We start from the raw sequence: 57671 nt of genomic DNA on the forward strand, positions 1-57671 counted from the left end.
TCCACAGCGTGCCCGGCCAGAACCCGCCGACCCAGTCGCCGTTCTGCGAGTAGACCCACTTCTCGAACTTCGTGCCGACGGGGAAGGCGGTCACGGTCGGTGCGACGGCGTGGAGCTTCTCGACGGCGTAGTCGGCGGCCGCGCGGAGCTTCCGCAGGGTCGGTGCCGGGGTTGTGCCGGCGGCCACGGCCGCGGCCGGTGTCGGGGAAGCGCCGGTGGCCACGGCACCGGCCGCCGTGGCGAGCACCGTACGTCGGGAAACACTCATGCTTCTCCTCCAGAAGGCTCAGCGGTAACAACTGGTCAGGCCCGGGCGCCAGGCGCAGGCGAGTCCGGCGAAGCCCCCGTTGGCCACGACATCCACGGCGAGCCTGTCGCCGCCGCGCAGTACCTGCCGCCTCTGGACGAGACCGCCGGTACCGTCCTCGATCGTCTCGACCAGCCACCGTCCCGGGCCGAGGGTCAGCGGCACCTCGGCCCGGCGGGCGGCACCGGCGTACACCCCGCCCAGGAACCAGCGGTCGCCGCCGCGGCGGGCGAGCACGGCTTCCTGGCCGGGGCGCCCGGCGAGCAGCCGGGTGTCGTCCCAGGCCGCGGGGACCTGGTCGAAGTAGTCCCGGGCGAGCGGCCGGGCGTCGTACGACTCGGGGGTACCGGCGAACATCTGCAGGCCCGACTCGTAGGCGACGGCGAGCCCCGCCTCGGCCGCGTCGGAGTTGGGGCGCAGGCCGACGCGCTGGAAGGCGCCGGGGGTGAAGTCCATGGAGCCGATGACGTTGCGGGTGAAGGGCAGGGTGGTGAGGTGGGCGGCGGTGTTGGTGCGCTTCTCCTCGCCGGCGACGCCCTCCAGGGTCATGACGTGCGGCCAGGTGCGCTGGACGCCCTTGGGGATCGTGGAGCCGTGGAAGTTGACCACGAGGTGGTGGGCGGCGGTCTCCGGGAGGATCGCGTCGTACCACCGGAGTGTGGACTGCGCCTCCGAGTCCATGAAGTCGATCTTGACGCCCTTGACGCCCCAGCGTTCCAGGGTGGGCAGCCACCGGGCGCGTTCCTCGGCCGTGTCGAGGTCGCGCTGGTGGATCCAGACGATGATGCCGACGCCCTTGGCGCGCGCGTGGTCGACGAGTTCGGGCATCCAGCTGTTGGTCTGCCAGTCCGGGTCGGTGGTGTCCCAGGCGTCGGCCTTGAAGTACCAGCCCGCGTCGACGGCCTCGTAGGGCCAGCCGCGTTCGGCGGCGTAGTCGACGTAGGCCTTCTGTGCGGTGAGGCTCTGGCCGGCCGGGCGGCCGCCGGCGAGCCAGGTCCACAGTGCGGTGCCGGGTTTGATCCAGGAGGTGTCGCCGGCCTTGGAGGCGGGGGCGAGGTCGTCGGTGAAGGTGGAGCGGGTGACGGTGGCGAGGTCGCCGGTGACCATGGCCCGCCAGGGGGTGGCGAGGGGGCCGTCGGTGCGGACCCGGTCGTCGGCGAGCTTGATCCGGTAGGTGCCGGTGCCCTGGTCGTGGGCGAGCCGGGCGCCTGAGTAGGTGCCGGTGAGGTCGGACTCGGCGAGCAGGGTGTAGCCGCCGTCGGTCGCGAACAGTGCCTGGTCCGCGTACTCGCCGGTGGGGGCGGTGGCGGCCGTGTACTGGACGAACTGGCCCTCGTTGTCGGCCCGGTAGGTGCCCAGCCACGCGCTCGCGTCCGACGGCAGGTGGAAGGCGGAGGTCTCGCCGAGCACGTCGCCGGACGCGGCGGGCAGGACGTACCGGTAGGCGACGCCGTCGGCGGAGGCGCGGACGACGAGGTCGAGCCGGGCGCCCGTCGGGGTGGCGAACGACAGACGGGTCTCGTTCATGCGGACCCGGCGGTCCAGTCGTTTGCCGGACTTCGTGCGGTACCGCTCGTCGATCGTCCGGTTCTTCCGGTGCAGGAAGCGCAAGTCCTTCGAGAGATCGGCCTGTTCGGTGACGATGCCGACGGGCGACGGCTCGATGACCGTACGGCCGGCGCGGGTCACGGACAGGCTGAGCGTGCCGGTGCCGTCGTCCAGGGAGATCCGTGCGCGGGGTGCGTGTGCGGAGGCGGACACCGCCCAGGTGTGCTCCTGCTTCTCGGCCCGGGCGGGGGCGGTCGTGAGGAGTGCGGCCGCGAGGCCGGTGCACAGCGCGGCGACCGCGGTTCTGATCGGAACAGCCATGGAACCCTCCGAGGCGTGTGGGCTTTACGGCAGTCCCCAGGCGGGGCCCGGGTCGCCGGCGGTGACGGGCGCGATGACGAGGTCGGGGCGGGAGCCGGAGTGGACGAGCACCTCTCGGCCCTTGGGCAGGTCGATGGAGAGCACCCCGTCGCCGAGGTCGCGGGTGCGGGCGGGGCGGCCGTCGTCGAGGAGCACGGTGAGCCGGCCGCCGAGCCCGTGCTTCAGCTTGAGCGGCTCCCCCGCCAGGCTCCTGATCCGGATGAACCGGGTCTTCCCCGCCGCGCGGACGGCGCTGACCAGGAAGGCGCCCTGCGTGCGGAAGTCGTGCAGGGTGAGGTCCGCCCATGCGCTGGGGACGGCCGGGAAGACGCGGATCACCCCGCCCCAGCTCTGGCAGAACATGTCGTGCAGGGACTGCGAGGCGGACAGGGGTGTCTCGATGACCGGACCGGCCTCGGTGTAGTGGGTGTTGGCCTGGCAGGGGTAGCGGGTGGAGGTGTCGAAGAACTTCCGCAGATAGGCGATGGCGGTGTCGCCGTCGCCGGTCATCGCGTACATCGAGGCGGCACCGGTGTAGCTGTAGCCGCGGTGGGCGCCGGTCAGCGCGTGCCAGTGCTCGATCGACCTGGTGATCAGGTCGCGGTTCTCGGGCTGGTCCCAGTTGACGAGGTACAGCGGGTACACCATCAGCAGGTGCGAGTAGTGGCGGTGGGACTGGGCGTACGGGGTGTTGGCCCCGATCATGTAGCCGTTGCCGTCGACCGGGTAGGGGGTGAGTCTGGCCAGCACCTCGTGCCAGCGCGGGGCCGACTCGTCGTCGATGCCGAGGAGTTCGGCGGACTCGATGAGGGTCCGGCAGGCCCAGCGGATCAGGGCCAGGTCGTAGGTGGTGTCCTGCGGCGGCACGACGGGGTATTCGGGCGAGAGCGTGCTCGGCAGGTGGAGCTTGCCGTCGCTGCCCGGGGTGAGGAAGTGCAGGTAGTAGGCGACGGCCCGGCGGAGCAGCGGGAAGACCGTGTCGCGCAGGAGGGCCGTGTCCATGGAGTGCCGGTAGGACAGCCACACGTTGTGCAGCGCCCAGGTGAGGTTGCCGACCTCGGAGCCGGAGCCGGGCCTGCCGACCTCCCGGTTGGCGAACATGTCGGAGCTGCGTCCGACGCCGGAGCTGTCGGCGCGGTAGGCGGCGGGCACGTTGGCGACGAGCTGTTCCTGGTTGCGGCGCAGGGTGGTGGCGAGCGCGTCGAGTTCCAGGTGGTTGGAGCCGTGGACGAGCCAGTACTCCAGCTGGATGTTGAGGTTCCACCAGACCGCGGGCCAGGGGGTGGGCTCCAGCCACGGCCCGCAGGTGGCCATGACGGGGCCGTCGGCGCGGCTGGCGGAGGCGACCTTGTAGAGCTGGATCCAGTGGAAGCTCTGCAGCCGCTGGTCGGGGAACGAGACGAAGCTCTTCTTGTAGAAGGCGTGCCACCAGCGGGTGTGCCGTCGTCTGAGAGCGCCGTACGAGGTCGCTCGCCGCAGGTTGCGGAGCGAGTCGGCCTCGGCGGCGGTGGTGGAGGGGGCGCTGTGCCCGACGCTGAGCAGCAGTTCGTCGCCGTCGCGCCGGTGGGCGGTGGCGGTCTGGCCGCCGGTGAGGGGCTGGAGCACCTGCTCGGTGCCGTCGGCGGCGGTCCGGGTGGTCCAGGGCGGGTTGGGGGTGTAGCCGGCGGGCGGGGCCTCCTGGATCTTCCGGGGGCTGATGGCCTCCTCGGGGTGGAAGGTCCACACGGCGCGCTCGCCGCCGGAGGCCCGGACCCGGACGGCGAGCACCTCGTCGTGGACGAGGGCGGCGAGGGTGAGCGTGCCGGCGGTGGTGGTGACGGTGCCGGTGAGTTCGGCGTTCCACAGGCTCAGCCGCCAGTCGACGGCGGTGATGGTGCCGACCGGGTCGAGCGTCAGGTGGCCCACCGGCAGGCGGCAGGTGCCCCAGCCGCTGCCGAACTCGGGGCGGTGGTCCTGGACCCGGCCGTGCTGGACGGTGAAGCGGATGCGGTTGGCCTCGGGCTCCCGGTAGATCATGCTGCCGAGCAGCCCGTCGCCGAGGAACGGGCCCTCGTACCAGCGAGTGGGCAGCCTGGTCCACAGCAGGTCCTGGCCGCGCAGGAACGTCGCCCAGGCGCCGTCAGTGGTCATGGTGTCGCGGAGTCTCCAGGGGCGTCTGCCGCCCCCGTCAGCGGCGGACGGCACCGTCCGTTCGGGCTCCTCCGCGTGGGCCGTTGCGGGCAGGGCGGCTGCGGCCGCGCCCGAGAGGGCGGTGCCGAGTACGGCTCTGCGGGCCACCTTCGAATGGTGCTCCGGCTGTGAGGTCATGTGTCCTCCAGAGCTGACGGATCATCAATACATCGGGTGTATCGCGGAACCTAGCAGCACTCGTGGACCTGTCAATGACCCCAGTGACATGACTCATCCGATGTATCGCCAGGGCGCGGGACGTCAGCCGCGCAGCCACGGCGCGAGCATCCCGCCCCGCTTCAGAGATCCGAGGACCATGGAGACATCCACGGACGCCGCCTCGTCCAGCCACGGGGAGCGCGTCACGAAGTCGTGGAGGGCCGCCTCGTCCGGGAAGGCGGTCAGGGCGAGCAGTTGACGTTCACCGGTGACGAAGCTGACGTACCGGACGTGCGGGGACTCGGCGAGCGCCCCCGCCACGCTGTCGACCGCCGCCGGGACGGCACGCACCCACAGCACGGCCTCCACCGGCAGTCCGAGCAGCACCGGTTCGATCACGGCCCGGACGCGGACGCGCCCCTCCCGGCGCAGGGCGCCCAGCCGGCGTCGGGCGGTGGCCTCGGACACCCCGCAGACCCGGGCCAGTTCGTCGTAGGTGCACCGCCCGTCCTCGGCCAGGGTGTTCACCAACAGGCGGTCGGAGCGGGAGAGTTCGGCGCCATCGAAGGCGGGCAGGAGGTCTGCCGACGCGGCGGCGGCGCTCGCGGGCGTGCCCTCGGCCAGTGCGGCGATCTCGGTCTCCGTGAGCAGGCCCGCGTGCCACTCGCGAATCGTCCGCACATGCCGCAGCACCGGCAGCGTCAGCGTCCGTACGACCCCCGGCAGGCCCGGGAGCTCGTCCATCACGAGGCCCGCGAGCCGGTCGCGGGGGCACTGCACTTCCGCGACACAGTCCCAGGTCCCGGTCAGGACATGGGCGAAGACGCAGTCGGGGCGGCGCGCCAGCGCGGTGGCGACGACGCGGGCCTGGCCGGGCGCGCAGCGCACGCCGATCACGGTGCTGCGGCCGCGCACCATCATGGCGCCGATCCGTACGAGCCCGGAGTCCAGCAGCCGGGTGCCCCGGCGGACGACGGTGCGCTCCGGTTCGCCGAGGGCCGTCGCGACGCGGTGCCAGGAGGCACGGCCGTCGATCTGCAGCGCGCTGATGATGCGCCGGTCCAGCGAATCGGCCACCAAGCCGGGGTGCGATGCGTCCATCGGCCTGAGCGTATGGCCGATTCCGTCGATTTCACAGGGATCGTTGTTCCCTTCCGTCAGCCTGCCCCACGCTGCCGGGAAGCCGGATCGCATACGGAGGTGGCCGACGTGACCGCGACTCCTGGAAGTCCCCCTCGCCACGAGACGACCGCGCCCTTGCTCGCCCCCGTCTCCCGCCGCGGGCGGCTGGCCGTCCTGGGCCCGGGTCTCGTCCTCGCCGCCACCAGCGTGGGCGCCGGCGACATGGTGACCTCGCTGGCGGGCGCCGCCGGCTACGGCATGGCCCTGCTGTGGGCGATCCTCGTCGGTGTCGTCCTCAAGTACGCGCTCACCGAGGCGGTGGGGCGCCTGCATCTGGCGAGCGGTCTGACCGTGATCGCGAGCCTGCGCGCAGCCGCCCGCTGGCTGCCGTCCGCCTTCTTCGCGTTCGTGCTGGTCATCGGGCTGCTGTACGGGGCGGCCCTGAGCTCGGTGGCCTCGCTCGCGCTGACGACGCTGTTCCCCGTGCTGCCGCTGAGGCCGCCGGCCGTGGTGATCGCGCTGGCGTCGGCCGGGCTCGTGTACGTGGGCCGGTACGCGCTGTTCGAGCGGGTGATGAGCGGTTTCATGCTGGCCAAGTTCGTCGGCATGGTCGTCCTGGCCGTGGTCACGCTCGTCACCTTGGACGACCCCTCCGCTCTGGTGTCCTCGCTGCGGCCGCGGCTGCCGGAGGGCGATGTGGTCACCGTGCTGGCCCTGGTCGGCGGGGTGGGCGGCACGGCCGGGGTGGCCTCGTACAGCTACTGGCTGCGGGAGAAGGGCTGGCAGCACCGGAGCTGGCTGCCCGTCATGCGGGCGGACTCGGCGGTGAGCTACGGGGTCACGTTCCTGTTCGTGGTGTGCACCTCGATCGTGGGCACCGGACTGCTGTACGGCAGCGGCCGGACGATCACCGGCAACGACGGGCTGGCCGCGCTGGCCGAACCGCTCGGCGCGGACCTCGGGTCGGTGGCACGGGTGCTGTTCCTGGGCACCTTCTTCCTCGTGACCCTGAGCGCCCTGGTCGGTGGCTTCAACGCCCTGTGCTATCTGCTGGCCGACTCGCTGCGCACCCTGCGCGGGGTGCCGGACGCCGAGGCCGAGCGGCACATGGGCCAGCGCAGCCGTCCGTTCCGCCTGTTCGTGCTGTACTGCGCGGTCACGTCCGTGGCGGTGACCTTCGTGGGCCGGCCGGTCCCGCTGGTGCTCGCCTACGCCGCCGTGGGCTCCCTCGTCCTGCCGCTGCTGTCCGGGGCGCTGCTGGTGCTGCTCAACCGGCGCGGCCTGCGGCCGCCGTTCCGCAACAAGACCGTCTCGAACGTGCTGCTGTCGAGCTCCTTCGTCCTGTTCGGGGTGCTCGCCGCGGTCCAGATCAAGGAAACCCTGGGAGGACTGTGAACCCCGCCGACCTGTGCTTCACCACCGCGACCGAACTCGCCGCCGCCCTGCGCCGGCGTGAGCTGTCCGCGCGTGAGGTCGTCACCGCCCACCTCGAACGCGTCGACCGGGTCGATCCGTCGGTGAACGCGATCGTCACCCTTGTCGCCGACCGGGCGCTCCAGGAGGCGGCCGAGGCGGACGAGCGGCTCGCCTCGGGGGCGGAGGTCGGGCCTCTGCACGGGCTGCCCGTCGCGCACAAGGACCTCCACGACACCGCGGGCATCCGCACGACGTACGGCTCACCCGTCTTCGCCGACCACGTCCCCGCCCGGGACCATCTGGTCGTCGAACGCCTCAAGGGGGCCGGGGCCATCACGCTCGGCAAGACCAACGTGCCCGAACTCGGCATGGGTTCCCACACCGTCAACCCCGTGTTCGGTGCGACCCGCAATCCCTACGACCTCTCGCGCAGCGCGGGCGGCAGCAGCGGCGGCGCCGGGGCGGCCCTGGCCTGCGGCATGGTGCCGATCGCCGACGGCAGCGACACCGGCGGCTCCCTGCGCAACCCGGCGTCCTTCAACAACGTGGTCGGGCTGCGGCCCTCCCCCGGCCGGGTCCCGTCCTGGCCCGACAAGGCGCCCTGGGGGCAGTTGTCGGTGAAGGGCCCCATGGCACGGACGGTGCGGGACGTCGCGCTGACGCTGTCCGTCCTGGCCGGGCCTGATCCGCGCAGCCCGCTCGCCCTCGACACGCCGGGTTCCGCCTTCGCCGGCCCGCTCGACGGCGACATCCGTGGCCTGCGGGTCGCCTGGTCGCCCGACCTCGGCGGGAGCGTGCCCGTCGACCCGGAGGTCCGGGACGTGGTGCGGGGCGCGGTGGAGGTGTTCGGCGCGCTGGGCTGCGAGGTCGAGGAGGTCTGCCCCGACCTGTCCGGCGCCGACGAGGCCTTTCTCATCCAGCGCGCGTGGCAGATGGAGCTCGCCTACGGGACCCTGCTGGACGAGCACCGGGCCCGCATGGCCCCGGACGTCGTGTGGAACATCGAGGAGGGCCGCAAGCTCACGGGGCCGGACCTGGGCCGCGCCCAGGTGCTGCAGGCCGCGCTCTTCCACCGGGTGCGCGAGTTCTTCGAGTCGTACGACGTCCTGCTGCTGCCGGTCAGCCAGGTCGCGCCCTTCGACGTCGGTCTCTCCTACCCCGCCTCCGTCGACGGCACGGGCATGGAGACGTATCTGGACTGGATGCGCTCGGCCTACCTGATCACGATGACCGGCTGCCCGGCCCTGTCGGTCCCGGCCGGCTTCACCCCGGCCGGTCTGCCCGTCGGACTCCAGGTGGTGGGGCCGCACCGGGGAGACGCGGCCGTGCTGAGGGCGGGCCACGCCTTCGAGCAGGCGACGCGGGTGGGGGAACGGCGGCCGGAGGTCGTTGCCGGGGGCACGGCGGAAGGCGGTCGGCCATGAGCCCGCGCGGTGTCGTGGTCGTGGGTGCGGGCATGACGGGGCTGGCCACCGCCTGGTTCCTTCAAGAAACCGGTGTCGAGGTCACCGTGGTCGACCGCCGGGGCGTGGCGGCCGGCGCGTCGTGGGGCAACGCGGGCTGGCTCTCCCCCGCCCTGACCGTCCCGCTGCCCGAACCGGCCGCCCTGAAGCTGGGGTTGCGCACGCTCCTCTCCCCCGCTTCCCCGCTCTACATCCCTCCGCGCCCGGATCCACGGCTGGCCCGCTTCTTGCTGGCGTTCACCCGGAACTGCACCCGCCGGAGCTGGCAGGTGGCCATGGCCGGTCTCGCGGCGCTGAACCGCGGCGCGCTCTCGGCCTACGACGACCTGGCCCGGGGCGGGGTCACCGAGCCGACGCGCACGGGCGAGGCATGTCTGCTCGCCTTCACCTCCGAGGCCGGACGTGCCCCGCTCGTGGCGGAGCTGGACGCGGTGCGCGCGGCGGGCCAGGAGGTCGACTACGACCTGCTCACCGGCGCCGAGGCACGCGAGTCGGAGCCGGCGCTCTCGGCGCGGGTGGAAGCGGCCGTACGCCTGCACGGACAGCGTCAGCTGGACCCCGGGGCGTATGTCACGGCGCTGGCCGACGCGGTCCGTGACCGGGGCGGGAAGATCGTCACGGGCCTGGAGGTCACCCGGATCCGGGACGTGGGCGCCGGGGTCGTCGCCCTCGCCCCGGACGGTGCGTCCGTGCGGGCCGACGCGGCCGTCCTCGCTTCCGGGGCGTGGCTCGGCCGGCTGGCCGCGCCCTTCGGGGTGCGCACCCCCGTGCGGTCCGGCCGCGGCTACAGCTTCAGCCTGCCTCCGGACGGACTGCCCACCCGGCCCACCTACTTCGCAGAGCAGCGCGTGGTCTGCACGCCCCTCGGGGACCGGGTGCGGGTGGCGGGCATGATGGAGTTCACGGCACCCGACCGCCCCGCGGATCCCCGCCGTGTCCAGGCCATCGTCGACGCGGCCCGGACCCTGCTCCCCTCGGCCGACCTCACCCGCCGCACCGAGGTATGGGCCGGACCGCGCCCGTGCACACCCGACGGCCTGCCTCTGGTCGGCCCCACCCGCTCACCCCGGGTCCACGTCTGCGGCGGCCACGGCATGTGGGGCATCGCCCTCGGCCCCCTCAGCGGCAAGCTGCTGGCCGAGTCGATCGTCACGGGCCGCAGGGCGCCCGAGTTGACGGCGCTGCATCCACTGCGGTGACGGTCAGCCGAGCAGGACGCCCGTGTGGCGCTCCAGGGCTTGGATGAGGCGGGCCTGGAACTCCTCGTCCTGCGCGGCGGGGTGAGGTGTCTGCAGCTGCTGGTGGTACCAGTAGCCGCCGGTGCTCGGGGTCACGTCGGGGTGCGTGGCGAGCCGGACCTGGGTCTGGTGCCCGGCGGTCAGGTCGTCGGGGGCGCCGCGACCGCCCATGCGGGTGGGGACCCACCCGGGGTCGACCGCATGGCTGGACGTTCCTTCCCAGCGGGACGCGAAGGCGAGCGCGAGTGCGGTGACCCACAGCTTGGTGTCGTCGTAGGAAGCGGTGCCGGAGGTCAGCTGTCGCAGGTCGGTGGAGCCGGTCCGGTGCATGGAGCTGCTGAGGTGGACGAGCCTGGCCGGCTTCTCCATCAGCGCCGTCAGCAGGTAGGGCGCGACGGTGTTGACGGTGACGTCCTCCGGGCGGTTCATGACGCCGGCGTTGTGGATGACGGCGTCGAAACGGCCGAACCCGGAGGCCTGCCGGGCGACACCGCGGATCTCCTCCGGCTCGGCGAGGTCCCCGGTGACGACGCCCTTCCACCGGGCCGGGTCACCCACCTCGGTGAGACGGGCCGGGTTGCGGACGTGGATGACCACCTCGTGCCCGTCGTCGGCCAGCGCGTTCGCCGTGTCGCGCCCGAGTCCGGCAGCCGCGCCGGTCACCAGGACCAGTGCCATGTCGGTCAACTCCCTGGTGTCTGTGGGCCGGCGCGGAGCATGGCCTGGTAGAGGGCGTCGTGCTCGGGCGAGTCGGGCAGGGCGCCGCGGGCGGGGGCCTCCAGGGACTGGATCAGCAGGCCGACGACGCGGCGCCAGGCATCGGGGGCGGCCTCGCCGGTGGCGTTGACGACACCGGCGTTGGCCATGTGGATCAGCACCAGGTCCGAGGGGTCGAAGTCCTCGCGCAGCCGGCCGGTGGCCTTGGCACGGCCGATGAGCTCGACCATGGAGGCGTAGGCCTCGTCGCGGCGCCGCTCCAGCGCCTTGGCGGTGGGGAAGGTCATGGTCAGGACGTCGGCGAAGCCGTAGTCGGCGGCCTGCATCGCGCAGGCCTTCTCGATGTAGCCGACGAAACCGTTCCAGGGATCCGGGTCCTCCAGGGCGACCGCGACCGCGTCCGCGTAGGCGTCCATGCGATCGGCGAAGACGGCGGCGACCAGCTCCTCCTTCGTCGGGAAGCGCCGGAACATCGTGGCGATGCCCACCCCCGCCTCACGGGCCACGGAGGCCATGGAGGCGTTCAGGCCGTCCCGCGCGAACACCAGGCGCGCGGCGGCGATGATCCGCTCCCGGTTGCGCTCGGCGTCGCTGCGCAGCGGCTGTGCGGCGGGGCCTTCGGATTGCTGGGCGCGGCGGGTCATACCGGCCAGTCTAACTACCGGTATGACCTATCCATTTCTAGGCGGGCAGCACGGCCGGAGCGTCCGGCTCGGGCGCCTGCCCGGTGAGGTTCTCCGGGCGCAGGATCGTTTCCAGCTCCTCGGCGGTGAGCAGACCCTCTTCCGTGGCCAGTTCCTTGATGCCGCGGCCCGTGGCGAGGGCTCGGCGGGCCAGCGTGGTGGCGGCGGCGTAGCCGATGTGCGGGACGAGGGCGGTCACGAGACCGACGGAGCGGTGGACCGTGTCGCGGAGGTGTTCGCGGTTGGCGGTGATGCCGGGGACGCAGCGGACGGCGAGGGTGTCGCAGGCGGCGCGCAGCTGGTTCAGGGAGCGCAGCAGGCTGTAGGCGATGACGGGTTCGAACGCGTTGAGCTGGAGCTGTCCGGCTTCGGCGGCCATGGTGACGGTCAGGTCGTTGCCGATCACCTCGAAGGCGACCTGGTTGACGACCTCGGGGATCACCGGGTTGACCTTGCCGGGCATGATGGAGGAACCGGCCTGCACCGGCGGCAGGTTGATCTCGCCGAGCCCGGCGGTGGGGCCGGAGGACATCAGGCGCAGGTCGTTGCACGTCTTGGAGAGCTTCACCGCGACGCGCTTGAGGACACCGGAGAGCTGGACGAAGGCACCGCAGTCCTGGGTGGCTTCGATGAAGTCGCCCGCGGGCCGGACGGGTTCGCCGCTGATCTCCGCGAGGTACGCGCAGGCGAGTTCGGCGTACCGGGGGTGGCCGTTGATGCCGGTGCCGATCGCGGTGCCGCCGAGGTGGGACTCCAGCAGCAGGGCGGCGGCCTCGGTGAGCCGCCGGCGGTCCTCCTCGATCATGACGGCGTAGGTGGTGAACTCCTGACCCAGCGTCATGGGGACCGCGTCCTGGAGCTGGGTGCGGCCCATCTTCAGTACGTCGCCGAAGTCCGTCGCCTTGTCGGTGAAGGCCGTGGCCAGCGCCCCCAGGGAGTCGCCGAGCCGGCGCAGTGAGGCGACCAGGGCCAGACGTACGGCCGTGGGGTAGACGTCGTTGGTGCTCTGTCCGACGTTGACGTGGTCGAGCGGGTGGATCACGTCGTGGAAGCCGCGCGGGTGGCCGAGGATCTCCAGGGCCCGGTTGGCGATGACCTCGTTGGCGTTCATGTTCGTCGACGTGCCGGCCCCGCCCTGGACGGGGTCGACGACGAACTGCTCGTGCAGCCGTCCGGCGCGGATCTCCTCGCACGCGCCGATGATCGCTCCGGCGATGTCCGGTGGCAGCAGGCCGAGATCACGGTTGGCCTGTGCGGCGGCCTGTTTGACGGCGGCCAGCGCAACGATCAGGTCGGGGAAGCGGGCGATCGTCGAGCCGGTGATCGCGAAGTTCTCCACGGCCCGCACGGTGTGCACGCCGTAGTAGGCGTCGGCGGGGACCTCCTTGTCTCCCACCAGGTCGTGTTCGATGCGTGCGGTCCGCGCCATCTGATGCTCCTCGTCCGTGCGGGCCCCTTGACAGGCCCCCGCTTCCGGCCCCAGTGTTACCCGCCAACACGCAGAATGCAATATATTACATATGGCAGGAGGACTCATGGGTACCGATCACACCCGTCCCACCAGCACAGACACGCCACCGGCCCGGCGAGCAGGATTCTGGCGGCGCTGCCTGAAGATGCCGATCGGCGTCCAGTCGATCATCGCCGTCGGCCTCGGAGCCCTCATCGGATCTCTCGCCCCCTCGGCCGGCGAGCAGATGAAGATCCTCGGGGAGGTGTTCCTGAACCTGGTGCAGGTCGTGGTCCTGCCGCTGGTCTTCCCGCTCATCGTGCTGGGCATCGCCCGCATGGAGTCGGTCAAGAAGGTCGGCCGGATCGCCGGCAAGGCCATCCTCTACTTCGAGATCGTCACCACGGTCATCCTGCTGATCGCGGTGGGCCTGGCGAAGTTCACGGGCATCGGCAAGGGCGCCCCCGTCCAGGGGGCCGAGGCCGGGGACCTGGACGGCATGAGCCAGGGCATCGACTTCCACGAACTGGTCCTGCACGCCTTCCCGAAGAACATCTTCGCCGCGTTCGGCGAGGGCAATCTGCTCGGCGCGATCGTCTTCGCCCTGCTCGTGGGCGTCGCCATGGCCGCGATCGGGGAGAAGTCCGAACCCTTCGCCGCCGTCCTGGAGTCCGTCGCCTCGGTGATGTTCAAGGTCGTCGGCTACGTCATCCGCATCGCACCCCTGGGCGTCCTCGGCTTCATCTCCTACGACGTCGCCCACTACGGCTTCGGCAACCTGCGCAGCCTGCTGGGCTTCATCGCCGTGGTCTACGCGGGCCTGGCCATCGTCATCGGCGTGCTGTTCCCGCTCATCGCCGCGGTCTACCGCATCCGCTACGTCGAACTGATGAAGTCGATCGCCGGGCTGGCCGGGATCGCCTTCGTCACCCGCAGCTCCGAATCGGTGCTGGCCCCGCTGATGGGCAGGCTCGAGGCGTTCGGCCTCAGCCGGTCGACGACCTCGTTCGTCGTTCCGCTCGGCTACTCCTTCAACACCGACGGCTCGGTCCTCTACCAGGCCGCCGCCCTGGTCTTCCTCGCCAACGCCTACGGCGCCGACACCTCGCTGCCCGCCCTGCTCCTCATGGTCGGCGTGCTGGTGATCCTCTCCAAGGGCATGGCCGGTGTCGCCTCCGCCTCCATCGTCGTGCTCATCGCCGCCGGCAACTCCATCGGCCTGCCCGCCGAAGGCGTCGCCCTGCTTCTCGGCGTCGACTTCATCGTCGACATGGCCCGCACCGGCGTGAACGTCATCGGCAACTCACTCGCCGCCGCCGTGGTCGACAGCTCCGAGAAACGGCGCGAGGCCAAGCGCGGCGCCGACGACCTCCCCCGCACCCCGGCCGGGACCGGGGCCACGGCCCTCCAGAAGGAACCCGTCCAGTGACCGCCTCCCCCTCGGAGATCATCGGCATCCTCGGCGGCATGGGCCCGGCCGCCACCGCCGACTTCTACGCCAAGCTGGTGTCGATGACGCCGGGCAGCAGCGACCAGGACCATCTCAGGACGGTCATCTGGTCGGACCCCACCGTCCCCGACCGCACCGCGGCCCTGATCGGCGACGGCCCCGACCCGACTCCCTGGCTCCTCCACGGCGGGCGCGTCCTGCGCGAGGCGGGCGCCACCGTCATCGCCATCCCCTGCAACACCGCCCACGCGTTCGTCCCCCGTATCGCCGGCCATGTGGGCCTGCCCATCGTCCACATGATCGGCGAGGTCGCACGGCACCTGTCCGCCCTGCGGCCCCCTCTGCACACCGCCGGGCTGCTCGCCACGACCGGAACGGTCCGTGCGGGTCTCTATCAGGAGTGGCTGGACCGCTTCGGCATCGGCCTCGTGCTGCCCGGCCCCGACAGCCAGCGGGACGAGGTCATGGCCGCCATCCACGCGGTGAAGGCCGGCCGGCGGGACGCCACGGCCACCGAACCGCTGGCGCGTGCCGCGCGCGGACTCACGGACCGGGGAGCGCAAGTGATCATCGCGGGCTGCACGGAGATCCCTCTCGGGCTGTCCGCCGCAACGGTCGAGGTCCCTCTCATCGATCCGGCCGCCGTCCTGGCTCAGGCCCTGGTCCGCCGGATGCGCGCGGCATGAGGACGAAGGCGGGTGAGCGGGAATGCCGAGCGGCGACCGATGTACTGTACGCAATATGTCACTCGACAGCCCTGTCTCCCGCCGTCTCCTCAGCGACGAGGTCTTCCACCGTCTGCGCGACTCCATCGTGCGCGGAGAACTCGCTCCAGGGGAAAAGGTCAAGGACGGTGAACTCGCCGAGCGTCTCGGTCTCAGCCGCACCCCGGTGCGCGAGGCGCTCGCCCGGCTCGCCGACATCGGCCTGGTCGAGGCCAAGCCCGGCGTCTACACCCGGATCACCACCCTCAACCGCCGCGACGTCGAGAAGACCCTCGCCGTCCTGCGCTCCCTCGACCAGCTCGCCATCGAGACGGCCGTGCCGGTGATGACCGAGCAGGACCGGCAGGGCATGCGCCAGGCCAACCGGGACTTCGAACGGGCCGTCGCCGCCAACGACACCGACGCCGCCCTCGCCGCCGACGACCGCTTCCACGCCGTCCCCATCGCGGCGGCGGACAACCCCGTCCTCAGCCGGATCGTCGAGCAGCTCCATCCGCAGATCCACCGCATCCTCTACCGCAAGTTCTCCACGCTCCTCGGCGGCCGCAACACCATCGAGCACCACGACCAGCTCATCGACGTCTGCGCCGGCGGCGACGCCCGCGCCGCCGCCGAACTCTCCGGACAGCACTGGTCGGAGCTCGGCGGCCACATCAACCAGCTCTTCGAAACCAACCAGTTCACGGAAGCCGCGCCCGCCTGACAGGACGGCCGCCGCCCTCAGCTCCGGCCCCGCCAGGAGCAGGCCGCGGTTGCCCTCGCCTGCACGGGGACACTGAGCACCGCGCCGGAGGCCGGGGTCGGGCTCGCGACCCCGTACCGGGCCGTGGTGACGAAGAGGCGGGTGCCGCCGGGGTGCAGGCAGACCGAGGTGGGGTGCGGGGCGGGCACCGTCAGGGTCTGGAGCAGACGGCCGTCCGGGTGGTACCGGCGGACCGTGCCGGCGCCCCACATCGCGACCCACAGGCAGCCCTCGTCGTCGACGGTCATTCCGTCGGGGCCGCCCTCGGCCTCGCTCAGACGGGCAAAGGTCTCCGGGTCGCCCCCAAGGTCGCCCGAGACCAGGTCGATCCGGCAGCGGAGGATCGTCCCCGCGGCCGTGTCGGCGAGGTACAGGGTCGTGCCGTCGGCGGTGAAGGCCGGACCGTTGGCGATGGTCAGGCCGTCGAGGACGCGTACCACCGTGCCGTCGGGGTCCGTTCGGTAGAGCGAGCCCGCGCCATGGGTGCCGTCGTAGGCCATGCTGCCGGCCCAGAAGCGCCCGGCGGGGTCCGCGACGCCGTCGTTCATCCGGCTGGGGCGCGGAGTGCGGTCCTCGGGGCGGTCCAGCCATTCCAGCACGCCGTCGGGGGTGAGCAGCGCCATGCCGGTGCCCGCGGCGGCGATCCAGGTGCCCGGCCGGTCGGCCACGGGGGCGACGGCGCCCAACGGCACGTCGAGTCGGGCCAGTTGGCGTACGGTCGGCCCGTCGTCATCGCGCAACTCGAACAGCCGGCCGCTGAGGATGTCGACGTACACGTACCGGCCGTCGACCCAGCGGCCGCCCTCGGCGAGTTCGTATCCCCCGTCCACCAGAACCGCCGTGGGCGCTGCCGTGGATGTCATGTTCTGCCTCCTGGGTCAGCGGATGGTCGTGCCGTCGGGCTGGTCGAACAGGCCGAGTTCGTCCTGTGTCGGCAGGCCTTCCCAGTCGCCCCGGGTGGCGACGGCGAAGGCCGCGGTGGTGACGGCCCGGTGCAGACGGGCGGGCACGTCCGCGTCGTCGAGGAGTCCGGACAGGTATCCGGCCACGAAGGCGTCGCCCGCGCCGACCAGATCGACGGCGTCGACCCGGCGAGCGGCGCGGTCGGTCGCCCCCTCGGCGGTGAAGCCGGTCGCGCCGCGTGCGCCGCGTTTGACGACCACCTCGCCGACACCTGCGGACAGGAGACGGTGCACGGCCTCCGACTCGCCCGCGTCGGGCCGTTCCAGCACCAGCGGCAGCTCGTCCTCGGAGGCTATGAGCAGGTCGGTGTGGGTCAGCAGCGGCCTGAGGGCGGTGCGGGCCCGGTCGTGGGACCACAGCCGGGAGCGGTAGTTGACGTCGAGGCAGACGGTGATGCCGGCGTCGTGAGCGGCCGCGGCGGCGGCCTGGACCGCCTCGGCCGCCGACGGGCCGAGGGCCGGGGTGATGCCGGTCAGATGCAGGACGCGGGTTCCGGAGGCCAGTGCGGGCAGGACGTCGGCCGGTGAGACGGCCGAACCCGCCGAACCGGCGCGGTAGTAACTGACACGTGTGAGTGTGCCCAGGCGCGGTTCGGTCAGCAGCAGTCCTGTGGGCCGGCCGGTGTCGTCGACGGCCGCGTGCTCGGTGTCGATGCCCTCGGCGCGCAGCGTGCGCAGCACCAGTGCGCCGAGTTCGTCCGCACCGACCCGGCCGGCCCAGCGCACCCGGTGCCCGAGCCGGGCGAGGCCGATGGCGACGTTGGACTCGGCTCCCGCCACGGACAGTCCGAGACTGCCGCCCAGCCGCAGCGCGCCCTGGGCCCGGAGCGCCGCCATCGTCTCGCCGAAGGTCACCACTTCCGGTGCGGCCGACGCCGTCACGGCCCCTCCCCCGCTACCACCATGCGGAACTCGGCCGCGCGGGCGCGGAGTCGACCTACGTCACCGCCGTCGGCCGCGTCCCCGACGAGCGGTGAGCCGACGCCGACGGCGATGGCGCCCCGGTCCAGGTACGCGCGGGCGGCCGACGCGTCCACACCCCCGACAGGGACGAAGGGCACCTCGGGGAACGGGTCGCGCAGGGCCCGCAGATAGCCCGGTCCGCCGAGGGAGCCGGGGAAGAGTTTGATCGCGTCGGCTCCTCGCGCGAGGGCGACCTCGATCTCGCTCGGGGTCAGGGCGCCCATGAGTACGGGTACCCCGTACGGCTCCAGTCCGTCGACCAGCGCCGGGGTGACGAGGTAGGAGGCACCGGCGTCGACGGCGCGGGCGGCGTCCGCGGCCGAGCGCACGGTGCCGGCGCCGAGCAGGGCGTCGGGGCCCAGGTCGGTGCGCGCCTGCCTGATCACGGTCAGGGCGTCGGCGGTGGTCAGTGAGACCTCGATGGCGGCGACGCCTTCCTCGGTGAGGGTGCGTACGGTGCGCAGGGCCGCGGCGGGATCCTTGCCGCGGACGATCGCCAGCAGGCGGTGGGCTCGGAGCGATTCCACCAGGTTCATGGCAGCGGGCTCTCCTTGTGCGTGGGGTGCGGCAGATTCGACGGTGTCACCACTCGGTGAACGCCCCGTCGGCTCCCCGCCATACGGGGTTGCGCCAGCGGTGTCCGGTCTCGGCGGCGCGGCGTACGGCCTTCTCGTCGATCTCGACACCGAGACCCGGACGGGATCCGCGGACGGCGTAGCCGCTCTCGAAACGGAAGGGTTCGGGGTCCATCACGTACTCCAGCAGGTCGCACTGCTGGTTGTAGTGGATGCCCATGCTCTGTTCCTGGATGAGGAAGTTGGGCACGGAGAAGGCGATCTGCAGGCTGGCGGCGAGGGCGATCGGGCCGAGGGGGCAGTGGGGGGCCATGGCGACATCGTGTGTCTCGGCCATGGCCGCGATGCGGCGGACCTCGGAGATGCCGCCGGCGTGCGACAGGTCGGGCTGGGCGACGGCGATGCCGCTGGCCAGCACCTCGCGGAAGTCCCAGCGGGAGTACAGGCGTTCGCCGGTCGCGAGCGGGATGTTCGTGGACTCGACCAGGCTGCGCAGGTGGCCCGAGTGTTCCGGCAGGACGGGTTCCTCGACGAACAGCGGGTGCAGTGGTTCGAGGAGGGGCAGCAGGCGGCGTGACATGGCGGTGGAGACGCGGCCGTGGAAGTCGACGGCGATGTCCCGCTCGTCGCCGAGCACCTCGCGGACGGCCGCGACGCGTTCGACGACCTCGGCGGTGCGTGCCGGGGTGTCGATCGGGGCGAGTTCGGCCGAGGCGTTCATCTTCACGGCGGTGAAGCCGGCCTTCATCTGTTCCTCGGCGAGCTCCGCCACGTCGCTCGGCCGGTCGCCGCCGATCCAGGCGTACATCCGGACGCGGTCCCGTACCGGGCCGCCGAGGAGGCGGTGCACGGGGGCGCCGTAGGTCTTGCCGGCGATGTCCCACAGTGCCTGGTCGATTCCGGCGACGGCGCTGGAGAGGATGGGGCCGCCGCGGTAGAAGCCGCCCTTGGTGAGGACCTGCCAGTGGTCCTCGATGCGCAGCGGGTCGCGGCCGACGAGGTAGTCGGCCAGTTCGTGGACGGCGGCGCGCACGGTGTCGGCGCGGCCCTCGACCACGGGCTCGCCCCAGCCGGTGATGCCCTCGTCGGTGGCGATGCGCAGGAACAGCCAGCGCGGAGCCACCAGGAATGTCTCAAGTCCGGTTATCTTCAAGGAGTTTCCTTCGGCAGCGTGTCGGTCGCGGCGTCGTCGTGGTCTTCCCCTGCCCGTACGGCCGCCAGGTCGTCGGAGGCCTGGGCCAGGAGTGACGCGACGGCGGCCACGGCGGCGTCCGGGTCGCCCGCTTCGACCGCGTCCAGCAGTTCCCGGTGCACGGGTATGGAGTCGGAGAAGTGCCGGGCGCCGTGCACGATCCGGTCGCGGACCCGCAGCCCGGCCTCGATGACGACCTCCATGCGGCTCAGCAGTTCGTTGTGGGCGGCGTCCAGCAGGGCACGGTGGAAGGCCAGGTCCGCCTCGACCATGGCGTCCGCGTCCGTCCCCGCCGCCGCCATCGCCTCGAGCGCCTGCCGCATCGCGTCCAGGTCGGACGGCGTGCGGCGGGCCGCGGCGAGCCGGGCTCCGGCGGGCTCGACTATCGCGCGCACCTCGGCAAGGTCCTCCAGGAAGCCGTCGGTCGGAGCGCTGCTGCCCTGCCAGCGCAGCAGGTCGCTGTCGAGCAGGTTCCAGTCGGCCCGGGGCCGGATGGTCGTGCCGCGCTTCTGCTTCGACTCGAGCAGGCCCTTGGACGCCAGCACCCGCATCGCCTCGCGGACCACGGTCTTGCTGACCCCGAGTTCCGTCTCGAACTTGACCGGGTCCACCACGGAGCCCGGAGGGTAGTCGCCGCGGATGATGCGCCGGCCCAGCTCCTCCACGGCCTGGCCGTGCAGCCCTTTACCGGGATGGGTCACCACGTTCTCCGTTTCCGCTCCGGTCCTTGTCGCTGATACCGCGCACCGTACGCGCCGCTCACGAGGACTCCTTCATGACGCTCCATCCTCCATCGACCACCAGAGCGGCCCCGGTCACGAAGGAGGCGTCCGCCGACGCCAGGAAGGCGACCGCGGCGGCCACCTCCTCCGGCCGCCCGAACCGCTTGGCCGCCGTGGCTGCCACGCTGCGCGCCCGGTCGGGCTCCGGGATCCCCTCCCAGGCGGCGGTGAGGATGGGTCCGGGCAGCACGGTGTTGACCCGGATGTCCGGCCCGTACTCGACGGCCAGTTGACGGCCCAGCGCGCACAGGGCGCCCTTCGCGGCGGCGTAGGCGGCGTGGCCCGGCAGGCCGATGACCGCGTGCACCGAGGAGGTGAGGACGACCGACCCCGAGGACTGCCTCAGCAGGGCCGCGAAGGTCTTCATCGCCCGCCAGGCCGGTTTGAGCAGCACGGCCATCTGGCCGTCCCACTCGGTCTCGCTCAGTTCGTGGGCGGGCTTGTTCAGCTGGGCGAAGGCGTTGCTGTGCAGCACGTCCAGCCGTCCGTGGCACTCCTCGACATGGCGGCCCAGGTGCTCCCAGTCGGCCGCCGAGGTCACGTCACAGCGCAGGTACTCCGCGCGTCCCCCGCCGGCCTCGATGTCCGCGACGACCGTCTTGCCGGCGGTGTCGTCCACGTCCGTGACCACGACCGTCGCGCCCTCGGCCGCGAGTCTGCGCGCCGTGGCCGCGCCGATCCCGTGCGCCGCGCCGGTGATCACCGCCACGCGCCCCGCCATCCTGCGGCATTCCGCCATCGTGCGCCTCTCCCCTTGTACGCCTGCACCCGTCCACTGCCTGCACCTGTCCCGGTGCTCGCACCATCCTAGCTGTTTCAATTAATAATGGATATATCTTGACGGGGCGGCGATGACGCTCCAAGACTGACCGCCATGCGACAGACAGACTCAGTGCCGATCGACGCCCGGCGGCGCCTGCGCCCGGCCGGCATCGCCTGCGGCGGCGACTACAACCCCGAGCAGTGGCCCGAGGAGGTGTGGGCGGAGGACGTCGCGCTGATGAAGGAGGCGGGCGTCTCCCTGGTGACGGCCGGGATCTTCTCCTGGGCCAAGGTGGAGCCGAGGCCCGGTGCCTACGACTTCGACTGGTTCGACCGGGTGATGGACAACCTCGCCGGCGCGGGCGTGGCCGTGTGCCTGGCCACGATGACGGCGTCCCCGCCGCCCTGGCTGTCCCGGCTGCACCCCGAGATCCTCCCCGAGACCGCCGACGGCCGCCGGATGTGGCCCGGCGGACGCCAGCACTACTGCCCTTCCAGCCGCGTCTACCGCGAGCACGCCGTGCGCCTGGTCGAGCGACTGGCCGCCCGGTACGCCGACCACCCCGCGCTGGAGATGTGGCACATCGGCAACGAGTACGGCTGCCACACCCCGATGTGCTGGTGCGACGAGTCGGCGGCCGACTTCCGGCGCTGGCTGTCCGAGCGGTACGGCGACGTCGACGCCCTCAACGACGCCTGGTCCACGGCCTTCTGGGCACAGCGCTACGAGAGCTTCGACGAGGTGCTGCCGCCCCGGCTCGCGCCGACCTTCCCCAACCCCGCCCAGCAGCTGGACTTCGCCCGGTTCTCCGACGACGCGCTGCTGCAGTGCTACCTGGCGGAGAAGGAGGTCCTGCGGCGGATCACCCCGGACGTGCCGGTCACGACGAACTTCATCGGTGTGCACAAGCCCGTCGACGCCTTCCGATGGGCCGCCGAGGAGGACGCCGTCTCGGTCGACGTCTACCAGGACCCGCACGACGAGAACACGCAGGTCTCGGCGGGTTTCATCTTCGACGTCACGCGGTCCGCCCGGGCCGGTCAGCCGTGGATGCTGCTGGAACAGGCCCCCAGCGCGGTCAACTGGCGCGACCGCAACGGGCCCAAGCCGCCGGGGCGGATGCGGCTGTGGAGCTGGCAGGCGGTCGCCCAGGGCGCCGACGCGGTGCTGTACTTCCAGTGGCGCCAGTCCCGGGGCGGCGCCGAGAAGTACCACTCGGCGATGGTCCCGCACGGCGGCACCGGCACCCGCGTCTTCCGTGAAGTGAGCGAGCTGGGCCACGAGTTGGCATCCGTGCCGCGGATCGCCGGCACCCGGTCCACCGCGGACGTCGCCCTGGTGCTGGACTGGAACAGCTGGTGGGCGCTGGAACTGGACTCGCACCCGTCCACCGCACTGAACCAGATGGAGATCGCGCTCGCCCATTACCGGCCGCTGTTCGAAGCCGGCGTCAACTGCGACGTCGTACCACCCGACCGCGACCTGTCCGGCTATCGCCTGGTCATCGCACCCAACCTGTACCTGCTCAAGGAGCGGGACGCCGAACGCCTCACCGATTTCGTACGCGGCGGCGGCCATCTGCTGGTGTCGTTCTTCTCCGGCATCGTCGACGACTGCGACCGGGTGCACTCGGGGGGATACCCCGCGCCCCTGCGCGAGGTGCTGGGCCTGCGCGTCGAGGAGTTCTGGCCGCTGGCGGAGCAGGACACCGTCGACGTCCGGCACCCGGACGGCACGGTCAGCCGCGCCGACCTGTGGACGGAGGCCGTCGTGCCCGAAGGGGCGCGGGCGGTGGCCGAGTTCGGCTCCGGCCCGCTGGCGGGGCAGCCGGCCGTCACGCGCCACTCCTTCGGCGAGGGACAGGCGTGGTACGTCGCGACGCGCCTCGCACCGGAGGCCATGCGCGCCCTGACCGACGACGTGTGCCGTGCGGCGTCCGTAAGCCCCGTGCTCCCCGGACTTCCCGAGCACGTCCAGGCGACCGCGCGCGAGGGCGACGGCGGACGATTCGTCTTCCTGCTCAACCACGGTCGGGAAGAAGCCGAGATCCAGCTGCCCGAGCCGATGACCGACGCCCTGGCCCCGGGGGCGATCCCCGCCGACCGCCTCACGCTGCCGGCAGCCGGAGTAGCCGTACTGAGCAAGCCATGAACACCTGCCGAGCCGCACTGGGCACACCGTAGAGCCAAAGGGACACACATGGACACCTCAACACCATCAAGGAGAGCCGTTCTCCGGTGGGGCGCCGGGACGGCCGCGGCGCTCACCGCCGCCCCCGCGCTGACCGCCTGCGGCCAGACCCTGGGAGCCGCCCGCACCACCGCACAGGCACCCACGCGCCGCGGCCAGAAGGTCAGGCTCGTCTTCTGGACCTGGGTGCCGATGCAGAAGACCGTCGACCTGTGGAACCGCACGCACCCCGACATCCAGGTCGAGATGCAGACCATCCCCCAGAACGTGACGGGCGGCTACCAGAAGATGCACGCCTCGCTGACGGCCGGGAACCCTCCCGACCTGGCGCAGGTCGAGTACCACGAGCTTCCCAGCTTCATGCTGGTCAACGGCCTGACGAACCTGAGCGAGTACGGTGCCGACGAACTGCGCGACAGCTATGTGCCGTGGCAGTGGCAGCAGGGCGTCTTCGACGGCAAGGTGTACACCGTTCCTCAGGCGTCCGGCCCGATGGGACTCTTCTACCGCCGGGACCTCTTCGCGAAGTGGGGCATCGAAACGCCCGCCACCTGGGCCGGGTTCGAACAGGCCGCCCGCGTGGTCAAGGCCCGCGGCAACGGGGCCAGGCTGTGCGCGTTCGCGCCCAACCAGCCCACCTGGTTCGCCGCGATGTGCTGGCAGCGTGGCGCCCGGTGGGTGCGTACCGAGGGCGACACCTGGGTCGTCGACATGGACGACGCGCACTCCCACGAGGTCGCGGAGTACTGGGAGAGGATGGTCCGCGACGACCTCGTCTTCGTCGAACCCGACATGTCCAACGCCTGGTACAAGCACGTCCAGACCGGACAGATCTCCGCCTGGATCGGTCCGCAGTGGGGCGACGCTCTGCTGCGCGGCAACGCACCGGGCACCGCCGGAAAGTGGCGGGTCGCCCTGCTGCCCCAGTGGAAAGCGGGACAGAACGCCTCCGCCAACTGGGGCGGATCGTCCACCGCGATCCTCCAGGGCACCCGGCACCCGCGCGAGGCGCTGGAGTTCGCGCACTGGATCAACACCGACCGCCGGGCCGTCGACCTGAACATCTCCGTCGGCTACGGCTGGCCCGCGGCAGCCGGCGTCTTCCGCGGATCGGCGCTCGACAAGCCCGACCCGTTCTTCGGCGGGCAGCGGTACAACGACGTGTTCACGGTGTCCGACCGGGCGATCGACACCTCCTGGAAGTGGTCCCCCACCACGGATGCCGACTTCGCCCAGCTCCAGGACGCCTTCGGCGCCGCCATCGACGGAGAGGGCAGCCTCACCGGTGCTCTGGCCGACGCCCGGAAAAGCACCGTGGACAACCTGCGGGCGAAGGGCCTGAAGGCAAGGAGCGCGCGATGAGCACCACGATCAACCGCACGAGGAAGTCCGTACCGGGCAGCCGGCGCTCCGCTCGCCCCGACCGGGCGGCATGGGGGTTCCTGCTTCCCTTCGTCGCCCTCTTCCTGTTCACCTTCGTCCTTCCCCTCGGCTACGCGGTCTACCAGAGTCTGCTCACACCGGTCCGCTCCGGCCCGCTGGGCCTCGGCCCGGCCACCCTCGGCTTCGCCGGACCGGACAACTACGCCCTCGCCCTTCAGCAGTCGGCCTTCCTGGAGAGCTTCGCGCGGGTGCTGCTCTTCGGCGTGGTGCAGATCCCCGTGATGCTGCTGCTGTCCACCGCGCTGGCACTGGCACTCGACACCCTCTCCCACCGCTGGGCGGGCATCCTGCGTGCCGCCTACTTCCTGCCGTACGGCGTCCCCGGCGTCATCGCCTCGATCCTGTGGGGCTTCCTGTACGTGCCCGGCGTGAGCCCGATCACCGACCTGCTCGGCAGGGTCGGGCTCACGCCCGACTTCCTCGGCTACGACACCGCGCTGTGGTCCATCGCCAACATCGTGATCTGGGAGTTCGCCGGCTACAACATGCTGGTGATCGTCGCCCAGCTCAAGGCGATCCCTCAGGAGCTCTACGAGGCCGCCCGCATCGACGGGGCCGGTGCGTGGCAGACGGCGATGCGGATCAAGTTGCCGCTCGCCCGGCCGGCCCTGGTGCTCACCGGCGTGTTCTCCATCATCGGAACGCTCCAGCTGTTCGCCGAACCGCTGGTCATCAAACCGCTGACCCCGGCAGTCACCACCTCGTACACACCGAACCTGAGCGCGTACAACGAGGCGTTCGCCAACAACAACATCTACCTCGCCGCTGCCGAGTCGGTGATCCTCGCACTGGTGGCGAGCGTGCTGTCCTTCGGCTTCCTCAGCCTGGTGAACCGCAGGGAAGGAAGGGATGCACGGTGAGCGTGTCCACACCCCGTACCGAGGAGCCGACAGCCGCCTCCGCCCACGTTCCACAGCCCGCCGGTCGAGGCCGTGACAACGGTCCGCGCCCTGGCCCGAAGCCCTCGCGGATCCTGCTGGTCGCCCTGCTGACCGCCGCGGCGCTCTACTTCCTGCTGCCCGTCTACTGGCTGGTGGTGGCCTCCACCAAGAGCAGCGCCGGCCTCTTCGGCACCTTCGGACTGTGGTTCTCCGACCCGCGGTGGCTGGACAACCTGTCGAAGGTCTTCTCCTACGGCGACGGCATCTTCTGGAGCTGGACCTGGAACAGCGTCCTGTACGCGGGGGTGGGCGGTGCGCTGGCCACCCTGCTCGCGGGCGCCGCCGGCTACGCCCTTGCCGTGTACCGGTTCCGAGGCCGGGAGGCGGTCTTCAAGGTCGTACTCGCCGGTGTGCTGCTCCCCAGTACCGCGCTCGCGCTGCCGCTGTACCTGCTGTTCAGCAAGGTGGGCCTGGCCAACACCTACTGGGCGGTGCTGATTCCCAGCATCGTCAGCCCGTTCGGGGTGTATCTGTGCCGGATCTACGCGGAGGCCGCGGTGCCGGCCGAGATGCTGGAGGCGGCCCGCGTCGACGGCGCCGGCGAGTGGCGGATCTTCGGCACCCTCGTGCTGCGCACCATGACACCCGCGCTCGTGACCGTCTTCCTCTTCCAGTTCGTCGGCATCTGGAACAACTACTTCCTGCCGCTGGTCATGCTCTCGGACGACCGCAAGTACCCGATCACCCTGGGCCTGACGACCTGGCAGGCGGCGGCCAACCGCATTCCCGAGCTCAACCAGCTCACGGTGGGCGGAGCGTTCCTCTCGATCCTTCCGCTGGCCGCGGCGATGCTCGTCCTGCAGCGTTACTGGCGGTCGGGCCTGACCCAGGGCAGCGTCAAGGGCTGACACACACCGTGGCCCGTGTCCGGCGGGGGACGCCGGACACGGGCCACGGTGTGTGTCAGGCGCCTACGACCTGGGATTGACCGCCTTGCGGAACGCGTCGTGGACGAGCTTGGGCCGCTCCTCGGCGAAGGTGAGCAGGCCCATGACGGAGATTCCGTTGTAGGACTGGTTGTACCCGGCCCGCTGCTTGTAGTCCTTGAGGACCCAGTAGGTGAAACCCGCGACGAACTCGCTGCGCTCGGCCACCTGGGTCCAGTGAGCGGTGAAGCGGGCCGCCTGCCACTCCTCCGTGCCCTCGGTGGTGTCGGGGCCGTGGGTGCCGGCCACGGCCCAGGTGCCGTTCTCGGTGATCAGGATCGGCTTGCCGGGGTACTTCGCGTGCACCGCGTCCAGCGTCGGGCCCAGGTCGGCGTCCTCGCCGTAGAAGTAGCCGAAGTACTCGTTGAACCCGATCACGTCGGCGAGGTCGAAGGCGGGGTCGTTGCTCGTGTTGGAGGCCCAGGTCACGGGGCGGGCGGTGAGGTCGACCGCCTTCACCGCCGCCTTCATGTCGGCGAGCCAGGCGCGGTAGACCGGCGCGCCGTCGGGGTCGATCTCCGACTCGTTCTGCAGGCACCAGAGGATCACCGACGGGTGGTTGTGCTGGTTCCACGCCATGGTCAGGGCCAGGGCACGGGCGAGGCCGTAGCGCTCGGTCTGCAGCTTCTCCTGGGCGGTGTTGAGCCACATGGTGTCGATGTCGTCCATCACCAGCACACCGTGCTCGTCCGCCCAGTCGTAGACGTACGGGTGACGGTTGTAGACGCAGTTGCGGATGAAGTTGGCGCCCACTGCCGTGATGTGGCCCAGTTCCCGGTCGTACTCGGCGGGCGTCATCGCCCTGCCGTGCGCGGCCGTCTCCTCGTGCCAGTTGAGGCCCTTGAGGAAGAGGGGCTTGTCGTTCAGCCGCAACCGCGCGTCGTCGATGGTCAGTTCGCGTATGCCGTAGCGGGTGGAGAGCGTGTCCACCCGGGGGCCCGAGGGCCTCCCGGCGGTCAGAGTGGCGCGGGCGGTGAGGGTGTGCGGCGAGGCCGGGCTCCATCGCGGGGCGCGGGGCACGCTGACCGAGACGCGTACGACGCCGGCGGAGCGGGCCGCGATCCGGGCCGCGACCACGGCCAGCCGGGCACCGCTCCCCCGGCCGGGATCCAGGGTGAGCCATCCGTCGAAGTCGGAGTCACCGTGGTTCTCGACGACCGCGCGGGCCTCGACGCGCCCGTTCGCTCCGGCCACGAGCAGCTTGGCGACGCTGACCCGCGGAACCGCCTCGATCCAGGCCGAGCGGGTCAGGCCCGCGTAGGGCCAGTAGTCGACGGGCTTGTACGGGATCTCGCGGTCGTCGGTGACCGGCTGGGGAGTCGTCGCCGTGTAGTCGGTGTAGCTCGCCCGGCGGAAGACCCGCACCGCGAGCGTCTGGCGCGTGCCGGGCCGGAGCGCCCCGCCCACCGGAAGGGCGAAGGGCGAGTTGGCGCCCTCGTGCTTGCCGAGGTGTACGCCGTCGAGCCAGACCTCGGCGCTGTAGCCGGCGGCCAGGAAGGCGATGCGCACGTGCCGGGCACGCCAGGACGCGGGAACGTCGACGACGGTGCGGTACAAGGCATGGCCGTCGGCGAACGCCGTGCCCTTGCCGAACGGGGCGGTCTGGGAGCCGAATCCGGGCGTGTCCAGCAGGTCCCAGGCCGACGGCACGTCGACGAGACCCCACGTCCGGTCGTCGAAGTCCGGGGACTGCCAGCTCTCGCCGAGCCCCTGGTCGCGGGGGGCGAAGCGGAAGCGCCATCGCCGGTCCAGGGACAGGTACTCCCGGGTCGGCTCATGGGTGCGCCAGCCGTCGAACGCGGGGAGCACGACGCCGTACTGGAAGACGACGTTGGTACCGCCGACATCGCGCACGTGGGTACCGGAGGGCTCGGTGGCGGGGTGGGTGTCGAGGACCGGGCCGCCGGCGGCGTGCGCCTTGCTCGGCCAGGCCGGCAGGGCGACGAAGCCTGCCGCGCCGAGTGCGGTGACGACGGTTCGCCGGGACGGGTGGGTGGGTGGGGTCATGGCGGGGCTCCTCGGGGCGCGCGGGCGTTCGTTCGCCCATGAGCCTGGACAGCCCCTCCACCCCTGTCAAGGATTATTCATAATTAATGAATTGTGGGTTAGCGTGGCTCCCATGACCTCACACCGACAGGCCCCCACGGACCGACTCGCCATCACCCTGTGGGACTTCAGCTGGTACACGCAGGCGGGCCCCGGCGAACCCTTCGCCGACCTCGACCGCGCCTTCACCGAGGCCGTGGAGCGGGGCTTCAACACCGTGCGCGTCTGCGCCATGCCCTTCCTGCTGTTCTCCGGACGCGTCGACACCCCGGAGTCGCTGCGGGTCCGAGGCCTGGGCGAGCGGTTCGGACAGCGCACCCGCTGGTACAACGTGCGCGGCGGCTACCCGCTGGACGGCCGGCGGCGGCTCGTCGAGCTGTTCGAGGCGGCCGCCCGGCACGACTGCAAGGTGATCGTGTCGTCGTGGGAGTACCAGCAGTCCCCCAGCTTCGCCGACACCGACGTCTGGCACCGCGCCCTGGCGGAGGTCCCAGGACCGGACCGGGCCGAGGCGGTGGCCGAAGCGCTCGCCGGGCTCCTGGACTTCCTCACCGAGCGCGGTCTCGCCGACCGTGTCGCCTACGTCGAGGTGCACAATGAGGTCGACAACTGCTCCCTGGTACCGAGCGACGGCGGCTCCACCCACTACGCCCGGCTGCGCGGCCCCCTCGAACGCGCCGTGAAGCTGCTGCGGGCACGCCACCCCGGTATCCCCGTCACCTACTCGCTCGGCGAGCCCTGGCCGGACGAACTCGACGACCTGCCGGAGCAGGCGCAGATCGCGCACTTCCATTTCTACGCCTACGGCGTGCTCGGCGCGCTGTACCAGGCGGTGGGGCTCGGCCACGGCACCGAACCGGCACCGCGGACGGCCTCATGGCCCACTCCCGCACTGGCCGCCATGCTGCGGCCCGACGCCCCCGCCTTCGCCGACCACCAGCCGGACGAACCCTGGCGACTGGCGGCGACCGGCATCCCGCGCGAACTCTTCTACGCGCACGACTGGGTGGACCCCGACCGCTGGGACCTGTGGCTCTACGAGAACTATTCGGCCCACCGGGACGCCATGCGCGAGACGCTGGCCCAGTGGGTCGACTCCGTCGCCGGCTTCGCCCGTCACCGCGACATCCCCGCCGTCCTCGGCGAAGGCGTGGTGGGGTACACCCCGCTGCTGACACGCTTCGAGGAGGATGCCGTCGGCAAGGACATCGCGGAGTTCGTCGTGGATCGCTGCCTCGCGGCGGGCTTCCGAGGCGTCGTCCTGACATCCAACGCGGCCCCTCACCACCCCATGTGGCAGACCGACCAGGAGTGGATGCGCCGGGTGAACGGCCGTATCACCGCGAGCTGAACGCGAGCACCTTTCACCCCTTTTGCGCATGTATCTCACGTCTGAAAGCATCGGTATCAGTAAGGCTTGCCGAGAAGCAGCGCGTCTCGGATACCACCGCCCCGATCAAGACAGGCCAGGAGGCGGATCATGGCCACGGCCGAACTCGCTTCGGAACGAGAATCGGACTATCTGTCGCAGCTGACGATGGCCGCAGCACGCTACGCGAACCGCACCGAGCAGCGTGAAAGAAACCAGTCCGTCCTCGAGACGCGTGGCGTGCTGTACGCGGACACCCCCGAGCGGGTCGAGAAGCGGCTGGCACGTCTCGGCGCCGACTGGGCCATGGCGCGGGCGATCGAGCGGACACCGACCGAACCCGCCAGCGGCGCGGGAAGCACCCTGGGCCTGCCCCCGGAGGGCTTCACCAGTGAGGCGCTGGGGCTGGAGCGCCTCATCGGGCGCAACAACCTCACCCCGGTCGCGTTCCTGGAGGAGGGCGTCCAGGTCTCGCGCTCGGTCGGCCGGATCACCATCAGCGGACCGGGGGGCGGGCACGGCACGGGCTTCATGGTCTCCCCCTCCCTGCTGCTCACCAACAACCATGTCCTGGGCGACGCGCAGGAGGCCGGCCGCAGCAAGGTCGCCTTCGCCTTCCAGGACGGCGCCGACGGCAACCCGCTCGTACCGGCGGTCTTCCAGCTGGAGCCGCTCCGGTGCTTCGTCACCGACCGGGCACTGGACTACACCCTCGTCGCGGTGGCCCCACGCGGTGTGCAGGGCGAGGCGTTGTCCTCGTTCGGCCGGCTGATCCTCAGTGAGGCGCAAGGCAAGGCCGTCATAGGGGAGTTCGTCAACATCATCCAGCACCCGAGAGGCGAGCCCAAGCAGATCGCGCTGCGTGAGAACCAGATCGTCGACGTGCTGGAGCGGTTCCTGCACTACGAGTCCGACACCCGTGAGGGGTCCTCGGGTTCTCCGGTCTTCAACGACCAGTGGGAAGTCGTCGCACTGCATCACTCGGCCGTTCCGAAGACCGATGCCGAGGGCCGGCCGCTGAGCGTCGACGGCACGGTGTGGCGGCCGGACATGGGCGAGCAGCAACTGGCCTGGCGGGCCAACGAGGGGGTGCGGATCAGCCGCGTGCTGCGGTCCCTGCACGAGGCACCGCTGACCGGCGAGGCGGCACAGCTGAGGGACGAGGTGTTCACCACGGAACTCGACCCGTCTCCCGAGAAGAACACGCCGACGATGCCGTCCTTCACCGGCAGGCCCACCCTGGCGGGTGCCAACGGTTCACCGGCCGGGGCTCAGTTTCACGCGGCCGACGGTTCCGCTGAGCTCGTCCTCCCGCTGCGGATCACCCTCGAACTCGACACCTCCTCACTGCCTTCGGCCACCCTCGCGGCTCCCCTGCCCGCACTCGCGCCGACACCGCGGGCCGCGCCGCAGCCGCCTCCGGCCGGGCGACCGGACGTCGTCTCAGCGGTCGGGAAGGACGTCGACGCGGCCCTGGTCAACCACCGGTTCGCCCGGGAACGTCCCTACTACGACCGGACCGCGGACGCCGCCGCACGCGCCGCGTACTACGCGAACGTCCGCACCGACGACGGCGACGCGCTGCGCCGCGCGCTGACGGCGCTGCTGGCCGAGACCCATGCACCCAGGCCCAGGTACAAGCCGATGCGGCTGGTCTACCCGTGGGTCGACCTGCACAAGGACGGGCGGCTGCGCAGCATCTACTCCGGCCAGCCCTTCTCCGCCGAGGAGCTCATCCGGGCCGACGCGGCCGTGGAGGAGGCCCGGCTGGCCCGCGAGCAGGAACTGCTGTTGCGCGAGCGGACGGCGGGACCGGCGGAATTCGAGGCCGAGTTCCGCGCGCTGGAGGCGTCCCTGCCGTTCAACTGCGAGCACGTGGTGCCGCAGTCGTGGTTCCACGAGAAGGAGCCCATGCGGGGCGACCTGCATCATCTGTTCACGTGCGAGGCCGGCTGCAACAGCTACCGCAACAACTTCCCGTACTTCGACTTCCCCGACTACGAGGAGACCGTCCGGGACGCGTGCGGGAAGCGCGAGAGCGTGGGATTCGAGCCGGAGAAGTGCAGGGGCGTGGTCGCCCGTGCCACCCTGTACTTCCTGTTGCGCTACCCGGGCCAGATCGGCGACGTCGCGCAGGAGTTCCCCGAAGACCGGCTGCCCGTCCTGCTGCGGTGGCACGAGAGCGAGGCAGTCACCGAGTACGAACTGCACCGCAACGCGGCCATCGCGGAGATACAGGGCAACCGGAATCCGCTGATAGACCATCCCGAGTGGGCCCACGCGATCGACTTCTCCGGAGTCTGGCCCTGAGCCCCGCGTCAAGTCACGCCGAACGGCGCTCTACTCGGCGTCGTCCTGGTGGTCGGCCCAGACATAGCTTTCGGGGAGCAGGTCGGTGATACGGACGGTTCGGACGCGGTCGCCCTCGCCGACGATGACCTTGACGGCGGGAAAGTAGTCGAGAAGGACCTGACGGCACCGGCCGCACGGAGGGACGACCCCTCGGTCGCGGTCTCCCACGGCGACGATCGTGTCCAAGTCGTAGACCCCCTGGGCGGCTGCCGCCCCGATGAGGGCCAGCTCGGCGCAGGGGCCTCCCGTGAAGTGGTAGACGTTCACCGCCGTGACGATCCGCCCGTCCTGAGCGCGGGCCGCGGCCGCCATGGTGTGGTTGTCGCCACGGCAACGGGTGCGGGCGATGTCAGCTGCGGCCTTGATGAGTTCGTGGTCGACGTGGTGCATCTGAGTGGTCATGGTCTCTGCCTTCGTCAGGAAAGGATCCTCACGAGTGTCGGTGATAGGCCTTGTTGGCGATGCGCCAGCCGTGGTCGGCACGGACCAACAGGAAGATGTCGGTGAACAGGTCAACGCCGTGCCGCAGCGTCATGGTGGCCGTCGCGACCGTGCCGTGGACGTCGACGGCGTCGACACGACGGGAGCGGGCCGGTTCGTCCGGGGCCGGCCGGCCCGGGAAGAGAGCGCAGTACTCGTCCAGGCGCCACGAGACGAACACCCCGTCCCGGATTCCCTCGATGTGCGCGGTGGGCAGGAACGCCTGGCGAAAGTGGGAGGGGTCGCCGGTGGCGTGCCCGCGCATGTAGGCGCGCAGCGGTTCGAGCACGGCGTCCGCCACGGCGGGGGCCGTGGCGGCAACGGTGATGTCGGCCTCGGGGTCGGCGGGAGTGCCGGCCAGGCCGGCCGCGCTGCGCAGCGGGGTGTTCGACGCGGCGGCCAGCAGAGCCATGTCCTTGGCCAGCGCACCGATCGTGAATTCGGCCGTGACAGCGGCCGATTCGCCGGTGAGGAAGGGCCTCTTGGCGGTCACGAGTCCGCCGAGCCGGCCGAGTTCGAGGACGTCCAGCACCTGGCCGCGGGGCAGGCCGAGGGCGTCGGCCTGCCGCAGTGAGTCGCGCAGCGCGAGGACGGCACCGGCGAGACTGTGGTTGGCGATCAGCTTGAGCGCGGCGGCGGTGGGGGCGTCGTCGACGCGCCGCACGGTGCCCAGCGTTGCCAGAACCGGCCGGACGCGGTCGACCGCGTCGTGGTCACCAGCGGCGAGGATCCGCAGCGCGCCCGCGGCGGCAGCCGGCACGGATCCGAGCACGGGCGCGTGGACGTAGGAGGGGCCGAGTCGCCCGGCCAGCTTCGACGCTTCGGCGGGGGCGACGGTGCTGGTGTTCAGCACGATCGTGTCCGTGCGCAGCACGTCACGGACCTCGTCGAGGACCTGCCGGCAGGCCGGGCCGTCGAACAACGAAAGAAGCACGAGGTCGGCCTTCGCCACGGCCTCGTTCGGATCGGCGGTCGTCTCGACGGCGCCTGCCGTGCGCCCTGAGCGGGTCCAGCCGACGACGTTCCAGCCCTGGGCCGTCAGGCGGGTCGCCATCGCGTCGCCCATGCGCCCCAGGCCGAGGACGGCGATCGTGTGTGGTGTGGTCATGCGCGCCAGAATTGTGCACCGCGTCGGCTGCGACAAGCGCATACTTCGCAGCCCTGCCCTGCGGAACTCGCATATCCGCCGGGCATACTGGCGCCATGGAGTTGACGGTGTGGCGAACCTTCGTGACCGTGTGCCGACTGGGGTCGCTGTCGGCGGCGGCCGCCGAGCTCCATCACACGCAGTCGGCCGTCTCCCGGCAGATCGCCGGACTGGAGCGGCAGCTCGGCGTGCCCCTGATGGAACGCCATGCGCGCGGCGTCCGTCCGACGCCCGCCGGTGAGGTGTTCCGGCGCCACGCCCTGACCACGCTCAACGAGGCCGACCGTGCCGTTCGCGCCGCGCGAGACGCCCATGACGGGGCGTTCAAGCGGCCGCTGGCCGTAGGTGCGACACCTTCTCTGGCCACGGGGATCGTGCCCGAGGCCATCCGGGCGTTGTTGCGGGAGACCGGATCCGTCCGGTGGAGTCTGCTCCCCGCCCTGAGCCCGGATCTGCACCACCGCGTGGTCGACGGCGATCTCGACATCGCCGTCGTCACCGACGCACCGCCGGGGCTGCCCCAGGACCCGCGGGTCGAACGGCGGTTCCTCGGGCTGGACGACATGGTCGTGGCACTGCCCGTCGACCATCCGCGGGCCGGGCGCGGCCCGGTGCACATCCACGCCCTGGCCGACGAGACGTGGGCCGAGGACAACGACGGCTCGGCGGCGCTCCTGCGCCAGCACGCCGCCCGCGCCGGGGTCAGCGCCCGCATCGACCTCGTCGCGGCCGATCTGCCCGGCAAGCTGGCCCTGGTCGCGACCGGTCACGCCATCGCGCTCATACCCGGCGTGCTGACGCGCGCCCTGCGGACCGACGTCACCACGGTCGACCTCGTCGACCCCCCGGCCCGCGGCCTCTACACGATCACACCACGCCGCGACCCGCACCCCTGCGCGGCGTCCCTGCTCGACCACCTCGCCACGGCGTTCACCTCGATCCGTGGGGCGGCGGCCCGAGCCGCGCCGCTCAGCGGTCCACTGCGGGCAGGCGGTCCAGACCGGTCTCGAGCATGATGCGATCGACGGTCTCGTGCAGGGCGCTGCCGGCGCCGATGACGCTCTCGGTCCCGCCCGGCAGCAGATCGAGCGGCCGGTGCCAGTCGCGCAGCTGTGCCTCGCTGACCTCGTCGGCGATCGGTTTGGTGGCGTGCCGGGCGAGGGTTTCGGCGAACGGTACGTCCAGGTAGTAGCCGTGGGTCGGGCCGCGGTGGTCGGCGCTCAGCCGGGCGAGCATGTCGCCGTAGCGGTCGGCGTAGAGGATGCCTTCGACCACGACGTGGAATCCGGCGTCCAGCGCGTAGCGGGCCGTCAGGTCGATCAGGCCGATGTTCGCGGCGCCGGGCCGGTCGCGCTCGCGCAGGACGATGCGGCGGAGGTTGTCCTGGCCGACCAGGGCCAGGCCGCGGCCGAACCTCTCGCGGAGTGCGGCCGCGACGGACGACTTGCCCGAGGCGCTGTTGCCGCGCAGGACGACCAGCCGGGTTTCTTCGGTGCCCACCATCACGGCGGTCACGTTACCGACGGCGCCCCTTCGGGTTTCGGTGCCGGCACACGCGATGTGGCGCCGTACCGACCAGCACAAGGGCAGGACCCCGGGCGTCACATCGGCGGACCCGCCACCGGATACGGCACGAACGTGCTGCTGTTCTGGTCGATCCGCAGGGCGCGGCCCAGGGGCGGCACCGCGCGTTGGGGGCATTCGAGGCGTTCGCAGACGCGGCAGCCCATGCCGATGGGAGTGGCGGCCGAGGCGTTGGCGAGGTCGAGGCCGTCGGAGTAGACGACCCGCTGGGCGTGGCGGATCTCGCAGCCGAGGCCGATGGCGAAGGTCTTGCCGGGTTCGCCCCAGCCGCCGCGGTGCCGGGTGACCGCCCGGGCCGTCCACAAGTACCGCTGTCCGTCGGGCATTTCGGCGATCTGGACGTGGATGCGGCCGGGGGCGGCGAACGCCTCGTAGACGTTCCACAGCGGGCAGGTGCCCCCGGCCCTGGAGAAGTGGAACCCCGTGGCCGACTGCCGCTTGGACATGTTCCCGGCCCGGTCCACGCGGACGAACGAGAAGGGCACCCCGCGCAGCCGGGGCCGTTGCAGGGTGCTCAGCCGGTGGCAGACCGTCTCGTAGCCGAGGCCGTAGCGGTCGGTGAGGCGTTCGATGTCGTAGCGGAACTCCTCGGCCGCCGTGTGGAAGGCGGTGTAGGGGAGGATCAGGGCGGCGGCGAAGTAGTTGGCGATGCCGATCCGGGCCAGGGCGTGGGTGGGGGAACCGGCCGGGAAGTCCTCGGCGGCATGGCGGTCGAGTTCGTCGCCGTAGGCGAGCAGGGCGAGCTGGATGGCCATCCGGAACGCCCGCTGTCCCGGGCGGAGGCGGGCCGACAGGTGGAGGGTGCGGGCGGCTTCGTCGTAATGGTGCAGCCGGTCGCCGGTGGTGGCGGCCAGGCGGACGCCGTGGCCGTCGGCGAGTCTGGCGGTCAGGGCCCGGACGACCTCGCCGGGCCGGATGCCGATCTCCCCGGCGAGGTGTTCGGCCGCGAGGTCGGTCTCGTGCAGGTAGTTCTGGCGGCGGTAGAAGAAGTCCCGGATCTCCTCGTGGGGTGAGGACGCCACGCCCTGGCCCCCGGAGCGGCCGTCCGCGGCTCCGGCGAGCCGCTCGGACAACCGCTGGTTGCGGCGGCCGAGGTCGAGCAGGACCTGGGCGACCTCGGGCATCCGGGAGGCCAGTTCGGCGAGGTCGTTCGGGGACACCCGGGCCTCGGCGATCTCACCCGACAGCGTCTCGCGCAGATCCGCCAGCAGCCGGCTCGTGTCCCGCTCGGAGAAGAAGCCCGGGTCGACGCCGAAGGCTTCGGTCAGCTTCAGCAGGACCGGGACGGTGAGGGGCCGGGAGTCGTGCTCCATCTGGTTCAGATAGCTGGGCGAGATCGCCAGCACGCGGGCCAGTTCCGCCTGGCTCATCCGGCGCTCCTCGCGCAGCCGCCGCAGCCGCGCGCCCGCGTAGATCTTGCCCACCTTGCTCCGCCCTCCCCTGAGACGTCCGTCAGCGTACGCGACAGAGAGCCGTAGCGACCCTTCGCAAAGTTGGCAAACACACCCGCGAAGATTCGCAGAAGTTGGCACTCGTCCACCCTTGATGGCACTGAGTGCCACTGCCAGAGTCTCAGTGCGGCCCGCCGGACCTCCGGCAACGCAGGCTCTGCACCGGGCACGATCCATGCCCTGACGTCGGAGATCCCGGCAGCAGACAGCGCTTCCGGGCAAGCATTGCTCAGCTCCGCCCCACGGCAGGCAGGCGGGCCGCACTCCAGACAGAGACACACAGTGCCATCCCGCGCAGCGACGAGGCGAGGGTTGGCACCCCGTACATACCGAGGAGACGGTGACAGTCATGGCAGAGGCGAGGACGCAGGCGGCCGAGGAACTCGCGCGGCGCTGGGCCACCGATCCCCGGTGGCAGGGCATCGAGCGCACCTACACCGCCGAGGACGTCGTACGACTGTCCGGCAGTGTCCGGGAGGAGCAGACCCTGGCCCGGCGCGGCGCCGAGCGGCTGTGGCGCCGGCTGCACGAGCGGGACTACGTCCACGCCCTCGGCGCCCTCACCGGCGGCCAGGCCGTGCAGCAGGTCAAGGCCGGGCTCCAGGCCATCTACCTCTCCGGCTGGCAGGTCGCCGCCGACGCCAACCAGGCCGGCCACACCTACCCCGACCAGAGCCTGTACCCGGCCAACTCCGTGCCCCAGGTGGTGCGTCGGATCAACAACGCGCTGCTGCGCGCCGACCAGATCGCCACCGCCGAGGACGCCGGCGACACGACCGACTGGCTCGCCCCGATCGTGGCCGACGCGGAGGCCGGGTTCGGCGGTCCGCTGAACGCCTTCGAGCTGACCAAGGCGATGATCGCCGCCGGCGCGGCCGGCATCCACTACGAGGACCAGCTCGCCTCGGAGAAGAAGTGCGGTCACCTCGGCGGCAAGGTCCTCGTGCCGACCTCCCAGCACATCCGCACCCTGAACGCCGCCCGGCTCGCTGCCGACCTCGCCGATACGCCCACGGTGATCATCGCCCGCACCGACGCGCTCGCCGCGAACCTGCTCACCAGCGATGTCGACGAGCGCGACGCCGAGTTCGTGACGGGTGAGCGCACGGCGGAGGGCTTCTACCGGGTCCGCAACGGCATGGCGCCGGTCATCGCCCGCGGCCTGGCCTACGCCCCCTACGCCGACCTCATCTGGGTCGAGACCGGCACCCCGGACCTCGCCCAGGCCCGCGAGTTCGCCGAGGCGATCCACGCCCGGTACCCGGACCGGATGCTGGCGTACAACTGCTCGCCGTCCTTCAACTGGAAGGCCGCGCTGGACGACGACCAGATCGCCAAGTTCCAGCGCGAACTGGGTGCCATGGGCTACAAGTTCCAGTTCATCACCCTGGCCGGCTTCCACTCCCTCAACCACGGCATGTTCGACCTCGCCCGCGGCTACGCCGAGCACGGCATGACCGCCTATGTCGACCTCCAGGAGCGGGAGTTCGCCGCGCAGGCGCAGGGGTTCACCGCCGTCAGGCACCAGCGCGAGGTCGGCACCGGCTACTTCGACCTGGTCTCCACCGCCGTCAACCCCGCCTCCTCCACGACCGCGTTGTCCGGTTCCACGGAAGAGGAGCAGTTCCACTAGGCCGTCCTCGAGGACGCCGTCCGGTCCCCCCGGCCGAGTGGGGGTCGTGCCACCGTCCCGGTGCGACCCCCGCTCTCCTCCCTCCCTCAGGAGCACCCATGTCCACCAGCGCACTGACCCACCACGTCCGCGTTCTCGCGGCTCCGGGCGACCGGCACCACGAGATCCTCACGCCCGCCGCCCTCGACTTCGTCGGCCACCTGGCCGCGGCCTTCGGCGAGCGCCGGCGGTCGCTGCTGAAGGAGCGCCGCCGGCAGGCCCTGCGCCTGGCGAGCGGCTCCCCGCTCGAGTTCCCCCTGGTCACCTCCGCCGTCCGCACGGACCCGGCCTGGCGGGTCGCGCCGCCCGCGCCCGGCCTGGCCGACCGGCGGGTGGAGATCACCGGCCCACCAGAGCGCCGTATGACGGTCAACGCCCTGAACTCCGGTGCCCAGGTCTGGCTGGCGGACTTCGAGGACGCCACCTCCCCCACGTGGGGCAACATCGTCGGCGGCCAGCTCAATCTGCTCGACGCCATCGAGCGCCGGATCGACTTCACCACCCCCGAGGGCAAGGAGTACCGGCTCAAGGGCCGCGAACAGCTCGCCACCATCGTCGTCCGCCCCCGTGGCTGGCACCTCGACGAGGAGCACCTGGAGTTCGACGGCCGGCCCGTAACCGCCGCCCTCGTGGACTTCGGGCTGTACTTCTTCCACTGCGCCCAGCGGCAGATCGACGCCGGTCACGGCCCGTACTTCTACCTGCCGAAGCTGGAGAACCGCTACGAGGCCCGCCTCTGGAACGACGTCTTCGTCTTGGCCCAGGATCTGCTCGGCATCCCCCGGGGCACCGTCCGCGCCACCGTTCTCATCGAGACGATCACCGCCGCCTTCGAGATGGAGGAGATCCTCCACGAACTGCGCGAGCACAGCGCGGGGTTGAACGCGGGCCGCTGGGACTATCTGTTCAGCCTGATCAAGACGTTCGGCCACCGCACCGACTTCCTGCTGCCGGACCGGGCCCAGGTCACGATGACCGCGCCCTTCATGCGGGCCTACACCGAGCTGCTCGTGCGCACCTGCCACCGGCGCGGTGCCCACGCCATCGGCGGCATAGCCGCCCAGGTCCCCGGCAATGACCCGGCCGCGAACGAGGCCGCCCTCGCCAAGGTCCGCCTCGACAAGGAACGTGAGGCGGAGGACGGCTTCGACGGCTCCTGGGTCGCCCACCCCGGGCTGATCCCCGTCTGCCGGGAGGTCTTCGACGACGTCCTCGGCGAACGCCCCCACCAGCTCGACCGCACGCGCGACGATGTGGAGGTCACTCCGGCGGACCTGCTGTCGGTGCGCCGGATCAGCGGACCGCCGACCGCCGAGGGCGTCCGCACCAACCTCGCCGTCGCCCTGCGCTACTTCGCCGCCTGGCTGCGCGGACAGGGCGCCGTCGCGCTGTACGGCCTGATGGAGGACGCGGCGACCGCCGAGATCGCCCGGGTGCAGATCTGGCAGTGGCTGCGGCACCGCGTCATCGACCGGGAGACGGTGCTGCGCCTGCTCGACGACGAGGTCGCCGCGCTGGGCGCCGAGTACCCGTGGGCACCCGTCGACGACATCCGCGCCCTCTTCGAACGGACCGCGCTGACGGGCGAGTTGCCGCTGTTCTTCACCCCGGACGCGTACACGCGGCACCTGGTGAAGCGGACGGAGGCCGGGGCATGAGCGGCGGGATCCGGCGCGTCGGAGTGGTCGGCGGCGGACAGATGGGCGCCGGCATCGCCGAGGTGTGCGCCCGGGCCGGCCTCGACACCACGGTCTGCGAAGTGGACGCGATGGCGGCCCGCGCCGCCCGGGAACGGGTGACGGCATCGCTCGACCGGGCGGTCCGGCGCGGCAAGCTGGAGGAGCCGGCCGCCCGGGACGCGCTCGCCCGTCTGACGTTCACCGGCAGCCTGGAGGATCTCGCCGACCGGCAGTTGGTCGTCGAGGCCGTCGTGGAGAACCCGGGCGCCAAGACCGAGGTCTTCGCCGCCCTCGACAAGGTCGTCGACGATCCCGAGGCGGTGCTGGCCACCAACACCTCCTCCCTGCCCGTCATGCGGCTCGGCATGGCGACCGGCCGCGCGGACCGGGTCGTGGGCCTGCACTTCTTCAACCCCGTACCCGTGCTGCCGCTGGTCGAGGTCGTGACCTCCCTGCACACCTCGTCCCGGACAGCCACCGTCGTGCGGGACTTCGCGGCCGAGGTGCTCGGCAAGACGGTCATCCACTCCCGGGACAGGGCCGGGTTCGTCGTCAACGCCCTGCTGATCCCGTATCTGCTCTCGGCCGTCCGCATGGCGGAGTCCGGCTTCGCCACGGCCTCCGACATCGACAGCGGCATGGAACTGGGCTGCGCCCACCCGATGGGCCCGCTGAAGCTCGCGGACCTGATCGGCCTCGACACGGTCGCCTCGATCGCCGAATCCCTCTACGACGAGTTCAGGGACCCCCTGCACGCCCCTCCCCCGCTGCTCCAGCGGATGGTGGAGGCGGGGCTGCTCGGCCGGAAGACCGGGCGGGGGTTCCACACCTACGACCAGGACTGAGGGCCTGGTACGACGCGGGCTGAGGGGCCCACGGGGTGTCACAGGGGAGGGCGGGAAGCGCGAGTGCGGCGCCTCCCGCCCCGGCATCGTGGCGTCAAATCATGTCGCTGGTCCCGACGCCAGCAGGCCGTTGACCACCAGCGTCGCCAGTGCCTCCGCCGTGGCCGTGAGCTGTTCCGGCGAGGCGGGTTCGGGCCGGCCGAGGCGGCGTGCCAGAGGGACTTCCACCATTCCCGAGACGGGCGGGACGACCGCGAAGAACAGCACGTCCATCGGGATGGGCGCCATCCGCCCCGCGGTCACCAGCCGCTCGATGCCGGGCGCCATGCGCTGCAGCATCGGCGCGATGTAGTGCTCGTACAGGTAGTCCAGCCGCTCGGTGTCCCGGGTGAACTCGCCGACGAAGAGCCGTCCGATCAACGGCTCGTCCACGGCGGTCCGGTAGAAGCCGGTGATGATCCGCCGCAGGGCCTCGGCGTCGTCGACCGCGTCGTCCACCTGCGGCAGGCGCGCGAGCTGTGCTCCCAGCGCGTGGTCCACCACCGCACGCCAGAAGGCCGCCTTGGAGCCGTACCGGTCGTTGATGAAGTTGTGGCTGACGCCCAGGCGACGGGCCAGCTCACGCGCGGAGGCGTGGTCGTAGCCCAGCTCGGCGAAGGCCTCGAGCCCGCGCCGCAGGATGCTCTCCTCCGCGGGAACCGCGGGAGTGTCCGCGCCGGGGCGCCCCGGCCGTCGAGCGGATTCGGCTCTTGCTCCCACGACTGCCTCCATGCGTGCGTCCTGTGCTGCTCTGCTCGTGCTCCGGGCCATCCTAGGGACCCTCCACCACCTTACTTGACACCTGTCAGATTCAGACTAATCTGACGAGTGTCAGACAGTCCGCGAGGCCACTCGGCCGGATCACGTGACGAGCTCCGTCGACGCAGCCGTCCCACACCGCACCACCACCGGACGTCCGATCCCCTGCCCCGCATCCTCTGGAGTTCCGTCATGCCCAAGACCTCCACCGGCACGGCCGGCGCGGCCACCGTGTCCGCACTTCCGTCCGCCGGCCCGCCATCGCCTCATCGCTGGTGGATTCTCGCCGTCATCGGACTGGCCCAGCTCATGGTGGTGCTGGACGGGACGATCGTGAACATCGCGCTTCCCTCGGCCCAGAAGGACCTGGGCTTCTCCGACGGGGACCGGCAGTGGGTCGTCACCGCCTACGCACTCGCCTTCGGCAGCCTGCTGCTGCTCGGCGGACGCATAGCCGACCTGTTCGGCCGGAAGATGACCTTCCTGGTCGGCCTGGTCGGCTTCGCCGGAGCCTCCGCCCTCGGCGGCGCCGCGGGCAGCTTCGAGGTGCTCATCGTCGCGCGTGCCGCGCAGGGTCTGTTCGGTGCCCTGCTCGCCCCGGCCGCCCTGTCCCTGCTGACCACGACCTTCACCGACGCCAGGGAACGCGCCAAGGCCTTCGGCGTGTACGGCGCCATCGCCGGCGCGGGCGGGGCGATCGGCCTGCTCCTCGGCGGCTTCCTGACCGAGCACCTCGACTGGCGGTGGACCCTCTACGTCAACCTGGTCTTCGCCGCTGCCGCCTTCGTCGGCGGCATGCTCCTGCTCCAGCGCACCACCCGCGACAGGAGCGCCACCATCGACATCCCCGGCGCCGTCCTCGTCTCCGGCGGCCTGTTCTGCCTGGTCTACGGCTTCGCCAACGCCGAGAGCCACGACTGGAGCTCCGTGCGGACCTGGGGCTTCCTGGTCGCCGGCGCCGTCCTGCTCGCCGCGTTCACCTGGTGGCAGACCCGCTCCAGCCACCCCCTGCTGCCCCTGCGTGTCCTGCTCGACCGCAACCGCGGCGCCTCCTTCATCTCCATCCTGATCACCGGCGCCGGCATGTTCGGTGTCTTCCTCTTCCTCACCTACTACCTGCAGCAGAGCCTGGGCTACACCCCCATCAAGACCGGACTGGCCTTCCTGCCGATGGTCGGCGCGCTCATGCTGTCCTCCACGCTCGCCTCCACCGTGCTGATCCCCCGCGTCGGCCCCAAGGCGGTCGTGCCGCTGGGCATGGGCCTCGCCGCGGCCGGCATGGTGTGGCTGACCGGTCTCGGCCTCGGCAGCGGCTACGCCACCGACATCCTGCCCCCGCTGATCGTGGCGGGACTCGGCCTCGGCCTGGTGATGGCCCCGGCCATGAGCCTGGCCACGGCCGGGGTGAAGACCGAGGACGCCGGTGTCGCCTCCGCCGCCGTGAACACCATGCAGCAGGTCGGCGGCTCCCTCGGTACGGCCCTGCTCAACACCCTCTCCACCAGCGCCGTCACCGACTACCTGGCCGGCCTGAACCCCAAGGACCCCGCCGTCCTGGCGCAGGCCGGTCTTGAGGGCTACTCCACCGCCTACTGGTGGTCGGCCGTCTTCTTCGCCGCCGGTCTGGTCATCAGCGTCATCCTCTACCGGCGTGGGGTACCGGCCACGGATCCCGACGCGGCGCCCGTGGTGCACATGTGAGGTCCGGTCGGGGCGTTCCGGCCCCGACCGAACCCGAGCGGCCCGCCGGACGACCGGCGGGCCGCTCGGGTAAAGGTGGGCTACTTCGCCTCGGCGCCTACGCCGGCCCGAAATCAGGAGCCGTAGTAGGGGTTCGCGGCGATGTACCCGGTCTCGCACTCGTCGGGTGTTCCGGGCGCGCTGCGGCACAGGGTCAGCGTGAGGCTTCTGATGCCGCTCGTGTCGGTCGCGGCGATGTTGTGGGAGTCGGCGGTCGTGCCGCAGCCGTCGGTGTTGCGGTTGTCGCTCAGACGGCGGACGGCGCCGGAGCCGGTCCGGAGGGTGAGGGTGGCGTGGACGGAGCGGTCGTCGCAGGTCTGGTCGGCGACGGCGAGGGCGCCGTTGTGGAAGGAGCTCCGGTCGACCCAGGTCACCTGGATGCGGGTCCGGTCTCCCCAACTGGTGGTGATGTCGCCACTGGTGGTGTCCGCCCAGCATGTCGTGTCAATCCTCGACCGCTCCGGGCAGTCGCTTCTCGCGAAGGGCCGCCAAACGCGTGAGCGGTTCGGGAGGAGAGCCTGGCGCGGAGACCGCCGCTACCCGCGTTGGTCAGGGCGCCGCCACTCGCGTCCGCCGTCGCGCGAGATCCAGAGTCCTTCGCCCTCCACCAGGTCGTACGTCGCCGTCGTCGCGTCCGCGATGCCGTAGAGCGTCGTGCCGTCGACGGTGAGCGACGTGAAGGTCGCCGGTGTCCTCAGCTCGTGAAAGGAGCTGTTGGTGCGGTCGGCGGCGAGCCAGTAGCGGCCGCCTTCCTCGCCGACGAGCAGCCGCCCGTCCGTGAGCAGCTCCAGGACCAGCGACTCGGGGCCACGCTTCAGATCCGCCCAGGGAATGCCGGCGGCGAGGACCGTCTGCCAGTGGTCGCCGCCGTCCGTCGTCATCAGCAGGCCGCGTACGCGCTCGCCCCGGGTGAGGGACAACGCCGCGGTGCCGCCCCGTGCGGCGAGGACGCCTCCTGCGTACCGCTTCGGTACGGCCGTGGAGCCCAGGGTGCGCCCGTCGCGCTGCCGTACGACGCGGTCGGGGTCCTCGGTCAGGGGTTGGATCAGGCTCCAGGTCGTGCCCCGCTCGTCGACGGCGAGTCGGATGGCGTCGTCCGGCACCCCGGCCGGGGGCGCCACGGTGCGCGTGGCGGGGCGGTAGACGAGGGTCGGCTCCAGTTCGGCGAGCAGGAGGTCGCCGGGGCGGGTGCGCTGCGGTGTCTCGGTGACGAGGACCTTGTGCCGCTTGCCGCGGACGTCGAGGGCGTACGCTCCCTCGGCCCCCTCCCCCGGCGGCACCCGGACGAAGCCCCCGCGCACTCCCTTGAACACGGCCGGTGCCGCCTCCGCGTTGGTGTGTTCCGCGTGCTCGGCGACCGTACGGCCGTCAGGGCCGACGATGCGCCAGGCGGTGGCGGCCGGCCCCTCGTCGTCCTCGACGTTGCCGGCGTCGTACGTCAGGAGCAGCGAGCCGTCGTCCGCGCGGACCACGCCGGTGGGTGCGCCGGCCGCCTCGATGACGTCGGCGGGGCGGGGGTGAGGGTCTTCGATGACGCGCTGGTACGTCGTCTCGCGGTCCCCGGTGCCCCGGGAGGCCCCGGCGGGTGTCCCGTCGTCGGAGCCGCCCGCGCCGCATGCGGTCAGGGCCAGTGCCGCAATCGCCGCGGCCATGAGCCCGACCGGCCGCCTCACGGGTCTCCTCGGACACGCCATTGGCACATCCTCACATGAAGGGACGGTCACGGACCTCAGCGGTCGGGGGACTTCATGACGCCGCTCGCCGGAGCTCCGGCTCCGCCCGGCCGTCGGGGTGGGCCAGGCCGAGGTGGTCGCGGAGCGTGGTGCCCGTGTAGTCGTGGCGGAACACACCGCGCTCCTGGAGCAGCGGGACGACGGTGTCGGCGAACTCGTCCAGGCCGCCCGGGGTGATGTGCGGGACCAGGATGAAGCCGTCGGCGGCGTCCGCCTGGACGAAGGCGTTGATGGTCTCGGCGACGGTGGCCGGGGAGCCGATGAACGACTGGCGGCCGGTGGTCTCGATGACCAGCTCGCGGATCGACAGGTTCTCCGCCTCGGCGCGCTCGCGCCACTGCCTGGCGACGGCGATCGGGTCGCGGAACATGCGGACGCTGGCCCGGCCGGGGGCGATGGTGTGCTCGCCGGGGTCCGGGTCGATGTCGGGCAGCGGGCCGTCCGGGTCGTAGCCGGAGAGGTCCCGGTTCCAGACGTGTTCGAGGTACTTGATCGCGGTCTGCCCGCTGACCTGCTGGCGTCGTACCTCGTGCGCCAGTTCCCGCGCCTCGGCGTCGGTGTCGCCGAGTACGAAGGTTGCCGCGGGAAGGATCAGCAGCTGGTCGTGGGCTCGGCCGTGGCGGGCCAGTCGTCCCTTGACGTCGGTGTAGAACTCCCGGCCGGCGTCCAGGGTGCTGTGCCGGCTGAAGATGGCGTCGGCGCTCGAGGCGGCGAACTCACGGCCCTCGTCGGAGTCGCCCGCCTGGAAGATCACCGGGCGGCCCTGCGGGCTGCGCGGCACGTTGAACCGGCCCGCTATGTCGAAGTGCTGCCCGCGGTGGACGAAGGCTCCGGCTTGCGCGTCCTTCAGGAAGATGCCGGATTCCCGGTCGGCGACGATCTCGTCGCCGTGCCAGGAGTCGAACAACTCCGTGGCGGTGGCCAGGAACTCCTTGGCCCTGGAGTAGCGCTCCTCCTGCGGGAGGAAGCCGCCGCGCCGGAAGTTCTCGCCGGTGAAGGCGTCCCAGGAGGTGACGACGTTCCAGGCGGCGCGTCCGGCCGACAGGTGGTCCAGGCTGGCGAACTGACGGGCCACCTCGTAGGGCTCGTTGAAGGTGGAGTTGATGGTGCCGGTGAGGCCGATGTGTTCGGTGACGGCGGCGAGGGCGGTCAGGACGGTGAAGGTGTCGGGGCGCCCCACCACGTCCAAGTCGTAGATCTGACCGCCCTGTTCGCGCAGCCGCAGCCCCTCGGCGAGGAACAGGAAGTCGAACTTGGCGCGTTCGGCGGTCCGCGCGAAGTGCGCGAACGAGCTGAACTCGATATGGCTGCCCGCCTGTGGGTCGCTCCATACGGTGGTGTTGTTGACGCCGGGGAAATGGGCCGCGAGATGGATCTGCTTCACGGGCTTGCCCGTCGTCGCCCTGCTCGTGTCCGGTGTTCCGGTGGTCGGTTCGCTCATGGTCGTAGAACTCCTCCGGCTTCAGGCTGCGGCATAGCGGTTGGCGGGGCGGGCGAGCCCGAGCAGCCCGCGCAGGGTGTCCGCCTCGTAGGCGCGCCGGAAGGCGCCTCGGCGTTGGAGTTCGGGTACCAGACCACGGGTGACCTGCTCCAGGTCGTGGCCGATCACTCCGGGGCGCAGCCGGAAGCCGCTCAGGCCGGCCCGGCGGCGCTCCAGCAGCAGGTCCGCCAACTGCCCGGACGTGCCGGTGAAGATCTCGGCGTCGCTGGTGTACGGGTAGCCGGCCAGGCCGTCCAGCCGGGCCTTGCGGTCCGCCGCCGCCGTGGGGTCGTCGTCCAGGAACACGACCAGGTCACCGAAGATGTGCAGCGGCTCCTCCGCCCGGCCCGCCTCGGCCTGGGCGGCACGGATCTCGGCGACGACGGCCCGGGCCTGGTCGGTGTCGTGCGGCGTGACGTACCCGATGTCGGCCGCACGGCCCACCAGTTGATACGGCACGCTCTGGTGCGCGAGCGCGCTGACGACGGGCTGCCCCTGCGGCGGCCGGGGGGTGATGGAGGGTCCCTTGACGCTGAAGTGCCTGCCCTCGAAGTCGATGTAGTGCAGCTTGTCCCGGTCGATGAAGCGCCCGGTGGCGACGTCGCGGATCTCCGCGTCGTCCTCCCAGCTGTCCCACAGGCGGCGTACCACCTCGATGTGGTCGGCTGCCTCGTCGAAGAGGTCGGTGACCAGGTCCCGGCCGGCCGGGCTGTCCCAGTCCTCGGCACGGAGGGGCGGGAAGGCACGGCGGCCGAAGTGCGCGGCCTCGTTCCGCCGTGCCGACACCTGGACGCGCAGGCCCGCGCGGCCGGTGCTGACGTAGTCCAGGGTGGCGATCGCCTTGGAGATGTGGAACGGCTCGGTGTGCGTGGCGACCACGGTCGGCACCAGCCCTATGTGCCGGGTCAGCGGTGCGACCCGGGCGGCGACCAGTACGGCGTCCAGCCGGCCCCGTAGCTGGTCGGTGCGCCCGTCCGGCTCTGTGAGGTGCGACGACTGCGGCCCGAGCGCGTCCTCGAACGTCACGAAGTCGAGCAGGCCGCGTTCGGCCTCCGACACGAGGCCGGCCCAGTAACCGGCGGTGAACACGTCGTGGGGCCGGGCGCCCGGCTCACGCCATGCCGCCGGGTGCCAGCCCGTGCCGTCCAGCGCCACGGCAAGGTGAAGAGGGGGAGGTGCGGACACGAAGAGGGTGCCTTCCAGGTCGGCCGTATGTGATCACCAGCCCTCCCGAGGAGGGCACGGAGCCCGCCACGTTCCGGTATGGCGGGCCCCATGTCGTCGCAGATTAGGCGGAGTTGGGCGGACGAAGGTGGAGGGCGTATTGCGGTTCCATGAAACCGTTCGGGCCCTGCCGAACGGGCCCCTCCGCGATGTGGACGGCCCAGTCGAGGATCTGTACCGCCGCCCCCGCGGCCTCCAGCCCCTGGCAATGGGCGTGGTGCCTGCGGGCGATGCCGTCGAGGTCGAGATGGCGGCCGAAGGCGGGGTGGGCGGCAAGCCGTCGGGCGTAGGTCCACAGGTGCGGATGGTCGGCGATGCGGTGGACCGCGGCGGCGTCCAGGTGCAGCCGGTGCACGGTGTCGAGCTGGACCAGGGCCACCCACAACCGCACGTCGGCGGCGGTCAGTTCATCGCCGAGGACGAAGTCCTGGTCGGCGAGGCGCCACTCCAGCGAGCCCAGGACCCGGAGGAGGGAGCTGAGGGCGGTGTGGCGCGCCGTGGCGTCGGTGTCGGCCTGTCCGGCGTGCTGTGCGGCCTCGTTGATGTTGTGGTCACAGAGACGTTCGACGGCCTCTATCTCCTCCTCCGCGCCGTGCGGGTAGAGGACGGGCCGGTCGGTGCCGTCGTCGCCGAAGTGCCGGGCCAGGTCCCGGAGGATGTGGGAGGAGTGGGTGGTGACGATCCGCCCGGTCCAGGTGTCGCTCAGCACCGGTGCGAGGGCCGGCCCGGGATGCCGGTGCGAGCTGGCCTCGTACAGGGGGCTCAGGGCGGAGTGTCCGCCGTCGGGCAGGTCGGGGAGGGCCGGCAGCAGCACGACCGGGAGGGTGTCCTCCAGGCCGAGCAGGCTGTGGGTGATGGCGATCCGCAGACAGTGGGGGCAGGACGGCGAGAGGTGGAGGCGGTAGCGGCGCGGCGCGGCGTAGTAGCCGCTGTTGGCGTCACAGCCGATCCTGCCCCGGAACGGCGGCGGTGAGGGGAGGGACGGGACGGTGGTCAGGGGTGCGGCGGGCATGTGTCTCCCTGGGTCCGGGTCCGGCTTCTGGTTCTGGGGGATGCGGCGGGCAGGCGGCGCACATGGGGGGACGGGTGCGCGGCGGCGTCGGCGCATACCCGTGCGCGGCGGGGGTGCGGTGCCGGTGGGCGCCGCCGGTTCAGCGGAGGGGGCTCGCCGCGCTGCAGACGCGCAGGAGATCGATGTGCCGGCGGGAGGTGAGGAGCAGGGACCACCGGCCCGCGCGCAACGCGCGGTCGGCGGGCGGCTCCAGTCGCTCCATCATTTCCTACCGATGCACTAGGAATCTCTGCTCTGGAGTGTCAGGCGGCTTTCCCGCCACGTCAAGAGGGCCTGCATCTGCCCCGGCTCCTCCCCCTCCCCCTGCCCGGTGCCTCAGCCGTTCGCCAGCTCTCCGAGGAGCTTCCAGGTGCGGCGTCGGTCGGCCTCGGTACCCAGGTCCGTCGTGGTGAAGACCACCTCCGTCGCTCCGGCCTCCCGGTATCGCGCGACCTCGGCGGCGACGGCCTCCTCGTCCCCGATCACGGCCTGGTCGACGGCCCGGGTGCCACCGGACAGTCCGATGACGCGCTGGTAGGACGGAAACCGCTCGTAGAACGCGAGCGCCTCGGTCGCCTTCTCCCGCACGCCCTCTGCGTCGGCGGTGACCACTCCGGGAACGAACGCCACGATGCGGGGCGCGGGGCGGCCGGCCGCCTCGGCCGCGGCGGTGACGGCGGGGACGATGTGCTCGACGAGGGCACGCGGGCCGGCCAGGTACGGAAGGATGCCGTCCGCGAGTTCACCGGAGACGCGCAGCGCCTGCGGCGCCATGGCCGCGACCAGCAGCGGCACGGGCGGTTCGGCACCCGGCACCGCGCCCGGCAAGGGGGTGGTGGCGGTCAGCAGCTCTCCGTGGAAGTCGGCGCTGCCCGTTTCGACGAGTTGGCGCAGGGCGGTGAGGAATTCCCGGAGCAGGCGGATGGGGCGCTCGTGCGGGATTCCGAAGCCGGTCTCCGTCAGGTACTTGGTGCCGAGCGCGAGCCCGAGGTGGTAGCGGCCGCGGGTCGCCGCCTGGGCGGTCTGGGCCTGGCTTGAGATGAGGAGCGGATGGCGGCCGAAGACGGGGATCGCGGAGGTCCCCACGTGCAGCCCGGGTACCTCGCGGCCGACGATCGCGGCCAGCGTGGGTGAGTCGTAGGCGAAGGTCTGCCCGAACCACGCGGAACGTAATCCGGCTTCGTGGGCTTCCCGCGCCAGCCGCACGGTGCCGTCGATCTCGTGGTGAAGGGGAAGCGCTACTCCGATGGTCATACCCGGGGCAACCGGCCCGCTCTCGACCGGCATTCCTGCTCGCGCATGACAAGCTCATGACCGCTTTGTAACGGGGTTTCCTTCTGACGGCTCGGCTACTTCCGGGCCATGCAGCGATCCGCTTCGTAAACCTCGGGCGCTCCGGCGTCAAGGGCAGCCCGCTGTACCCGGGGACCGGTTTCCCGTGGCCGTACGGGGCGTTTCATCGCAACGCCGTCATCACCAGCCCCCGGATCTCCTGTTCCGACACTTTTCCTCCGCCGCTCACCAAGCGGTCGAAGACCAGCCCGTCCACGCAGGTCAGCAGAGTGACCGTACGGTCCTCGGGGTCCGGGAGGCCTTGCGCGGCCAGGAAGTCCCGTACGACCTGCCGCCCCGCGTTCTCGCGCGCCACGAGGATCTCCCGCAACTCGGGGTGGCGCACGCTCTCGAGGGCGCACGCGTAGCGCGCGAGGGAACGCCGCCGTCCGTCTCCGGTGAGCCGCCGCTCGACGAAGCCGGCGATCCCGGCCACCAGTTCCTCGGCATGCTGCGGCATCGGTGTCTGCTCCCCGATCTCCTGGAGTTCGGTCTGGTCGAGTGCGACCAGGCGCCGGACCAGTGCGGTGAGCAGTGCCTGGCGGGTGCGGTAGTAGGCGGATGTGGTGCCGGGCGGCAGGTTCGCCGCCCGGTCCACGGCACGGTGGGTCAGTCCTCGTATCCCGCTCTCGGCGAGCACGGCGATGGCCGCGTCGGCGAGGAGGGTGCGTCGGTCGGTGGACACCCCTCCTTTCTACACCTGTAGAGAGTCGGAGTACTCTTCTTCTACACCTGTAGAAGAAGAGTGAACGGGGGCGGGCCAGGCATGGGCGGCAGTGCGGTGGTGGTCGGGGCGGGCATCGGCGGGCTGGCCGCCGCGATCGGCCTGCGCCGGATCGGCTGGGACGTGACGGTCGTCGAACGCGATGGCGTCCTGGCCGACGTGGGCGCGGGCATCTCCCTGCACGCCAACGGCATCCGCGCCCTGGACGTCCTCGGCGTCGGCGAAGCGGTACGCGCGGCCGCCCGGCCCCAGTACACCGGTGGTACCCGCACTCCCGACGGCAGGTGGCTGGCGCGTATGGACGGGGCCGTGCTCGAACGGGAGCTGGGCACGCCGATCGTCGGTATCCCACGAGCCGTACTGCACCGCCTGCTGCGTGCGGCGCTGCCTCCCTCGTGTCTGGTCATCGGATCCGAAGTGGCATCCGTCGACCGCTCAGGCCCCGGCCGGGTCCGCGTGCCGGTCACCGACGGCGTCCAGGACGCCGACCTGGTCGTGGCTGCCGACGGTCTGAACAGCCGGCTGCGCGGACAGTTGTTCCCCGGCCGGCCCGGCCCCGCCTACAGCGGATCGACGGTCCTGCGTGCCATCACCGAGCATCCGGTGTCGTTGCGCACCGACTTCGAACTGACCTGGGGGAAGGGAGCCGAGTTCGGCCACATCGCCTTCACCGACGGCCGGGCCGAGTGGCACGCTGTGCTCAACTCGCCCCCGGGCATACGGCATCCGGACGCCCTCGCCGCGCTGCGCCGGCGGTTCGGTGACTGGCACGACCCGATCCCCGCGTTGCTCGACGCCACCCGGCCGGACGCCGTCCTGCACCATGACATCCACGAGCTGGCAACGCCCTTGCCGGCCTTCGTCGAAGGCCGGGTGGTCCTTCTCGGCGACGCCGCCCACGCCATGACCCCGAACCTCGGCCAGGGCGCCTGCCAGGCCCTGGAGGACGCGGCCACCCTGGCCGCCGCGCTCGCCACCGAACCCACGGTCGATTCGGCGCTGGCCCGATACGACGCCGAGCGCCGCCCCCGCAGCCAGTCCGTGGCCCGGGCCGCCCGCCGGGCCGGCCGGATGGGCCAGCAACTGACGCATCCGCTGGCCGTCGCCCTGCGCAACGCGGCCCTCCGTCTGGCCCCCTCCCGCGCGACCGTCCAGGCCATCCTGCGCCACGCCGACTGGACGCCACCGAGCCTGGAACGCACCGGGCCGACCAGAGACGCGGGCACGCGGCCTTGATCCAGTGCGGCGGCCGCTTCTCCACGTGGTCAGCGCTGAAGGGACGTGAGGAAGTCCGAGCCGGCCCTTCGTCGAAGCCACAGCGTCACTGTGCTGGACACTCCGTTCCACGCCGAGGGGAACATCGCCACGGCGGGCGGCTGCCTGACGTCCCAGTCGGGGAGGACACCGCACGCGGCGTCCTCGACCACGTGGCACCGGTCGGCCAGAAAGGGGAAACGGTCGAGCGCGCACTACGTGCCGTCCAGAAGAGCGAGGCCGCACTGCGCTGACTGACACCCCGCGGTCAGCCTTTGCCAGTGGGCAGCCGACGGGCCCTTCCGTCCAGGGGACGCGGCGCGTGCGGGCCCCTGTTCAGGTCCCCGCACGTCGAGAAGCCGAGCAACCTATCGTTGCGGTCATGGTCTTCCAGGCGACGACAGAACCCACCGTCTTCCACGCGGCGTTCCGCGATCAGTTCGAGATCTTCCTCGATGAGCATCGATCCGCGCTGCACGACAGTCTCAACGGGCTGACCGAAGAACAGGCGCGCCGCTCGCTGGTCCCGTCCAAGACCACGCTGCTCGGCCTGGTCAAGCACGCCACGTTCGTCGAGAAGGTCTGGTTCGACGAGGCGATCACCTGCCGGTCTCGCAGCGAGATCGGCATTCCCGACACGCCCGATGAGTCGTTCGACCTCCACGACGACGACACGGTCGCCTCAATCCAGAGTGCCCATCAGCAGGCGTGCGCGGCGTCCCGCCGAGCCACGGAAAAGCTGACGCTGGACGACCTCGTCCGGGGCAACCGCCGGGGCCCACTGCCCCTGCGCTGGGTCTACCTCCACACGCTGCGCGAGCTGGCCCAGCACTGCGGCCACGCCGAGATCCTTCGCGAGCAGATCCTCAGCGACACGATGCGCCACAGCTGATCCGGAGCGCCGACCTGGGCGCCACCCCCGGGTCCCGTAGGGTCAACATCGTTGCACCGCGAGGGACTTGGGAGGCGGAGACATGAGGCGTGACGAGCTGATCCGGCCGGTGCCGGAGCTGTTGCGGCAGCACGCCGAGGCGGCCCCGCAGCGGGTCGCCTACTCCGACTCCTCGCGCAGCGTCACCTACGCCGAGCTGGAGCGCCGCACGCGCTCGCTGGCCTCGTACCTGAAAACCCGTACAGCGCTGCGCGGCGGCGACCGCGTCGCGATCGGCCTCGGCAACCGCGTGGAGACGGTGGAGAGTTGCCTCGCCGTGCTGCGCGCGGGGATGGTCGGCGTTCCGCTGAATCCGCGGTCCTCCGACACGGAGCTGGCCCACTTCCTCCAGGACAGCGGTGCCGAGTTCGTCATCACCGACGCCGCGCGTCTCGCACAACTGCGGCGCCTGGGACCGCCGTACGACCGCCTGGGCGTCCTGGTCACCGGGAGCGGCCCGGCCCCGGACGGCGCCGAGCCGTTCCTGAGCGCGGTCGAGAGCGGCGCGTCCGCGGAGATCGACCTGCTCGGGCTCGACGATCCGGCCTGGATGCTCTACACCTCGGGCACCACGCACCGGCCCAAGGGCGTGCTGTCCACGCAGCGGGCCGCGTTGTGGTCCGTGGCCGCCTGCTACGCCCCGATCTTCGGCCTCTCACCCGACGACCGGCTGCTCTGGCCGCTTCCGCTGTTCCACAGCTTCAGCCACTCGCTGGCGATCCTGGGCGTGACCGCTGTGGGCGCGAGCGCCCGGATCGCCGGTGAGCTGCTGCCGCCGGGCGGGCTGCGGCACGAGCTGCTCACGGCGCACGAGGGGCTCGGCGGGCCCTTCACCATGCTGGCCGGTGTGCCGGCGACGTATCACCAACTGGTCGGCTCGGCGGGCGGATTCCCGCAGGCGCTGCGGATGTGCGTCGTGGCCGGTGCGCCGAGCGGTCCCGCTCTGCGCGCGGCCGTGGAGGAGACCCTCGGGGCGCCGCTGCTCGACGCGTACGGCAGTACCGAGACCTGCGGCATGATCGCGGTGAACCGCCCCGACGAGCCCCGAGTCGACGGTTCCTGCGGGCCGCCCGTCCCGGGCATGGACGTACGCCTCGTCGACCCGCGCGGTGGCGAGGACGTCCCGGACGGTGCCGAGGGCGAGGTCTGGGTGCGGGGGCCGAGCCTGATGGCCGGGTACCACGGGCAGCCCGAGGCGACGGCCGCCGCGCTGCGGGACGGCTGGTACCGCACCGGCGACCTGGGCCGCCGCGTCGAGCACGGCCATCTCCGGCTCACCGGCCGGGTCAGCGAGTTGATCATTCGCGGCGGTGAGAACATCCACCCGACGGAGATCGAGCAGGCCCTGGCGCGGTGTCCGGGCGTGTCCGAAGCCGTCGTCGTGGGGGTGCCGCACGACGTGCTCGGCGAGGTGCCGGTCGCCTTTGTCGTACCGGGACCTGACGGGATCGACACACGGCAGGTGCTCGCCGAGTGCCGGACCCGACTGGCCGACTACAAGGTGCCGACCGAGATCCACGAGATCGCCGCCGTCCCGCGCACCGCGTCCGGCAAGATCGCCCGACACGCGCTGGCCGTCCCGGCTCCGGCCACGGTCGGCACCGCCCATCCCGCCCTGCGCGAGCGGCTGCTGTCCCTCTCACCCGCCGACCAGGAACGCGCGCTCCGCGAAACGGTGCTCGCCGAAACGGCCGAGGTCTGCCGGTACACGCCCGGCGATCGGCCCTACCCGGCCGGCCCCTTCACCGATCTCGGCATGACGTCCGTCGGCGTCGTCGAGCTGGTGGACCGGCTTGGCGAGCTGACCGGCCTGAACCTGCCGTCGACGCTGGTCTTCGACCACCCGACACCGGCCGAGGTCGCCCGGTACCTGCGCGTGGCGCTCTTCGAGGCCGAGTCCGAAGAACGCCCGAAGTCGTACGGCGGTCAGGACCGGTCCCCCGACGACGATCCCGTCGTGATCGTCGCCATGGGCTGCCGCTATCCCGGTGACGTCAACTCCCCCGAGGATCTGTGGGAGTTGGTGACGCAGGGGCGGGACGCCATCTCGGAGTTCCCGCCCGACCGCGGCTGGGACCTGGACGCCCTGTACGACCCCGATCCCGACCGGATCGGCACGTCGTACACGCGGCACGGGGGATTCCTGCACCGGGCGGCGGAGTTCGACGCAGGGCTGTTCGGGATCTCGCCGCGCGAGGCGCTCGCGATGGATCCGCAGCAGCGGCTGCTGCTGGAGACGTCCTGGGAGGTGTGGGAGCGGGCCGGAATCGATCCGGCGTCGGTGCGTGAGAGCGACACCGGCGTGTTCGTGGGCGTGATGTACGGCGACTACTCCGCCCGCTTCAGCCGCTCCCACGAGCTGGAGGCGCATCTGGGGCTGGGCTCGGCGGGCAGCGTGGCCTCCGGGCGGATCTCGTACGTCTACGGTCTGCGCGGTCCCGCGATCACGGTCGACACCGCGTGCTCGTCCTCGCTGGTGGCGCTGCACTGGGCGGCGCGGGCGCTGCGCTCGGGCGAGTGCTCGCTGGCGCTGGCCGGCGGGGTCACGGTGATGGCGACGCCCAAGCCGTTCCTCGCGTTCAGCCGGCAGCGCGGGCTGTCGCCGGACGGGCGCTGCAAGTCGTTCTCGGCGGCGGCCGACGGCACGGCCTGGGGCGAGGGTGTGGGGCTCGTCCTGCTGGAGCGGTTGTCCGACGCGCGGCGCAACGGCCATCCGGTCCTGGCCGTGCTGCGGGGCTCCGCCGTGAACTCCGACGGCGCGTCCAACGGGCTCGCCGCGCCCCACGGGCCGGCACAGCGGCGGCTGATCACACGGGCGCTGGCGGACGCGGGCCTGCGCGCCGGTGACGTGGACGCGGTGGAGGCCCACGGCACCGGCACCAGGCTGGGCGATCCCATCGAGGCGGGGGCCCTGCTGGCCACGTACGGACAGGGCCGCGAGGAGCCGCTGTGGCTCGGGTCGGTCAAGTCCAACCTCGGGCACACGCAGGCGGCGGCCGGAGTCGCCGGCGTCATCAAGATGGTGCAGGCCCTGCGACACGGCGAACTGCCCCGGACGCTGCACGCCGACTCGCCCTCACCGCATGTCGACTGGTCCTCGGGCCGCGTGGAACTGCTGACCGACGCCCGCCCCTGGCCGGCCTCGGACCGGCCGCGGCGAGCGGGGGTGTCGGCCTTCGGGATCGGCGGGACCAACGCGCATGTGATTCTGGAGGAGGCGCCGGAGAGGGGCGCGGCGGGCCCCCAGGAGACGGTGGCGGCACCGCCTGTGCCGTGGCGGCTCTCCGCGGCCGACGAACCCGCCCTGCGCACCCAGGCCCGCCGGCTCGCGACCGAAGTGGCGAACCGGCCCGGCCTGTCGCCCGCCGACATCGGCTACTCGCTGGCGGTGACGCGCTCCGCCCTCCCCCATCGCGCGTTCGTGCCGCCCGGTGACCGGACCCGCGCTCTGGACGCGCTGAGCGCGCTCGCGCAGGGCCGGGACGCGCCAGGAGTCGTACGAGGACTGGCGGACCCGGAGATCCGTACGGCCTTCCTGTTCGCCGGGCAAGGCGCCCAGCGCCCCCGGATGGGCGCCGAACTGCGCGCCTCCTTCCCGGTCTTCGCCGACGCCTTCGACGAGGTCTGCCGGTACCTGGACGACCGGCTCCCCCAGCCGCTCAGCGCGGTGCTGTCCGCCGAGCCGGGCTCGCCGGAGGCGGCTCTGGTGGACCGTACGGACTTCACCCAGGCCGGGCTGTTCGCCTTCGAGGTGGCGCTGTTCCGGCTGCTCGAGTCGTGGGGCGTGCGAGCCGATCGCCTGGTGGGCCATTCGGTCGGCGAGCTGGCGGCCGCGCATGTCGCCGGCGTACTCGATCTGCCCGATGCGGCGAGGCTCGTCGCCGCTCGCGGCCGCCTGATGCAGGCACTGCCCGAGGGCGGCGCGATGGTGGCGCTGGACGGGACCGAGGAGGAAGTCGCCGGCGCGCTGGCGGAGTTCGGGGCGCAGGCGGCGGTCGCTTCCGTCAACGGGCCCCGTTCCGTGGTGATCTCGGGCGCGCGGGAGGCGGTGCTCGCCGTCGCGGCCGGCTTCGAGGCGCGCGGCCGCAGGGCCGTACGGCTGCGGGTGAGTCACGCCTTCCACTCGCCCTTGGTCGAGCCGATGCTTGACGAGTTCCTGGGCGTAGCACGTGAGTTGACCTTCCGGTCCCCTCACATCCCGATCGTCTCCACCCTGACGGGGCGACCCGCCGAGCCCGCGGACATGTCCTCGCCCGAGTACTGGGCGCGGCACGCCCGGCTGCCCGTGCGCTTCGCCGACGCCGTGCGTCGGCTCGCGGACGACAGGGTCTCCGCCTACCTGGAACTCGGTCCGGGTCCCGCCCTCACCGCGGCGGCCACCGACTGTCTGCCCGACGCGCTCACGACCGGCTCGGTTCTCGCCGTGGCGACACGAAGCGGAGCGTACGAACCGGAGACGCTGCTGTCGGCCCTGGCGCGGCTGCATGTGGCCG

47 protein-coding genes and 1 pseudogene (2 of these 48 cut by a window edge) are annotated in these 57671 nt (G+C 71.7%); 21 read left to right on the forward strand and 27 right to left on the reverse strand.

What is annotated here, in order from left to right; translation table 11 throughout:
* The 4 genes from OHU35_RS03410 to OHU35_RS03425 all read right to left on the reverse strand — a co-directional run.
* Positions 1 to 268: the beginning of a glycoside hydrolase family 88 protein gene (locus tag OHU35_RS03410; RefSeq protein WP_189725108.1), read on the reverse strand. 974 nt of this gene lie to the left of the window's left edge; only the first 268 of its 1242 coding nucleotides appear in the window; its start codon is at positions 266 to 268; its stop codon lies off the left edge, out of view.
* A gap of 18 nt (positions 269 to 286) precedes the next feature.
* Entirely contained in the window at positions 287 to 2176 is a 1890-nt protein-coding gene (locus OHU35_RS03415; RefSeq protein WP_405504547.1) for a glycoside hydrolase family 97 catalytic domain-containing protein, read from the reverse strand.
* A 24-nt stretch (positions 2177 to 2200) separates the two neighbouring features.
* Positions 2201 to 4522: a glycosyl hydrolase family 95 catalytic domain-containing protein gene (locus OHU35_RS03420; RefSeq protein ID WP_405504548.1), complete on the reverse strand. Its 2322-nt coding sequence runs from the start codon at positions 4520 to 4522 to the stop codon at positions 2201 to 2203.
* 123 nt (positions 4523 to 4645) lie between these two features.
* Entirely contained in the window at positions 4646 to 5644 is a 999-nt protein-coding gene (locus OHU35_RS03425; protein WP_359895687.1) for an Lrp/AsnC family transcriptional regulator, read from the reverse strand.
* 108 nt (positions 5645 to 5752) lie between these two features.
* On the opposite strand from OHU35_RS03425, the gene OHU35_RS03430 reads away from it, so the two are divergent.
* The 3 genes from OHU35_RS03430 to OHU35_RS03440 are packed head-to-tail and all read left to right on the forward strand — an operon-like array spanning position 5753 to position 9743.
* The gene (locus OHU35_RS03430) at positions 5753 to 7060 is read left to right on the forward strand and encodes an Nramp family divalent metal transporter (RefSeq protein ID WP_405504551.1); all 1308 of its coding nucleotides are present in this window, start codon (positions 5753 to 5755) and stop codon (positions 7058 to 7060) included.
* A complete protein-coding gene (locus OHU35_RS03435) occupies positions 7057 to 8505 on the forward strand; it encodes an amidase (RefSeq protein ID WP_359895685.1) in 1449 nt (482 codons plus the stop codon). Before OHU35_RS03430 ends, OHU35_RS03435 begins: the two co-directional genes overlap by 4 nt.
* On the forward strand, positions 8502 to 9743 hold the full coding sequence (locus tag OHU35_RS03440) for an NAD(P)/FAD-dependent oxidoreductase (RefSeq protein ID WP_405504553.1): 1242 nt from the start codon (positions 8502 to 8504) through the stop codon (positions 9741 to 9743). The genes OHU35_RS03435 and OHU35_RS03440 overlap by 4 nt, the downstream gene beginning before the upstream one ends.
* Positions 9744 to 9746: 3 nt before the next feature.
* Here the strand turns inward: OHU35_RS03440 and OHU35_RS03445 are convergent, their stop codons facing one another.
* From OHU35_RS03445 to OHU35_RS03455, 3 genes are read right to left on the reverse strand one after another with little or no spacing between them, the layout of a single operon-like run.
* Complete coding sequence (locus tag OHU35_RS03445) at positions 9747 to 10460, reverse strand: SDR family NAD(P)-dependent oxidoreductase (protein ID WP_405504555.1); 714 nt, start codon at positions 10458 to 10460, stop codon at positions 9747 to 9749.
* 5 nt (positions 10461 to 10465) lie between these two features.
* Entirely contained in the window at positions 10466 to 11143 is a 678-nt protein-coding gene (locus OHU35_RS03450; RefSeq protein ID WP_405504557.1) for a TetR/AcrR family transcriptional regulator, read from the reverse strand.
* 37 nt (positions 11144 to 11180) lie between these two features.
* Positions 11181 to 12611, reverse strand: coding sequence for an aspartate ammonia-lyase (locus OHU35_RS03455; RefSeq protein WP_405504559.1), 1431 nt, complete (start codon positions 12609 to 12611; stop codon positions 11181 to 11183).
* A 106-nt stretch (positions 12612 to 12717) separates the two neighbouring features.
* Between OHU35_RS03455 and OHU35_RS03460 the strand changes: the two genes are divergently transcribed.
* The 3 genes from OHU35_RS03460 to OHU35_RS03470 are packed head-to-tail and all read left to right on the forward strand — an operon-like array spanning position 12718 to position 15510.
* Positions 12718 to 14061, forward strand: coding sequence for a dicarboxylate/amino acid:cation symporter (locus tag OHU35_RS03460; RefSeq protein ID WP_359895681.1), 1344 nt, complete (start codon positions 12718 to 12720; stop codon positions 14059 to 14061).
* A complete protein-coding gene (locus OHU35_RS03465) occupies positions 14058 to 14768 on the forward strand; it encodes an aspartate/glutamate racemase family protein (protein ID WP_405504561.1) in 711 nt (236 codons plus the stop codon). The genes OHU35_RS03460 and OHU35_RS03465 overlap by 4 nt, the downstream gene beginning before the upstream one ends.
* 55 nt (positions 14769 to 14823) lie before the next feature.
* Positions 14824 to 15510, forward strand: a complete 687-nt coding sequence (locus OHU35_RS03470) for a GntR family transcriptional regulator (RefSeq protein WP_359895680.1) — start codon at positions 14824 to 14826, stop codon at positions 15508 to 15510.
* 17 nt (positions 15511 to 15527) lie between these two features.
* On the opposite strand, the gene OHU35_RS03475 is transcribed toward OHU35_RS03470, so the two are convergent.
* From OHU35_RS03475 to OHU35_RS03500, 6 genes are read right to left on the reverse strand one after another with little or no spacing between them, the layout of a single operon-like run.
* Positions 15528 to 16412, reverse strand: a complete 885-nt coding sequence (locus OHU35_RS03475; protein ID WP_359895679.1) for an SMP-30/gluconolactonase/LRE family protein — start codon at positions 16410 to 16412, stop codon at positions 15528 to 15530.
* Positions 16413 to 16427: 15 nt separating this feature from the next.
* A complete protein-coding gene (locus OHU35_RS03480) occupies positions 16428 to 17348 on the reverse strand; it encodes a sugar kinase (protein ID WP_405509165.1) in 921 nt (306 codons plus the stop codon).
* 41 nt (positions 17349 to 17389) lie between these two features.
* On the reverse strand, positions 17390 to 18010 hold the full coding sequence (locus tag OHU35_RS03485) for a bifunctional 4-hydroxy-2-oxoglutarate aldolase/2-dehydro-3-deoxy-phosphogluconate aldolase (protein ID WP_189725096.1): 621 nt from the start codon (positions 18008 to 18010) through the stop codon (positions 17390 to 17392).
* 46 nt (positions 18011 to 18056) lie between these two features.
* Positions 18057 to 19202, reverse strand: coding sequence for a galactonate dehydratase (dgoD, locus tag OHU35_RS03490; RefSeq protein ID WP_189725095.1), 1146 nt, complete (start codon positions 19200 to 19202; stop codon positions 18057 to 18059).
* Entirely contained in the window at positions 19199 to 19945 is a 747-nt protein-coding gene (locus OHU35_RS03495; protein WP_189725094.1) for a FadR/GntR family transcriptional regulator, read from the reverse strand. Before OHU35_RS03495 ends, dgoD begins: the two co-directional genes overlap by 4 nt.
* 55 nt (positions 19946 to 20000) lie before the next feature.
* The gene (locus tag OHU35_RS03500) at positions 20001 to 20762 is read right to left on the reverse strand and encodes an SDR family oxidoreductase (protein WP_359895678.1); all 762 of its coding nucleotides are present in this window, start codon (positions 20760 to 20762) and stop codon (positions 20001 to 20003) included.
* A gap of 135 nt (positions 20763 to 20897) precedes the next feature.
* Between OHU35_RS03500 and OHU35_RS03505 the strand changes: the two genes are divergently transcribed.
* The 4 genes from OHU35_RS03505 to OHU35_RS03520 are packed head-to-tail and all read left to right on the forward strand — an operon-like array spanning position 20898 to position 26208.
* Entirely contained in the window at positions 20898 to 22937 is a 2040-nt protein-coding gene (locus OHU35_RS03505; protein WP_405504565.1) for a beta-galactosidase, read from the forward strand.
* 48 nt (positions 22938 to 22985) lie between these two features.
* Entirely contained in the window at positions 22986 to 24338 is a 1353-nt protein-coding gene (locus OHU35_RS03510) for an ABC transporter substrate-binding protein (protein WP_405504567.1), read from the forward strand.
* On the forward strand, positions 24335 to 25279 hold the full coding sequence (locus OHU35_RS03515) for a carbohydrate ABC transporter permease (protein WP_189725091.1): 945 nt from the start codon (positions 24335 to 24337) through the stop codon (positions 25277 to 25279). Before OHU35_RS03510 ends, OHU35_RS03515 begins: the two co-directional genes overlap by 4 nt.
* Positions 25276 to 26208 (forward strand): carbohydrate ABC transporter permease, encoded by a 933-nt coding sequence (locus tag OHU35_RS03520; protein ID WP_405504570.1) that lies wholly within the window; start codon positions 25276 to 25278, stop codon positions 26206 to 26208. Before OHU35_RS03515 ends, OHU35_RS03520 begins: the two co-directional genes overlap by 4 nt.
* 63 nt (positions 26209 to 26271) lie before the next feature.
* Here the strand turns inward: OHU35_RS03520 and OHU35_RS03525 are convergent, their stop codons facing one another.
* On the reverse strand, positions 26272 to 28293 hold the full coding sequence (locus tag OHU35_RS03525) for a glycoside hydrolase family 2 protein (RefSeq protein WP_405504572.1): 2022 nt from the start codon (positions 28291 to 28293) through the stop codon (positions 26272 to 26274).
* Between the two features lie 112 nt (positions 28294 to 28405).
* On the opposite strand from OHU35_RS03525, the gene OHU35_RS03530 reads away from it, so the two are divergent.
* Positions 28406 to 29683 (forward strand): cellulase-like family protein, encoded by a 1278-nt coding sequence (locus OHU35_RS03530; protein WP_405504574.1) that lies wholly within the window; start codon positions 28406 to 28408, stop codon positions 29681 to 29683.
* 129 nt (positions 29684 to 29812) lie between these two features.
* Positions 29813 to 32011, forward strand: a complete 2199-nt coding sequence (locus tag OHU35_RS03535; protein ID WP_405504576.1) for an endonuclease — start codon at positions 29813 to 29815, stop codon at positions 32009 to 32011.
* A 30-nt stretch (positions 32012 to 32041) separates the two neighbouring features.
* Here the strand turns inward: OHU35_RS03535 and OHU35_RS03540 are convergent, their stop codons facing one another.
* Positions 32042 to 32455, reverse strand: coding sequence for a cytidine deaminase (locus OHU35_RS03540; protein WP_189725086.1), 414 nt, complete (start codon positions 32453 to 32455; stop codon positions 32042 to 32044).
* A gap of 28 nt (positions 32456 to 32483) precedes the next feature.
* Positions 32484 to 33683, reverse strand: a complete 1200-nt coding sequence (locus OHU35_RS03545) for a nuclear transport factor 2 family protein (RefSeq protein WP_189725085.1) — start codon at positions 33681 to 33683, stop codon at positions 32484 to 32486.
* A gap of 53 nt (positions 33684 to 33736) precedes the next feature.
* Between OHU35_RS03545 and OHU35_RS03550 the strand changes: the two genes are divergently transcribed.
* The gene (locus tag OHU35_RS03550; protein WP_189725084.1) at positions 33737 to 34696 is read left to right on the forward strand and encodes a LysR family transcriptional regulator; all 960 of its coding nucleotides are present in this window, start codon (positions 33737 to 33739) and stop codon (positions 34694 to 34696) included.
* Here OHU35_RS03550 and OHU35_RS03555 read toward each other — a convergent pair.
* The gene (locus OHU35_RS03555) at positions 34650 to 35183 is read right to left on the reverse strand and encodes a kinase (RefSeq protein ID WP_189725446.1); all 534 of its coding nucleotides are present in this window, start codon (positions 35181 to 35183) and stop codon (positions 34650 to 34652) included. The two genes, OHU35_RS03550 and OHU35_RS03555, sit on opposite strands and share 47 nt — an antisense overlap.
* Before the next feature lie 98 nt (positions 35184 to 35281).
* Positions 35282 to 36688, reverse strand: a complete 1407-nt coding sequence (locus OHU35_RS03560) for a short-chain fatty acyl-CoA regulator family protein (RefSeq protein WP_405504579.1) — start codon at positions 36686 to 36688, stop codon at positions 35282 to 35284.
* A 376-nt stretch (positions 36689 to 37064) separates the two neighbouring features.
* On the opposite strand from OHU35_RS03560, the gene aceA reads away from it, so the two are divergent.
* The 3 genes from aceA to OHU35_RS03575 all read left to right on the forward strand — a co-directional run bounded on the left by aceA (position 37065) and on the right by OHU35_RS03575 (position 40911).
* The gene (gene aceA, locus OHU35_RS03565) at positions 37065 to 38348 is read left to right on the forward strand and encodes an isocitrate lyase (protein WP_189725082.1); all 1284 of its coding nucleotides are present in this window, start codon (positions 37065 to 37067) and stop codon (positions 38346 to 38348) included.
* A 98-nt stretch (positions 38349 to 38446) separates the two neighbouring features.
* Positions 38447 to 40045, forward strand: coding sequence for a malate synthase A (gene aceB, locus OHU35_RS03570; RefSeq protein ID WP_405504582.1), 1599 nt, complete (start codon positions 38447 to 38449; stop codon positions 40043 to 40045).
* Complete coding sequence (locus OHU35_RS03575) at positions 40042 to 40911, forward strand: 3-hydroxybutyryl-CoA dehydrogenase (RefSeq protein WP_405504584.1); 870 nt, start codon at positions 40042 to 40044, stop codon at positions 40909 to 40911. The genes aceB and OHU35_RS03575 overlap by 4 nt, the downstream gene beginning before the upstream one ends.
* 99 nt (positions 40912 to 41010) lie before the next feature.
* Here OHU35_RS03575 and OHU35_RS03580 read toward each other — a convergent pair whose 3' ends face one another.
* Positions 41011 to 41682, reverse strand: a complete 672-nt coding sequence (locus OHU35_RS03580; protein ID WP_359895664.1) for a TetR/AcrR family transcriptional regulator — start codon at positions 41680 to 41682, stop codon at positions 41011 to 41013.
* Positions 41683 to 41901: 219 nt separating this feature from the next.
* Here OHU35_RS03580 and OHU35_RS03585 point away from each other — a divergent pair, with 219 nt between their 5' ends.
* Complete coding sequence (locus OHU35_RS03585) at positions 41902 to 43410, forward strand: MFS transporter (protein WP_405504586.1); 1509 nt, start codon at positions 41902 to 41904, stop codon at positions 43408 to 43410.
* A gap of 113 nt (positions 43411 to 43523) precedes the next feature.
* Here the strand turns inward: OHU35_RS03585 and OHU35_RS03590 are convergent, their stop codons facing one another.
* The 8 genes from OHU35_RS03590 to OHU35_RS03625 all read right to left on the reverse strand — a co-directional run bounded on the left by OHU35_RS03590 (position 43524) and on the right by OHU35_RS03625 (position 50954).
* Positions 43524 to 43823: a hypothetical protein gene (locus OHU35_RS03590; RefSeq protein WP_405504588.1), complete on the reverse strand. Its 300-nt coding sequence runs from the start codon at positions 43821 to 43823 to the stop codon at positions 43524 to 43526.
* A gap of 162 nt (positions 43824 to 43985) precedes the next feature.
* A complete protein-coding gene (locus tag OHU35_RS03595; RefSeq protein WP_229873002.1) occupies positions 43986 to 45101 on the reverse strand; it encodes a hypothetical protein in 1116 nt (371 codons plus the stop codon).
* 94 nt (positions 45102 to 45195) lie between these two features.
* A complete protein-coding gene (locus OHU35_RS03600; protein WP_189725075.1) occupies positions 45196 to 46623 on the reverse strand; it encodes an NtaA/DmoA family FMN-dependent monooxygenase in 1428 nt (475 codons plus the stop codon).
* 21 nt (positions 46624 to 46644) lie between these two features.
* Complete coding sequence (locus tag OHU35_RS03605; RefSeq protein ID WP_189725074.1) at positions 46645 to 47847, reverse strand: LLM class flavin-dependent oxidoreductase; 1203 nt, start codon at positions 47845 to 47847, stop codon at positions 46645 to 46647.
* A 103-nt stretch (positions 47848 to 47950) separates the two neighbouring features.
* Positions 47951 to 48898, reverse strand: coding sequence for a glutathione S-transferase C-terminal domain-containing protein (locus OHU35_RS03610; protein WP_189725073.1), 948 nt, complete (start codon positions 48896 to 48898; stop codon positions 47951 to 47953).
* A gap of 139 nt (positions 48899 to 49037) precedes the next feature.
* Entirely contained in the window at positions 49038 to 49163 is a 126-nt protein-coding gene (locus OHU35_RS03615) for a hypothetical protein (RefSeq protein ID WP_267944210.1), read from the reverse strand.
* Between the two features lie 110 nt (positions 49164 to 49273).
* The gene (locus OHU35_RS03620) at positions 49274 to 50191 is read right to left on the reverse strand and encodes an LLM class F420-dependent oxidoreductase (RefSeq protein WP_189725072.1); all 918 of its coding nucleotides are present in this window, start codon (positions 50189 to 50191) and stop codon (positions 49274 to 49276) included.
* A gap of 202 nt (positions 50192 to 50393) precedes the next feature.
* Positions 50394 to 50954: a TetR/AcrR family transcriptional regulator gene (locus OHU35_RS03625; protein WP_189725071.1), complete on the reverse strand. Its 561-nt coding sequence runs from the start codon at positions 50952 to 50954 to the stop codon at positions 50394 to 50396.
* 81 nt (positions 50955 to 51035) lie between these two features.
* Between OHU35_RS03625 and OHU35_RS03630 the strand changes: the two genes are divergently transcribed.
* The 4 genes and pseudogenes from OHU35_RS03630 to OHU35_RS03645 all read left to right on the forward strand — a co-directional run.
* On the forward strand, positions 51036 to 52229 hold the full coding sequence (locus OHU35_RS03630; RefSeq protein ID WP_405504592.1) for an FAD-dependent monooxygenase: 1194 nt from the start codon (positions 51036 to 51038) through the stop codon (positions 52227 to 52229).
* A 58-nt stretch (positions 52230 to 52287) separates the two neighbouring features.
* Positions 52288 to 52501, forward strand: a pseudogene (locus tag OHU35_RS03635) (AraC family transcriptional regulator); the annotation flags it as partial.
* 128 nt (positions 52502 to 52629) lie between these two features.
* On the forward strand, positions 52630 to 53139 hold the full coding sequence (locus OHU35_RS03640; RefSeq protein ID WP_189725069.1) for a DinB family protein: 510 nt from the start codon (positions 52630 to 52632) through the stop codon (positions 53137 to 53139).
* Between the two features lie 82 nt (positions 53140 to 53221).
* Positions 53222 to 57671 carry the 5' portion of an SDR family NAD(P)-dependent oxidoreductase gene (locus OHU35_RS03645; protein WP_405504594.1) on the forward strand. 3512 nt of this gene lie beyond the right edge of the window, so 4450 of the gene's 7962 nt are visible here — the first part of the coding sequence; its start codon is at positions 53222 to 53224; the stop codon falls past the right edge of the window.

Source organism: Streptomyces purpurascens (assembly GCF_045040895.1).
In the GTDB taxonomy this organism is placed as follows: domain Bacteria; phylum Actinomycetota; class Actinomycetes; order Streptomycetales; family Streptomycetaceae; genus Streptomyces; species Streptomyces purpurascens.

Coding starts and splice junctions, on each gene's coding strand:
- OHU35_RS03510 (WP_405504567.1), top strand. CDS start 22,986: ATGGACACCTCAACACCATCAAGGAGAGCCGTTCTCCGGTGGGGCGCC.
- OHU35_RS03455 (WP_405504559.1), bottom strand. CDS start 12,611: ATGGCGCGGACCGCACGCATCGAACACGACCTGGTGGGAGACAAGGAG.
- OHU35_RS03415 (WP_405504547.1), bottom strand. CDS start 2,176: ATGGCTGTTCCGATCAGAACCGCGGTCGCCGCGCTGTGCACCGGCCTC.
- aceB (WP_405504582.1), top strand. CDS start 38,447: ATGTCCACCAGCGCACTGACCCACCACGTCCGCGTTCTCGCGGCTCCG.
- OHU35_RS03420 (WP_405504548.1), bottom strand. CDS start 4,522: ATGACCTCACAGCCGGAGCACCATTCGAAGGTGGCCCGCAGAGCCGTA.
- OHU35_RS03515 (WP_189725091.1), top strand. CDS start 24,335: ATGAGCACCACGATCAACCGCACGAGGAAGTCCGTACCGGGCAGCCGG.
- OHU35_RS03630 (WP_405504592.1), top strand. CDS start 51,036: ATGGGCGGCAGTGCGGTGGTGGTCGGGGCGGGCATCGGCGGGCTGGCC.
- OHU35_RS03485 (WP_189725096.1), bottom strand. CDS start 18,010: ATGAACCTGGTGGAATCGCTCCGAGCCCACCGCCTGCTGGCGATCGTC.
- OHU35_RS03555 (WP_189725446.1), bottom strand. CDS start 35,183: ATGGTGGGCACCGAAGAAACCCGGCTGGTCGTCCTGCGCGGCAACAGC.
- OHU35_RS03610 (WP_189725073.1), bottom strand. CDS start 48,898: ATGCCCGCCGCACCCCTGACCACCGTCCCGTCCCTCCCCTCACCGCCG.
- OHU35_RS03540 (WP_189725086.1), bottom strand. CDS start 32,455: ATGACCACTCAGATGCACCACGTCGACCACGAACTCATCAAGGCCGCA.
- OHU35_RS03525 (WP_405504572.1), bottom strand. CDS start 28,293: ATGACCCCACCCACCCACCCGTCCCGGCGAACCGTCGTCACCGCACTC.
- OHU35_RS03475 (WP_359895679.1), bottom strand. CDS start 16,412: ATGACATCCACGGCAGCGCCCACGGCGGTTCTGGTGGACGGGGGATAC.
- OHU35_RS03440 (WP_405504553.1), top strand. CDS start 8,502: ATGAGCCCGCGCGGTGTCGTGGTCGTGGGTGCGGGCATGACGGGGCTG.
- OHU35_RS03580 (WP_359895664.1), bottom strand. CDS start 41,682: ATGGAGGCAGTCGTGGGAGCAAGAGCCGAATCCGCTCGACGGCCGGGG.
- OHU35_RS03445 (WP_405504555.1), bottom strand. CDS start 10,460: ATGGCACTGGTCCTGGTGACCGGCGCGGCTGCCGGACTCGGGCGCGAC.
- OHU35_RS03480 (WP_405509165.1), bottom strand. CDS start 17,348: ATGGCGGCGCTCCGGGCCCAGGGCGCGCTGCGGCTGGGCGGCAGTCTC.
- OHU35_RS03460 (WP_359895681.1), top strand. CDS start 12,718: ATGGGTACCGATCACACCCGTCCCACCAGCACAGACACGCCACCGGCC.
- OHU35_RS03615 (WP_267944210.1), bottom strand. CDS start 49,163: ATGATGGAGCGACTGGAGCCGCCCGCCGACCGCGCGTTGCGCGCGGGC.
- OHU35_RS03640 (WP_189725069.1), top strand. CDS start 52,630: ATGGTCTTCCAGGCGACGACAGAACCCACCGTCTTCCACGCGGCGTTC.
- OHU35_RS03575 (WP_405504584.1), top strand. CDS start 40,042: ATGAGCGGCGGGATCCGGCGCGTCGGAGTGGTCGGCGGCGGACAGATG.
- OHU35_RS03425 (WP_359895687.1), bottom strand. CDS start 5,644: ATGGACGCATCGCACCCCGGCTTGGTGGCCGATTCGCTGGACCGGCGC.
- OHU35_RS03530 (WP_405504574.1), top strand. CDS start 28,406: ATGACCTCACACCGACAGGCCCCCACGGACCGACTCGCCATCACCCTG.
- OHU35_RS03600 (WP_189725075.1), bottom strand. CDS start 46,623: ATGAGCGAACCGACCACCGGAACACCGGACACGAGCAGGGCGACGACG.
- aceA (WP_189725082.1), top strand. CDS start 37,065: ATGGCAGAGGCGAGGACGCAGGCGGCCGAGGAACTCGCGCGGCGCTGG.
- OHU35_RS03450 (WP_405504557.1), bottom strand. CDS start 11,143: ATGACCCGCCGCGCCCAGCAATCCGAAGGCCCCGCCGCACAGCCGCTG.
- OHU35_RS03550 (WP_189725084.1), top strand. CDS start 33,737: ATGGAGTTGACGGTGTGGCGAACCTTCGTGACCGTGTGCCGACTGGGG.
- OHU35_RS03535 (WP_405504576.1), top strand. CDS start 29,813: ATGGCCACGGCCGAACTCGCTTCGGAACGAGAATCGGACTATCTGTCG.
- OHU35_RS03595 (WP_229873002.1), bottom strand. CDS start 45,101: ATGGCCGCGGCGATTGCGGCACTGGCCCTGACCGCATGCGGCGCGGGC.
- OHU35_RS03505 (WP_405504565.1), top strand. CDS start 20,898: ATGCGACAGACAGACTCAGTGCCGATCGACGCCCGGCGGCGCCTGCGC.
- OHU35_RS03545 (WP_189725085.1), bottom strand. CDS start 33,683: ATGCGCTTGTCGCAGCCGACGCGGTGCACAATTCTGGCGCGCATGACC.
- OHU35_RS03620 (WP_189725072.1), bottom strand. CDS start 50,191: ATGACCATCGGAGTAGCGCTTCCCCTTCACCACGAGATCGACGGCACC.
- OHU35_RS03500 (WP_359895678.1), bottom strand. CDS start 20,762: ATGGCGGAATGCCGCAGGATGGCGGGGCGCGTGGCGGTGATCACCGGC.
- OHU35_RS03585 (WP_405504586.1), top strand. CDS start 41,902: ATGCCCAAGACCTCCACCGGCACGGCCGGCGCGGCCACCGTGTCCGCA.
- OHU35_RS03470 (WP_359895680.1), top strand. CDS start 14,824: ATGTCACTCGACAGCCCTGTCTCCCGCCGTCTCCTCAGCGACGAGGTC.